General features: G+C 71.4%; 46 protein-coding genes and 1 tRNA gene (1 of these 47 cut by a window edge). 28 read left to right on the top strand and 19 right to left on the bottom strand.

Annotated elements, in window-relative coordinates; translation table 11 throughout:
• Position 1 precedes the first annotated feature (1 nt).
• Positions 2–943, bottom strand: a complete 942-nt coding sequence (locus EER34_RS14310) for a quinone oxidoreductase family protein (RefSeq protein ID WP_127475922.1) — start codon at positions 941–943, stop codon at positions 2–4.
• A gap of 29 nt (positions 944–972) precedes the next feature.
• Entirely contained in the window at positions 973–4,914 is a 3,942-nt protein-coding gene (gene hrpA / locus EER34_RS14305) for an ATP-dependent RNA helicase HrpA (RefSeq protein WP_127475921.1), read from the bottom strand.
• 114 nt (positions 4,915–5,028) lie between these two features.
• Between hrpA and EER34_RS14300 the strand changes: the two genes are divergently transcribed.
• Genes EER34_RS14300 through EER34_RS14280 form a run of 5 tightly spaced genes read left to right on the top strand, consistent with a single transcriptional unit; the run spans position 5,029 to position 9,510 of the window.
• Entirely contained in the window at positions 5,029–5,844 is an 816-nt protein-coding gene (locus EER34_RS14300) for a CPBP family intramembrane glutamic endopeptidase (RefSeq protein ID WP_127475919.1), read from the top strand.
• Entirely contained in the window at positions 5,841–6,485 is a 645-nt protein-coding gene (locus tag EER34_RS14295; RefSeq protein WP_127475917.1) for a hypothetical protein, read from the top strand. Before EER34_RS14300 ends, EER34_RS14295 begins: the two co-directional genes overlap by 4 nt.
• Positions 6,482–6,784, top strand: coding sequence for a transcriptional regulator (locus EER34_RS14290; RefSeq protein ID WP_127475915.1), 303 nt, complete (start codon positions 6,482–6,484; stop codon positions 6,782–6,784). The genes EER34_RS14295 and EER34_RS14290 overlap by 4 nt, the downstream gene beginning before the upstream one ends.
• Positions 6,785–6,794: 10 nt before the next feature.
• Complete coding sequence (locus EER34_RS14285; RefSeq protein WP_205791649.1) at positions 6,795–7,634, top strand: aldo/keto reductase; 840 nt, start codon at positions 6,795–6,797, stop codon at positions 7,632–7,634.
• Positions 7,635–7,665: 31 nt separating this feature from the next.
• Complete coding sequence (locus tag EER34_RS14280) at positions 7,666–9,510, top strand: thioredoxin domain-containing protein (protein ID WP_127475911.1); 1,845 nt, start codon at positions 7,666–7,668, stop codon at positions 9,508–9,510.
• Positions 9,511–9,532: 22 nt separating this feature from the next.
• Here the strand turns inward: EER34_RS14280 and EER34_RS14275 are convergent, their stop codons facing one another.
• A complete protein-coding gene (locus tag EER34_RS14275) occupies positions 9,533–11,152 on the bottom strand; it encodes a dolichyl-phosphate-mannose--protein mannosyltransferase (RefSeq protein WP_240642390.1) in 1,620 nt (539 codons plus the stop codon).
• 84 nt (positions 11,153–11,236) lie between these two features.
• Between EER34_RS14275 and EER34_RS14270 the strand changes: the two genes are divergently transcribed.
• Together EER34_RS14270 and rsmI are read left to right on the top strand one after the other, a co-directional pair.
• Positions 11,237–11,752: a MarR family winged helix-turn-helix transcriptional regulator gene (locus EER34_RS14270; protein WP_338067959.1), complete on the top strand. Its 516-nt coding sequence runs from the start codon at positions 11,237–11,239 to the stop codon at positions 11,750–11,752.
• 9 nt (positions 11,753–11,761) lie between these two features.
• A complete protein-coding gene (rsmI, locus tag EER34_RS14265; protein ID WP_127475907.1) occupies positions 11,762–12,580 on the top strand; it encodes a 16S rRNA (cytidine(1402)-2'-O)-methyltransferase in 819 nt (272 codons plus the stop codon).
• A gap of 45 nt (positions 12,581–12,625) precedes the next feature.
• On the opposite strand, the gene EER34_RS14260 is transcribed toward rsmI, so the two are convergent.
• From EER34_RS14260 to EER34_RS14240, 5 genes are all read right to left on the bottom strand, one after another.
• Positions 12,626–16,234, bottom strand: coding sequence for a glycosyl hydrolase 53 family protein (locus tag EER34_RS14260; RefSeq protein WP_164743574.1), 3,609 nt, complete (start codon positions 16,232–16,234; stop codon positions 12,626–12,628).
• Positions 16,235–16,280: 46 nt separating this feature from the next.
• Positions 16,281–17,198: a sugar ABC transporter permease gene (locus tag EER34_RS14255; protein WP_240642386.1), complete on the bottom strand. Its 918-nt coding sequence runs from the start codon at positions 17,196–17,198 to the stop codon at positions 16,281–16,283.
• A complete protein-coding gene (locus tag EER34_RS14250; protein ID WP_127475904.1) occupies positions 17,198–18,823 on the bottom strand; it encodes an ABC transporter permease subunit in 1,626 nt (541 codons plus the stop codon). The genes EER34_RS14255 and EER34_RS14250 overlap by 1 nt, the downstream gene beginning before the upstream one ends.
• A 79-nt stretch (positions 18,824–18,902) precedes the next feature.
• Positions 18,903–20,135, bottom strand: a complete 1,233-nt coding sequence (locus EER34_RS14245; RefSeq protein WP_127475902.1) for a sugar ABC transporter substrate-binding protein — start codon at positions 20,133–20,135, stop codon at positions 18,903–18,905.
• 146 nt (positions 20,136–20,281) lie between these two features.
• Positions 20,282–22,309 (bottom strand): beta-galactosidase, encoded by a 2,028-nt coding sequence (locus EER34_RS14240; RefSeq protein WP_127475900.1) that lies wholly within the window; start codon positions 22,307–22,309, stop codon positions 20,282–20,284.
• A 197-nt stretch (positions 22,310–22,506) separates the two neighbouring features.
• Between EER34_RS14240 and EER34_RS14235 the strand changes: the two genes are divergently transcribed.
• The 4 genes from EER34_RS14235 to EER34_RS14220 all read left to right on the top strand — a co-directional run bounded on the left by EER34_RS14235 (position 22,507) and on the right by EER34_RS14220 (position 26,919).
• Positions 22,507–23,523 (top strand): LacI family DNA-binding transcriptional regulator, encoded by a 1,017-nt coding sequence (locus EER34_RS14235; RefSeq protein WP_127475898.1) that lies wholly within the window; start codon positions 22,507–22,509, stop codon positions 23,521–23,523.
• Between the two features lie 110 nt (positions 23,524–23,633).
• Positions 23,634–25,208: a methionine--tRNA ligase gene (gene metG / locus EER34_RS14230; protein WP_127475896.1), complete on the top strand. Its 1,575-nt coding sequence runs from the start codon at positions 23,634–23,636 to the stop codon at positions 25,206–25,208.
• Between the two features lie 305 nt (positions 25,209–25,513).
• Entirely contained in the window at positions 25,514–26,404 is an 891-nt protein-coding gene (locus EER34_RS14225; RefSeq protein WP_127475894.1) for a TatD family hydrolase, read from the top strand.
• Between the two features lie 2 nt (positions 26,405–26,406).
• Positions 26,407–26,919, top strand: a complete 513-nt coding sequence (locus EER34_RS14220) for an NUDIX hydrolase (RefSeq protein ID WP_164743573.1) — start codon at positions 26,407–26,409, stop codon at positions 26,917–26,919.
• 11 nt (positions 26,920–26,930) lie between these two features.
• On the opposite strand, the gene EER34_RS14215 is transcribed toward EER34_RS14220, so the two are convergent.
• The 6 genes from EER34_RS14215 to EER34_RS14190 are packed head-to-tail and all read right to left on the bottom strand — an operon-like array spanning position 26,931 to position 34,814.
• Positions 26,931–28,235, bottom strand: a complete 1,305-nt coding sequence (locus EER34_RS14215) for an MFS transporter (protein WP_127475892.1) — start codon at positions 28,233–28,235, stop codon at positions 26,931–26,933.
• A gap of 42 nt (positions 28,236–28,277) precedes the next feature.
• Positions 28,278–28,793: a hypothetical protein gene (locus tag EER34_RS14210; protein WP_127475890.1), complete on the bottom strand. Its 516-nt coding sequence runs from the start codon at positions 28,791–28,793 to the stop codon at positions 28,278–28,280.
• Between the two features lie 2 nt (positions 28,794–28,795).
• Positions 28,796–30,268 carry a sugar porter family MFS transporter gene (locus tag EER34_RS14205; RefSeq protein WP_127475888.1) on the bottom strand — a complete coding sequence of 491 codons (1,473 nt, stop codon included), beginning with the start codon at positions 30,266–30,268 and terminating at the stop codon, positions 28,796–28,798.
• A 42-nt stretch (positions 30,269–30,310) separates the two neighbouring features.
• Entirely contained in the window at positions 30,311–32,341 is a 2,031-nt protein-coding gene (locus tag EER34_RS14200) for a glycosyl hydrolase (protein ID WP_127475886.1), read from the bottom strand.
• Positions 32,338–33,069: an HlyD family secretion protein gene (locus tag EER34_RS14195; protein ID WP_164743572.1), complete on the bottom strand. Its 732-nt coding sequence runs from the start codon at positions 33,067–33,069 to the stop codon at positions 32,338–32,340. Before EER34_RS14195 ends, EER34_RS14200 begins: the two co-directional genes overlap by 4 nt.
• The gene (locus EER34_RS14190) at positions 33,069–34,814 is read right to left on the bottom strand and encodes a glycosyltransferase family 2 protein (protein WP_127475882.1); all 1,746 of its coding nucleotides are present in this window, start codon (positions 34,812–34,814) and stop codon (positions 33,069–33,071) included. Before EER34_RS14190 ends, EER34_RS14195 begins: the two co-directional genes overlap by 1 nt.
• 178 nt (positions 34,815–34,992) lie before the next feature.
• On the opposite strand from EER34_RS14190, the gene rsmA reads away from it, so the two are divergent.
• Together rsmA and EER34_RS14180 are read left to right on the top strand one after the other, a co-directional pair.
• Positions 34,993–35,841, top strand: coding sequence for a 16S rRNA (adenine(1518)-N(6)/adenine(1519)-N(6))-dimethyltransferase RsmA (rsmA, locus tag EER34_RS14185; RefSeq protein ID WP_127475880.1), 849 nt, complete (start codon positions 34,993–34,995; stop codon positions 35,839–35,841).
• A 100-nt stretch (positions 35,842–35,941) separates the two neighbouring features.
• Complete coding sequence (locus tag EER34_RS14180; protein WP_127475878.1) at positions 35,942–36,859, top strand: phosphodiesterase; 918 nt, start codon at positions 35,942–35,944, stop codon at positions 36,857–36,859.
• Here the strand turns inward: EER34_RS14180 and EER34_RS14175 are convergent.
• On the bottom strand, positions 36,807–38,393 hold the full coding sequence (locus tag EER34_RS14175; RefSeq protein ID WP_127475876.1) for a stealth family protein: 1,587 nt from the start codon (positions 38,391–38,393) through the stop codon (positions 36,807–36,809). The genes EER34_RS14180 and EER34_RS14175 overlap by 53 nt on opposite strands.
• A gap of 180 nt (positions 38,394–38,573) precedes the next feature.
• On the opposite strand from EER34_RS14175, the gene EER34_RS14170 reads away from it, so the two are divergent.
• Genes EER34_RS14170 through EER34_RS14155 form a run of 4 tightly spaced genes read left to right on the top strand, consistent with a single transcriptional unit; the run spans position 38,574 to position 43,855 of the window.
• Positions 38,574–39,641 carry an aldo/keto reductase gene (locus tag EER34_RS14170; RefSeq protein WP_127475874.1) on the top strand — a complete coding sequence of 356 codons (1,068 nt, stop codon included), beginning with the start codon at positions 38,574–38,576 and terminating at the stop codon, positions 39,639–39,641.
• Entirely contained in the window at positions 39,638–40,564 is a 927-nt protein-coding gene (locus tag EER34_RS14165) for a 4-(cytidine 5'-diphospho)-2-C-methyl-D-erythritol kinase (protein ID WP_127475872.1), read from the top strand. The genes EER34_RS14170 and EER34_RS14165 overlap by 4 nt, the downstream gene beginning before the upstream one ends.
• A gap of 50 nt (positions 40,565–40,614) precedes the next feature.
• Positions 40,615–41,973 carry a GNAT family N-acetyltransferase gene (locus EER34_RS14160; protein ID WP_127475870.1) on the top strand — a complete coding sequence of 453 codons (1,359 nt, stop codon included), beginning with the start codon at positions 40,615–40,617 and terminating at the stop codon, positions 41,971–41,973.
• A gap of 58 nt (positions 41,974–42,031) precedes the next feature.
• A complete protein-coding gene (locus EER34_RS14155) occupies positions 42,032–43,855 on the top strand; it encodes an ABC-F family ATP-binding cassette domain-containing protein (RefSeq protein WP_127475868.1) in 1,824 nt (607 codons plus the stop codon).
• A gap of 18 nt (positions 43,856–43,873) precedes the next feature.
• Here the strand turns inward: EER34_RS14155 and EER34_RS14150 are convergent, their stop codons facing one another.
• On the bottom strand, positions 43,874–44,371 hold the full coding sequence (locus EER34_RS14150) for a MarR family winged helix-turn-helix transcriptional regulator (protein WP_127475866.1): 498 nt from the start codon (positions 44,369–44,371) through the stop codon (positions 43,874–43,876).
• Between the two features lie 91 nt (positions 44,372–44,462).
• Here EER34_RS14150 and EER34_RS14145 point away from each other — a divergent pair.
• The 7 genes from EER34_RS14145 (at position 44,463) to EER34_RS14115 (ending at position 50,659) form a co-directional block, all read left to right on the top strand.
• A tRNA-Gln gene (locus EER34_RS14145) sits at positions 44,463–44,534 on the top strand.
• Position 44,535: 1 nt separating this feature from the next.
• Positions 44,536–46,008: a bifunctional UDP-N-acetylglucosamine diphosphorylase/glucosamine-1-phosphate N-acetyltransferase GlmU gene (glmU, locus tag EER34_RS14140; RefSeq protein ID WP_127475864.1), complete on the top strand. Its 1,473-nt coding sequence runs from the start codon at positions 44,536–44,538 to the stop codon at positions 46,006–46,008.
• Positions 45,983–47,017, top strand: a complete 1,035-nt coding sequence (locus EER34_RS14135) for a ribose-phosphate diphosphokinase (RefSeq protein ID WP_127475862.1) — start codon at positions 45,983–45,985, stop codon at positions 47,015–47,017. The genes glmU and EER34_RS14135 overlap by 26 nt, the downstream gene beginning before the upstream one ends.
• 135 nt (positions 47,018–47,152) lie before the next feature.
• The gene (locus tag EER34_RS14130; protein WP_127475860.1) at positions 47,153–47,623 is read left to right on the top strand and encodes an FMN-binding protein; all 471 of its coding nucleotides are present in this window, start codon (positions 47,153–47,155) and stop codon (positions 47,621–47,623) included.
• A gap of 3 nt (positions 47,624–47,626) precedes the next feature.
• On the top strand, positions 47,627–48,532 hold the full coding sequence (locus EER34_RS14125; RefSeq protein ID WP_127475859.1) for an FAD:protein FMN transferase: 906 nt from the start codon (positions 47,627–47,629) through the stop codon (positions 48,530–48,532).
• Complete coding sequence (locus tag EER34_RS14120) at positions 48,529–49,086, top strand: MOSC domain-containing protein (protein WP_127475857.1); 558 nt, start codon at positions 48,529–48,531, stop codon at positions 49,084–49,086. The genes EER34_RS14125 and EER34_RS14120 overlap by 4 nt, the downstream gene beginning before the upstream one ends.
• A gap of 1 nt (position 49,087) precedes the next feature.
• Complete coding sequence (locus EER34_RS14115; RefSeq protein WP_127475855.1) at positions 49,088–50,659, top strand: FAD-dependent oxidoreductase; 1,572 nt, start codon at positions 49,088–49,090, stop codon at positions 50,657–50,659.
• A gap of 59 nt (positions 50,660–50,718) precedes the next feature.
• Here the strand turns inward: EER34_RS14115 and EER34_RS14110 are convergent, their stop codons facing one another.
• On the bottom strand, positions 50,719–52,299 hold the full coding sequence (locus EER34_RS14110; RefSeq protein ID WP_127475853.1) for a sensor histidine kinase: 1,581 nt from the start codon (positions 52,297–52,299) through the stop codon (positions 50,719–50,721).
• Complete coding sequence (locus EER34_RS14105) at positions 52,296–53,024, bottom strand: response regulator transcription factor (protein WP_127475851.1); 729 nt, start codon at positions 53,022–53,024, stop codon at positions 52,296–52,298. The genes EER34_RS14110 and EER34_RS14105 overlap by 4 nt, the downstream gene beginning before the upstream one ends.
• A gap of 171 nt (positions 53,025–53,195) precedes the next feature.
• Between EER34_RS14105 and EER34_RS14100 the strand changes: the two genes are divergently transcribed.
• On the top strand, positions 53,196–54,656 hold the full coding sequence (locus EER34_RS14100) for an ABC transporter permease (protein WP_127475849.1): 1,461 nt from the start codon (positions 53,196–53,198) through the stop codon (positions 54,654–54,656).
• 71 nt (positions 54,657–54,727) lie between these two features.
• Positions 54,728–55,453, top strand: a complete 726-nt coding sequence (locus EER34_RS14095) for an ABC transporter ATP-binding protein (protein WP_205791700.1) — start codon at positions 54,728–54,730, stop codon at positions 55,451–55,453.
• Between the two features lie 3 nt (positions 55,454–55,456).
• Here EER34_RS14095 and EER34_RS14090 read toward each other — a convergent pair whose 3' ends face one another.
• On the bottom strand, positions 55,457–56,452 hold the full coding sequence (locus EER34_RS14090) for an NAD-dependent epimerase/dehydratase family protein (RefSeq protein ID WP_127475847.1): 996 nt from the start codon (positions 56,450–56,452) through the stop codon (positions 55,457–55,459).
• Positions 56,453–56,495: 43 nt separating this feature from the next.
• On the opposite strand from EER34_RS14090, the gene EER34_RS14085 reads away from it, so the two are divergent.
• A complete protein-coding gene (locus tag EER34_RS14085) occupies positions 56,496–57,506 on the top strand; it encodes a magnesium and cobalt transport protein CorA (RefSeq protein WP_127475845.1) in 1,011 nt (336 codons plus the stop codon).
• A gap of 34 nt (positions 57,507–57,540) precedes the next feature.
• On the top strand, positions 57,541–57,671 hold the beginning of the coding sequence (locus EER34_RS14080) for an FAD-binding oxidoreductase (RefSeq protein WP_240642385.1). 1,195 nt of this gene lie beyond the right edge of the window; only the first 131 of its 1,326 coding nucleotides appear in the window; the start codon lies at positions 57,541–57,543; its stop codon lies off the right edge, out of view.

Raw genomic sequence — 57,671 nt, 5'->3', positions numbered from 1 at the left:
GTCACGGGACGAGCGTGATCTTGCCGTCGACGCCCGCGGCGACGACGCGGTGGGCCTCCGGTGCGTCCGAGAGGGCGAACGACGGTCCGAGCTCGACCGAGAAGCGCCCTGCCGCCAGGAGCGCGAGGACGACGGGCATGGCCTCTCCTCGCCATTCCTGCTGCTGCGCGGTCAGCGGCTCCGGGGATCCGCCCATGAAGGCGCGGACGCCGAGGGCCGAGGCATCCCGCCCCCGCACGAGCGTCGCGACGCGAGTCCTGTCGGCGACCAGCTCGACCGACGTCTGCAGCGCCTCGTCGGTGCCGGCCGCGTCGATGGCGACCGTCACGCCCTGCGGGGCGACCTCGCGCACCCGATCGGCGAGACCGTCGCCGTAGGGCACCGGCGTCGCGCCCAGGGCGCGCACGGCGTCCGCGCGCCGCGGTGACGCCGTCGCGACGACGGTCGCGCCCCACAGCACCGCGAACTGGATCGCGGCCTGGCCGACCGCTCCGGAGCCGCCGTGCAGCAGGAGCGTGTCGCCGGACCCGACCGAGAGCGATCGAAGCGTCTGGTAGGCCGTGCCGACGGGGATGCCGAGCGCCGCGCCGGTCGCCGCGTCGACCTGCGGCGGACGCGGGTGGACGCGGGATGCGGGGACCACGACGTCCGTGGCGTACGCGCCGTATGCGCCGGAGAACACGACGGCATCGCCGGCGCGGAAGCCGTCGACGCCCGCGCCGACCGCCGTCACCACGCCCGCTCCGTCGCTGCCGACGCGGCGCGGCTCGACGATCTCGGCCGACGTGCGGAGTCCGGAGCGGAGCTTGCCGTCGATCGGATTGACGCCGGCCGCCTCGACGCGGATCGCGATCTCGCCGGCTCCCGGAACAGGGGCGGGGATGTCGATGGGGTGGAGGACCTCGGGTCCGCCGAACTCGGTGTAGACGATCGCTGTGGCCATGGCAGGCGCAACCTCCTCGTTGTCGAGCGCTATTCCTTGAGCGCCTTCTGGATCCGCTGCAGCGACACCGGCTCGGCGGTGCCGAGCGGCTGCGCGAACAGGCTCACGCGGTACTCCTCGAGCAGCCAGCGCGTGTGCGCGAGCGTCGCCGGCGCGTCCGCGGGAAGCGGGATGGCGCCGCCGGCATCGGCGTAGACGGCCCCGGCGCGCTCGAACTCCGTCATGCGCTGCCGGTCGCGCCCGGGGTTGTCGGGCAGGGCCTTCACGCGGTCCAGTGCGGCACGCAGATAGCGCGGGAGGTGCGCCAGGCGGGCGGTGCCGGTCCGCGAGACGAAGCCGGGGAAGACGAGTCCGGCGAGCTGGCCTTTGACGTCGTTCAGCGTGCCGAGGAGTGTCAGCGAGTTCTGCTCGCGGACCGCGCGCTCGACGTCGCGGGATGCGGTCAGGATGCGGGCGGTCAGCGACACCGTCTGGAACAGCTCGTCCACCACGACCGCCGACAGCGCATCCCGGACGGCGTCGAATCCGGCTCGGGTGCGCACGACGCCGTCGGTCGCGGTACGCGAGACGACGGCATCCGCCACCGCGACGCGGCAGTCCTCGACGAGCGCCTTGGCGGACGGATAGGGGGATGCCGCGAGCGCCAGCTTCTCGGCGGAGGTCAGGTGCTCGAGCACGTACGCCGACGGCGACGCCACCGCGAGGAGCAGCAGCCGGCGGGCGCCGGCGCGGGTGGCGGCAGCCGCGGCCTCGGGCGTGGTCTCGATGCGGAGCGCGACGGAGCCGCCCTCGTCGACGAGCGCGGGGTATCCGCGCACCACGCCACCGGCGACGCGCGTGTCGACGACGTCGGGGAGGTCGCCGAACGACCAGTCGGTCAGCCCCGTGCGCTCGGCGAACGCGGGTGTCTCCGCGCCGGACTCGCGCGGCTGCGGACCGGCCGGACCGCCGCCGCGCCCGGGGCGCGACGGATCCTGCGCGCGGGCCACGGATCGGGCGACCGAGTCGCGCGCGCGGCCGGAGAGGCGGTCCTGCAGCGCGGCGAGGTCGCGGTCGGACCCCACGCCGCGACCGCGCTCGTCGACGGCGCGGAAGGAGACGAGCAGGTGCTGCGGCACGCGATCGAGCTCGAAGTCCGCCGCGGTCACCGGCTGGCTCGCGACGCGCCGGATCCGTGCGGCGAGGGCGTCGCGCAGTCCGAGGGGCGGCAGCCCGGCGTGCGACTCCGGGCCTTGGCCCGCCAGCTCGGACGAGAACGTGGCCGCCCAGTCGGCCGCGGGGACGACGTGCCGGCGGATCGCCTTGGGGAGCGCGCGCAGGAGGGCGGTGATGAGCTCGTCGCGCATGCCCGGCACCTGCCAGTCGAAGCCGTCGGGGCGCAGCTGGGCGAGAAGCGCCAGCGGCACCACCGCGGTGACACCGTCGTCGGCCGCGCCCGGCTCGAACCGGTAGGCGAGCGAGAGCACCTGGTCACCCTGCTGCCAGCGCGCGGGGAAGTCGCGTTCGTCGCCGCGCGACGCCTCGTCCACGAGGTCGGCCTCGGTCATGTCGAGCAGCCGAGGAGTGCGCTGCGAGGCATCCCGCCACCAGCCCTCGAACGAGCGCACATCGAAGACGTCGCGCGGGATCCGGGCGTCGTAGAACCGGTACACCGCCTCGTCGCCGACGAGGATGTCGCGGCGGCGCTCGCGCTCCTCGATCTTCTCGAGTCGCCGGCGCAGCTCGAGGTTGCGTCGCTCGAACGCCGTCAGGCGCTTGTCGAGGGACGAGGCATCCCACTCGCCCTCCACCAGCGCGTGCCGCAGGAACAGCTCGCGCGCGAACGGGCGGTCGAATCGCGCCAGCTGCACCCGGCGCTTCGGGACGATGTCGACGCCGAAGAGGGTGATCTTCTCGTAGGCGGATGCCGCGCCCGCCGCCTTCGACCAGTGCGGCTCGCTCAGCTGGCGCTTGGCGAGATCGCCGGCGAGCGGCTCGGCCCATTCGGGGTCGATCGCGGCCACGGTGCGGGCGAACAGGCGCGAGGTCTCGACGACCTCTGCCGCCATCACGGCCGACGGCCGCTGCTTCTTGAGCCCGGAGCCCGGGAAGATCGCGAACCGCGTGCCTCGCGCGCCCAGGTACTCGGCCGAGCGGCGGGCCTCGGCGCGATCTCCGGAGGAGCGCCCGCCGCGCTGACCGGTCTTCGCCGGCGCGCGGTCGTCGATGATGCCGATCTGCGACAGAAGGCCGGCGAGGATCGCGCGGTGGATGTCGGCGGGGTCCGCGGTCGCCCCAGCCGCCTGCTTGCGCGAGGTGCCCAGGATCGCGCTCAGCTGGCGGTGGACGTCCGCCCACTCGCGCACCCGCACGTAGTTGAGGTGCTCCTGGCGGCACAGGCGCCGGAACGCGCTCGATCCGAGCTCGGCCTGCTTCTCCTGCAGGTGGTTCCAGAGGTTGAGAAGGCTGAGGAAGTCGCTCGTCGGATCGGTGAAGCGCGCGTGGAGGCGGTCCGCCTCCTCGCGGCGCTCCTCGGGCCGCTCGCGCACGTCCTGGATCGACAGGCCGGCGACGATCACGAGCACGTCGCGCAGCACGCCGTTCCTGCGCGCCTCGATGAGCATGCGGGCGAAGCGCGGGTCGATCGGCAGACGGGCGATCTCGCGCCCGATGTCGGTGAGGACGGGAGCGCCGCCGCGGTCGGCGCCCGCGCTCGTCGGCGCGCGCACCGCGCCGAGCTCGACGAGGAGGTCGAGGGCTGCCTTCACGCCCCGCGAGTCGGGCGGCATGAGGAACGGGAACGAGGAGATGTCGCCGAAACCGAGCGAGAGCATCTGCAGGATGACCGAGGCCAGACTGGTGCGGAGGATCTCGGGCTCGGTGAACTCGTCGCGGCCGGTGAAGTCGTCCTCGGCGTAGAGCCGGATCGCGACGCCGGGGCTCGTGCGTCCCGCGCGGCCCGACCGCTGCTGGGCGGACGCCTGCGAGATCGGCTCGATCGGCAGCTGCTGGATCTTGGTGCGGTTGCTGTAGCGCGAGATGCGCGCCGTTCCGGTGTCGACGACGTAGCGGATGCCCGGCACCGTGAGACTCGTCTCGGCGACGTTCGTCGCGAGGATGACCCGTCGCCTCACGCCGGCGACCGATGACCGCTCGAACACGCGGTGCTGCTCGGCCGAGCTCAGCCGTCCGTAGAGCGGCAGCACCTCGGTGGGCGCGGCCGCCTTGGCATACATGCCGCGGACGGCATCCATCGCGTCGCGGATCTCTGCCTCGCCGGGGAGGAAGACGAGCACGTCGCCCGCCGGCTCTCGATCGAGCTCGCGGAGCGCGGCCGTGATCCCGTCGACGTCGTCGGCCTCGGCCTGGCCCTTGCCGGTGCCCGCCGGTGGCCGGTAGCGCACCTCGACGGGATACGTGCGTCCGGACACCTCGACGATCGGGGCGGGCGTGCCGTCCGGACCGGCGAAGTGCTTCGCGAAGCTCTCCGGGTCGATGGTGGCGCTCGTGATCACGACCTTCAGGTCGGGTCGCCTGGGCAGGATGCGCGTGAGGTACCCGATCAGGAAGTCCACGTTGAGGGAGCGCTCGTGCGCCTCGTCGACGATGATCGTGTCGTACTTCTTCAGCAGCCGATCGCGGTGGATCTCGTTGAGCAGGATGCCGTCGGTCATGAGTGCGACGCGGGTGTCGTCCGACACCTTGTCGGTGAAGCGCACCTTGTATCCGACCGTCGAGCCGAGGGGGACCTGGAGCTCCTCGGCGACGCGCTCGGCGATCGTGCGGGCGGCGATCCGGCGGGGCTGGGTGTGGGCGATGCGGGTGCGGCCGAGCTCGAGGCAGATCTTCGGCAGCTGGGTCGTCTTTCCCGAGCCGGTGGCGCCGGCCACGATCACGACCTGGTGATCGCGGATCGCGCGCGCGATCTCGTCCCGTGCGGCGCTGACGGGCAGCTCCGGCGGATAGGAGATGACGGGCTCGGGCGCAGACATAGCCCTCCATCGTATGACGGCGGTGAGGGACGGGGGATGCACCGCCGGCAGCGAGGCCGGCATCCGATTGCAAACCCCATTGACGTGCAAACAAGTTTGCGATACAAAGTAGCCATGTCCGCCACCACAGCCGCTCCTGTGACACCTGGCCCACGCGCCGTCACGGGCTCGCCGTCGCTCGCGTGGGGCATCGCGCTTCCCGCCCTGCGTGTCGTGATGGTCGCTCTTGCGTGCACACTGGCGTGGGTCGTCGTCGGGCTCACGGCGGGATGGACCGCCTTCCCGCCGACCCCGCTCGTCGCGACCGTGGCGATGCTGCCGGTCAACCTCATCTGCCTCGCACTCGTCGTCCGTCGCCTGCGCGCGGAGGGAACGAGCGCCCGTGCGCTCATCGGCTACCGCCCGGGCGCGCTCGGCCGCGACATCGCATGGGGCATGCTGTGGCTCGCCGTACTGTCCGTGCCGTTCATCCTCACGATCGTCGGGATGATGTGGCTCCTCCACGGACCCGGTGCCCTCACGCAGTTCGAGACCGTCTTCGTCGACAGCGACGCGATGCCGGCCTTCAGCCCGGCGGTCTCGCTCGTGCTCGCGATCGTCGCCGTGCTGACGTTCGCTCCGCTGAACGCCCCGACCGAGGAGCTCGTGTACCGCGGCCATGCGCAGCGGGCGATCGCCTCGCGCCGGCCGCTGCCGCTGGCGATCCTCATCCCGTCCGTGCTCTTCGGCCTGCAGCACGCCTGGTACGCGCCGACGTTCGACGCCGTGCTCGTCTACGTCAGCGCCTTCTTCGTGTGGGGAGTGGGCTCGGGCATCATCGCGTGGCGGCAGGGCCGCCTGCTGCCGCTGATCATCGCGCACGGCACGGTGAACCTGTTCACGACGCTCCCCGCCCTCGTCGTGCCCTTCCTTCCGATCGGAGCATCATGAACACCGACCCTTCGAGAGGCGACGAGGAGGCCGGCGACGCCGCCGAGATGCTCGCTCTCCTGGAGGAGCAGCAGGATCGCCTGGGCCGGCGGATGGGGGCCTTCGTCCCGTGGATCCTGCTCTCCTGGGGCATCGCGTGGCTGGTCGGCTTCGGGCTGCTGTGGCTCATCGACGGCGCGACGCCCGCGGTCGCCGTGCCGCTGCCGGTCGCGGTGGCGGTCTTCGTCGCGCTCATGGTCGCGGCGATCATCGTGTCGGCCGTGCTCGGGGCGCGCAGCCGGCGCGGCATCCGCTCGACCCCGGAAGCGGGCTTCACCGGCGCCGTGTTCGGCATGACGTGGATCGTCGGGTTCGTCGCGCTCCTGGTGTTCGGCACGGCCCTGCTCGTCAACGGGATGCCGGTCGAGCTCGCGAACATCTTCTACCCGACCGGTTCCGTGCTGTTCGTCGGGATCATGTACATCCTCGCGGGCGGGATCTGGCAGGCGAGGCCCACCCTGTGGATCGGCGGCTGGATCGTCGCCGTCGCCCTCGCGGCGCCGTACTTCGGGTACCCGACGCATTACCTGGTGTTCGCGCTCGCCGGCGGCGGCGTCTTCCTCGTCGGCGCGCTCGTCGTGTGGCTGTGGGTGCGCCGATGACCGAACTCGATCCGGTGATCCACGCCGCCGCGCGGCTGCGCATCACGGCCGCCCTCGCGACGCTCGACCCGGGGGAGAGCATCGCGTTCCCGCGGCTGCAGGAGCTTCTCGGCATGACGGCGGGAAACCTCTCCACGCACGTGCGCAGACTCGAGGACGCCGGCTACGTCGCCGTCGACAAGACCCATCGGGGTCGCACGCCGGTCACCTACCTCGCGCTCACCACGCGGGGCCGCCGCGCCTTCGAGGACTATGCCGAGACCCTCAGATCCGTGCTCGGAGAGCGATCCGGCTCGTAGGCTGGAAGGCATGGCAACGACCCCCTCTGTGAAGCTCAACGACGGCTACGACATCCCCCAGCTCGGCTACGGCGTCTTCAAGGTGCCGCCGGCAGACACCGAGCGCGCCGTGACCGAGGCGCTCGAGGTCGGCTACCGCCACATCGACACCGCGGCGATCTACGGCAACGAGGCGGGCGTGGGCGCCGCGATCGCGGCGAGCGGCCTGCCTCGCGACGAGCTCTTCGTCACGACGAAGCTGTGGAACGACCGCCACGAGGGCGACGAACCGCGCGCGGCGATCGCCGAGAGCCTCGAGAAGCTCGGCCTCGAGCAGGTCGACCTCTACCTCGTGCACTGGCCCACGCCCGCCGCGGACAACTACGTGCAGGCGTGGGAGAAGCTCATCGAGCTGCGGGCCGCCGGTCTCGCCCGCAGCATCGGCGTCTCGAACCACCTCGTGCCGCACCTCGAGCGCATCGTCGCCGCGACCGGCGTCGTGCCGGCCGTGAACCAGATCGAGCTGCACCCGGCCTACCAGCAGCGCGAGATCACCGACTGGGCCGCGGCCCACGACGTGCGGATCGAGTCCTGGGGCCCGCTCGGCCAGGGCAAGTACGACCTCTTCGGCGCCGAGCCGGTCGCCGCCGCGGCGCAGGCGCACGGCAAGACCCCGGCGCAGGCGGTGCTGCGGTGGCACCTGCAGAAGGGCTTCATCGTCTTCCCGAAGTCGGTGCGCCGCGAGCGGCTCGAGGAGAACCTCGACGTGTTCGACTTCGCGCTCACCGAGGCCGAGGTCGCCGCGATCGACGCGATGGAGCAGCCCGACGGCTCCGGTCGTGTGAGCGCCCACCCCGACGAGGTCAACTGACCGGCGTCGGCCCGAGCCGGCCCGGCACGTCATGAATCCTCGCCTCGCGGACGCCACGAGCCCCTACCTGCGGGCTCATGCGGGCAACCCGGTCCCATGGTTCCCGTGGGGCGAGGAGGCGTTCGCCGCGGCGCGCGCCCGGGATGTGCCGGTGCTCGTCTCGATCGGGTACTCGACCTGCCACTGGTGCCACGTCATGGCCCGCGAGTCGTTCGAGGACGCCGCCACCGCGGCCGAGATCGACGCCGGGTTCGTGGCGATCAAGGTCGACCGCGAGGAGCATCCCGAGGTCGACGCAGCGTACATGGCGGCCGCGGCCGCGTTCACGCCGAGCCTCGGCTGGCCGCTCACGGTGTTCGTCACGCCGGAGGGGCGCCCGTTCTTCGCGGGCACGTACTTCCCGCCGCAGCCGCGGGGAGGGATGCCGGCGTTCCGCCAGGTGCTCGCCGCGGTCCGCGAGGCGTGGGTCGAGCGTCGCGACCAGATCGACGGAACCGCGGACGCGGTGGTGGCGGCGCTCGCCGACGTGCGCAGCTCCGGAGGGCGCGCGGCATCCGCTCTGCCCTCTGGATCCGACCTCGCCGGCGCCGCCCGGGCGCTCGCCGATCGTGAGGACCCGGAGTTCGGCGGATTCGGCGGGGGAGAGCCCGCGACCCCGAAGTTCCCGGTCGCGACGGCGCTGCGCTTCCTGCAGAGCGGCGCCGTCCGAGAGACGGCGGGCGAGGCATCCGCCGTCGCCGACCGCGCCCTCGCCGCGATGGCCGCCTCGCCGCTGCGCGACCGCGTCGAGGGCGGGTTCTTCCGCTACGCGACCCGTCGCGACTGGACGGTGCCGCACTACGAGCGCATGCTGACCGACAACGCCCAGCTGCTCGACGTCGCGCTGGACGCCGGCGACGCGGACACCGCGCGGGCTGTCGCGGGGTTCCTCGTGGACGTCCTGCAGCAGCCGGGCGGCGGATTCGGCGCCGCACAGGACTCCGAGTCGTGGATCGACGGCGCCCGCAGCGAGGGCGGCTACTACGCGCGGGATGCCGCGTCCCGCGGCGGCCTCGAGCCCCCGGCCGTCGACGGCAAAGTCGTCACGGGGTGGAACGGCCTCGCCGTCGGCGCGCTCGCCCGTGCCGGCTCGCGGCTCGGGGACGAGCGCTGGATCGACGCCGCCCGACGTGCGGCCGACGCCGTGCTCGAGGCGAACCTCGCCCCGGACGGCTCGCTCGTGCGCGCGTCGCTCGACGAGATCCCGTCGCGGGCGAAGGCGACGCCGGCCGACTACGGCCAGCTCGCGGCCGGACTCGTCGCGCTCGCCGCGGCCACGGGCGACGCGGCGTATGCGGTGCGCGCCCGCGAGCTGGTCGCCGCCTGCATCGGCCCCGACGGGCTGCCGGCCGTGCCGGGCGGGGGAGACCCGGTTCTCGCCGCGCAGGGCGTGGGGGCTCCGGATGCCGCGTCCGACGGCGACGAGCCGTCCGGGCACGCCGCTCTCGCCGAGGCCGCCACCGCGCTGTGGATGCTGGGCGGCGGCGACGAGCTGCGCGCCGTGGCCGAGAGCATCGTGTCGCGCAGCGCCGCCGCGGCCCTCGCGCAGCCGCTCGCGCACGGTGCGCTGCTGCGCGTCGCCGCGACTCTGACGACGGCGCCCCGGCAGCTCGTGGTGCTGGCATCCGATCCTGCGGCACCTCTCGCGACGGCAGCGAGAGGTGTCCGGGCGGATCTCGTGGCCGTCGTCACCCCGTCGCAGGCGGACGCGTTCACCGCCGCCGGATTCTCGCTGTTCGCGGGCAAGGTCGCGGTGGGGGGCATCCCGACGGCGTACGACTGCCGGGACTTCGCATGCCGCCTGCCGGTGACAGATCCGGCGGATCTCGCCGACTGACGCGGTCGCGGGCCGCGGGGCGCTACACCCAGGTGGGCAGCCAGTTGTGCAGCCGCCAGAAGTCGTAGGGCACGGTCATCGCCGTGACCACGGGGTACCAGAAGGCCGACAGCAGCAGCGCGACGCCGAGGAACACCATCACCAGCCGCTGGCCCGTGAGCCGCCGGTACGCGTCGGCGTGCCGCGGCCCGGCGATGTCGCGCAAGGCGAACGTCAGGGCCAGCAGCATGAACGGCAGGACGAGCACGGTGTAGAACTGGAAGATCGTGCGCTCAGGGAAGAACAGCCAGGGCACGTAGGTGACGCCGATCCCCGTGAGCACGAGCGCATAGCGCCAGTCGCGCGCCACGACGAAGCGGTAGGCGAGGTAGATCACGGCGGCGACGCCGGCATACCAGATGAGCGGGTTCGGGATGCTCGCGATCACCTGCGAACAGCCGTTGGCCGCGGCACAGCCGTCGGCGCCGAGGGCGTCGTGGTGGTAGTACATGCCGGTGGGCCGGATGAGGAGCGGCCACTGCCACGCCGGACTCGCGTAGGTGTGGCCCGACGTGATCTGCGACGCGGCGTTGAGCATCGTGACGTGATCGAGCCACAGGCTCTGCAGCGACAGCGGAACCCACGACCACACGCCCGTGGCCGGGTTCGCGTCGGCCGCGTGGCGGCTGTATCCGCCGTCGCTGAGCAGCCACCCCGACCATGAGACGACGTACACGAGCACGGCGACCGGCACGAGGAGCACGAACGTGGCCGCACCCTGCCGGATCGCGTCGGTGGGCCAGAACAGCACTCCCGCCCGTCGCCGGGCGAGGGCGTCGGTCACCACGAGGTAGATCCCGAGCCCGGCGAGCACCCACGCGCCCGACCACTTGACGGCGGATGCCGCGCCCAGCGCCGCGCCGGCGGCGATGATCCACGGCCGGTTCCACAGGATCGGGCCCCAGGACGGCGGCTCGTCGTCGTCGTAGCGTGCGGCCACGGTCTGGGCGATCCTCGTCATCGTGCGCTCTCGATCGAGGAGCACGAAGAGGAAGCCCAGGAGCATGAAGAACATCAGCGGCGTGTCGAGGAGCGCGACACGGCTCATCGAGATCGCCAGACCGTCGACGGCCATCAGGAGTCCCGCAACGACGGCGAACGTCGTCGAGCGGGTGAGCCGCTTCGCGATCAGCATGAGCACCAGCACGGCCGCCGTGCCGAGGAGGGCTGTCGTGATGCGCCATCCCCAGCCGCTCTCGGGGCCCAGCACCATCATGCCGACCGCGATGATCCACTTGCCGAGCGGCGGATGGATGACGAAGGCGGGATCTGTGGTGAAGATGCCGACGTCGCCCGCGAGGAACCGGTCGTTGGCCTCCGCGGGCCAGGCGGCCTCGTACCCGAGCTGCGAGAGTGTCCACGCGTCCTTCACGTAGTACGTCTCGTCGAACTGGTTCATCAGGTCGTGCGCCGCGGCGAGGTTCCACAGGCGCAGCACGGCGGCCAGGAGCACGACCAGCGCGGGCGCCAGCCACGCGTAGAGGCGGTGCGCCTTCGGGTCGCGCACGACGCGCTCGGTGAACCGGTCATACAGACTCGGACGCACCGGCGGGATCAGCGGCTCGGCGGGCGGGTCGGCGTCCAGCCGGGGCGCGTGCGTCACCGGCCCAGTCTAAGTGTCGACGTCTGGGAGCCCTGCTCGCGGCGGTCGCCGTCGGCAGGCCCGCGCGTCCGTATGATTCCTGACGTGGACGCTACGACGGGGTACTGGTACGGCGAGGACGACGACTCGCGGCGTCGGCGCGCCGTCGACCTCCTTCAGGCGTTCCGGCTGTACCGGGCCGCCGAGGTCGCGATGAGGCGCCGGACCCGTGACGCGATGGCGATGGGCGAGAACGATCTGCTCACCCTCCGGTACCTCCTGAAGGCCGTTCGCGAAGACCGTCTCGTCTCGCCGGCCGAGCTCGCGCGCTATCTCGGCGTGTCGACGGCGTCGATGACGGTGATCATCGACCGCCTCGAGAAGTCCGGTCACGTGCGCCGCGGGCCCCATCCGACCGATCGCCGGAGCATCGTGGTGATCCCCACGGTCGAGACCGACGAGGAGGTGCGGCGCACGCTCGGGGCGATGCACGTCCGCATGCTCGATGCCGTGTCGGGAATGACCCCGGACGAGACGCGCATCGTGATGGACTGCCTCGCCCGCATGCAGGCCGCCGTCGACGTCATCGAGCCCGCCCACGACGAGACGACGCCCGCCTAGGCTGGGTCCGTGATCATCCTCGCGGCGACCCCGATCGGAAACCTGGGGGATGCCTCGCGCCGCCTCGTCGAAGCGCTGCAGACCATCACGGTCATCGCCGCCGAGGACACGCGCACGACGCAGCGGCTGCTCGCGGCGCTCGGCATCGAGAACCGTCCGCGCCTGATCGCCCTGCACGATCACAACGAGAAGGAGCGAGCCCCTGAGCTCGTCGAACTCGCCCGCGACCGCGATGTGCTGGTGCTGAGCGACGCCGGTATGCCGACGGTGAGCGACCCGGGGTACGGCCTGGTGGCCGCCGCCGCGGCGGCAGGAGTGACCGTGACGGCCATTCCCGGGCCGAGCGCCGTGCTCACCGCGCTCGCGGTGTCGGGCCTGCCGACCGACCGCTTCACCTTCGAGGGGTTCGTGCCGCGCAAGCCCGGGGAGCGCGCCGGCGCTCTCCGGTCGCTCGCGAACGAGCCGCGGACCATGGTGTTCTTCGAGGCGCCGTTGCGGGTGGCCGCGACGCTCGCCGATATGGCGACGGCGTTCGGCTCCGACCGGCCGGCCGCGGTCTGCCGAGAGCTGACGAAGCTGTACGAGGAGGTCGCGCGCGGCACCCTCGCCGAACTGACGGAATGGGCGGCGGCCGGGGTTCGCGGCGAGGTCGTGCTCGTCGTCGCCGGTGCGGCCCCGCGCGAGGTCGCCTTCCCCGACGCGGTCACTCAGGTGCTCGAGCTCGTGCGCGGCGGCACTCGGCTGAAGGACGCAGCCGGCGAGGTCGCGGCCCACACCGGGCACTCCTCGCGCGAGCTGTACCAGGCCGCGCTCGCCGTGCGGGGGTAGCCCGCGCGGTCCGTCATCGGGTGATGACGGACCACGCGCTCGCGGCTACTTCCTGACCTTGACGCTCAGCTCGCCGCTGGTGGTCGTGCCGGCGGCGTTCGAGAACTCGACGCGATAGACGTGCGTGCCCTTCGACGCCCCCGCGACGGGAAGCGTCGCACGCTGCGCGCTCGGTGTCGCGGCCGCGAGCACGCCCTCGGCCACGAGCATCCCATCCTCGAAGAACCGGTAGGAGGTGGCGTTGGTGCCCCACCACAGGTCGGCGGTCACGGTGTAGGCGCCGTCGCCGTCGTGGTTGTCGTGGCTCAGCGTCGGCTTCGCGGGCGAGGCCTGCGTCACCCTGACGGTGACGGACTGCGTCGCGGACGTGCCCCGCGTGTTCACGAGCTCGCCCGTGTAGACGTAGGTGCCGTCGGCCTTGCCCGTGACCGGGACGCTCGCCGACTGGGGGGCCAGCCCGCCGTACGCGAGCGGCACGGTGGCGATCAGCGTGCCGTTCTCGAACAGGCGCAGCTTGGTGCCGTTCTCGCCCCACCACAGGTTCATCCGCACGGTGTAGGCGCCGTCCTGCAGGCCGGTGTCCCAGCCGTTGTCGTGCGACAGGATGCCCCGGCCGGGCGCCGCGGTCGCGGCATCCACGATCAGGAGCCCCTCCACGGCTGCCGCCAGCGCCTGGCGCGCGCCGTCGACGGCGCTCTGCGCCGGGCGGTCGGCGTCGAGGACGATCTGCGCGCGCTCCATCGCCGCGACCAGTGCCGCTGCGGTGCCGGGGGTGAACCCGGCGCGGTCGATGGATTCGGCGGCCGCGAGATCCGCGGCGAGCTCGCCCGTGTCGACGTCGGCGGCGCCGCCGCGCACCAGGCGGAACGCGTCGATCGTGCCCCACGCACCGGCGCCGAGCGAGAACGACGCCGACACATCGAGCACGCCGTCGGCGCCGACTTCGACCGGAGCCGTCGCCGCGGTCCGGAAGGCCTGCCAGCCCGCGAGGAACAGCGGCGCCTCCACGGCGTCGGCGGCGGACCGGGCGGCGAGCGTCATCGACGCGGCGGATCCGGCATCCCCTCCCTGGGTCACGGCGGAGAGCGAGTACTCGCCCGCCGGCAGGCCCGCCACGCGCTGCGAGAGCGTGAACGCGTAGGGTGTGCCGAGCCAGAACGACGCGGCACGGGCGCCCTCGGCGGCGTCGGCGGTGGCGCCGATCGCGGCGCCCGGTCCGTCGATGGTCCACATCGAGACATCGGATGCCTCGAACCCGGAGTTTCGGATCCAGTTGCGCTCGGTCACGGTGACCGTCGCGGTCGCGGCGAGACCCTCGTCGGTCGTGCCGGGGATCGTGTAGACGCCCGTGCCGGCGATCCACCGGACAGCGCCGGACCAGGTCACCGGTTCGTCCACGACGGCGCCGACGTAGTCGGTGACCGCGACCGTCTCGGGCAGGTCGATCGGGTCGCCGTCGGCGACCTCGACGGCGACGGGCGCCACGGTGGGCGCCGGCGCCTCGCCGATCAGCTCCAGCCCGGCGAACGCATCGTCGAGGAGCGCCAGCGCCGCTTCGACGACCTCGGCGGCCGGCGCGGTCGCCCCGAGGACGACCCGGCCGATCTCGACCGCCGCATCGAGGTCGTCGAGCGAGGGCGCGGTGAACAGATCACGGTCGAGCGCCGCCGCGCGAGCGACGGCGGCGTCGAGCGCGCCGGTGTCGGCACCGGCGGGCAGGTGGCGGACGAGCTCGAGGTCGTCGAACGTTCCCCATGCACCCGCCGAGAGCGTCGCCGCGACCGTCACGGTGGCGCTCCCGCCGGCCCCGACGTCCACCGCGCCGGTCGTGGGCGTCGACCAGGTGCGCCATCCCGACATCGCGAAGGGAGCCGACTGCGACGAGCCGGACGAGCTCGCCACGGTGACGCGCACGCTGCTCGCGGCATCCTCCCCGTCGCCCTGGAGAGCCGCCCGCGCGACGTAGGTGCCCGCGGCGAGGCCGTCGACGCGCTGCGAGACCGTGAACGAGTAGGCACTCCCGGAGTAGAAGTGGGCGGACCGGGCGCCGGAGTGCGGGTCGTCCGTCGCGCGGAGGGTGACGCCCGTGCCGGTGCGCGTCCACATGGTGACGTCGGTCGCCTCGAATCCGGGGTTGCGGAGCAGGTTCTGCTGCGACACCGTGATCGCGGCCGAGGTCGCGTGACCCGACGCCGTGACGCCGCTCACCGCGTAGGTGCCGGGACCGGAGATCCAGTCAGCGGCGTCCGACCAGGCGACCGCCTCCGGTTCGGTGGAGCCGTCGTTGTAGGTGATCGTCACGGTGGCCGGAAGGGCGACGGGTGAGCCCTCGGCGAGCTCCAGCGTGACTGTGCCGACCGAGGTCACCTCGCGCGGGGCGACGGCGCCGGTGCGGGCGTATGCGAAGACGTTGAGCGACTCGAGGGGCGTGCCGTCGTGCGCGAACAGGGCCTGGTTGTCCCACGCCGATCCGCCGAACCACTCGCCGGCATCGTCGGGGTCGTACTCACCGGCATAGCTCGACGCCCAGCCCGACCCGTGCGCCTCCCAGAGCAGCCTGTTTGCGGCGAGCTCGGACGGCGGACCCACCGGCAGCCACGCGGGCTCCCAGTAGAAGACGCCGATGCCGGCCGCGCCGACGTTCGCGACGGCCTGGATGACGTCGCGCACGGCGGTCGCCTGGCCCTGCACGCTCACCGGGTACTGCGTCGCCTCGGCGGGCAGGTCGATCACGTTGCCATGGCCGTCGCCGTCCTCGAGCGTGTACGCCCATGACGTCTCCGCGACCATGACCTTCTTGCCGTAGGTGTCGGCGACGTTCTTGAGCACCGACGTGAGGTTCGCGAGGGTGCCGTGCCAGAACGGGTAGTAGCTCGACGCGAAGACGTCGTAGTCGACGTTGCGCGACGCGAGGTTCTGCGCGTAGCCGGCGTAGCGGCCGGCGGACTCGGGGTTGGTGAAGTGGACGGCGACGAGAGCGTCGGGATAGACCTCGCGCACGGCGGCGGAGCCCGCGGCGAAGATCTGCGCCATCCCGTCCCACCCGCTGACACCGGCGACGGCGTTGTTCGTCTCGTTGCCGACCTGCACCATGCGCACGTCGACGCCGGCCGCGGCGAACCGCTCGAGCGCCTCGGCGGTGAACGCCTCGACCGCCGCAGCCTTCTCGGCCACGGTGGACGCGGCCCAGGCCTTCGGCGCCTGCTGCTTCGCAGGGTCGGCCCAGAAGTCGGAGTAGTGGAAGTCGACGAGGACCCGCAGGCCGGCCGCGGTCGCCCGCTCGCCGATCTCGACGGCCCGCGCGACGTCGACGGTGCCGCCGCCGTACCCGTTGCCGTCCGCGTCGAACGGATCGTTCCAGACGCGTACGCGCACGTCGGTGACCTCGGCATCGGCGAGGACGTCGAACAGGTCGGCGGGCAGGCCCGCGGCATCCCGGAACACCACGCCCGACTCCTCGAGAGCGACGGCGGAAGAGACGTCGACACCGTTGATGAAGTCGGCGGGCAGGTTCTCGACCCTGTCGACGACGATGCCGGCCTCGACCGGTCCGTCGTCCGCCGCCGTGGCCGGCGGTGCGCCCAGTACTGATGCGAGCAGTGCGGCGAGGGCGGCAGCGACCGCTCCCAGCCTGGCGCGCGGGGTGATTCTCACGATGTGTCTCCGATCGACGTTGATCTTCGCGACGAGCGCGACGGGTCTAGCCCTTGACGGACCCCGCGGTGAGGCCGCCCACGATGTAGCGCTGGAGGGACAGGAACAGGACGAGCACGGGGATCGCGGCGACCACGGCGCCGGCCGCGAACAGGCCCCAGTTCGAAGCGAGCTGGTTGGAGACCCACTGGTACATGCCGACGGCGAGCGTCCAGTTGTCCTCCGACACCAGGACGATCTTGGCGATGATGTAGTCGCCGAACGCGGCCAGGAACGCCAGCAGCGCCACGACCGCGAGGATCGGGGTCACCAGCGGCATGATGAGGCGCCAGAAGATCTGCGCGTGGGTGGCGCCGTCGATCTTCGCCGACTCGTCGATCTCGATCGGCACCGTGTTGAAGAAGCCGTACATCAGGAACGTGTTCACGCCCAGCGCGCCGCCGAGGTACACGCAGATGAGCGCGATCTTGGAGTTCAGGCCCAATGCGGGCACCACCTCGCCGAGCGTCAGCAGCATGAGGAAGATCGCGACGAACGCGAGCGCCTGCGGGAACATCTGGATGATGAGCAGCCCGGTGAGGCTCGTCCGGCGGCCCGAGAAGCGGAAGCGCGAGAACGCGTAGGCGGCGGCCGCGCCCATGAGCACCGCGCCGACGGCGGCGCTGCCGCCGACGATCAGGGTGTTGGCCGCCCACGTCCAGTACGACGTGGCCGCGAGCGACGCGTAGTTCGCGAAGTCGACGACGCTGAACAGCGCGTTGCTCGCGGCGAGCGTGCCGCGCGGATTGAGGGATGCCGAGAGCACGTACACCAGCGGGAAGACGGCGTAGAAGACCACGAAGACCGCGAGGACGTACTTCCAGCCGACGTCGAGCACCCAGCGGCGGCGTCGACCCGCGGCGCGGCTCGGAGCGGAGTCCGCAGTGGCCGGGGCGGCGGTCTCGATGGCGATGGGGGCGGACATCACATGAACTCCTCGAGCTTGCGGGTCTGGCGGAAGGCGAGAGCCGAGATGAGGCCGACCACGGCGAAGACGATGATCGACAGTGCGCTGGCCAGGCCGTAGTCGGCCGCCCCGCCGGAGACGCCCGAGATGTCGTAGATCGCCGAGATGAGGATGTCGGTCGACCCGAGCGCGTACGGGGCGCCGGGGATGGCCGGCCCGCCGTTGTTGAACATGTAGATGACGGTGAAGTTGTTGAAGCTGAACGCGAAGGACGAGATCAGCAGCGGCGCCGTGGCGACGAGCACCAGCGGGAGGATGATCGCGCTGAGCTGTCGGGTGCGTCCCGCGCCGTCGATCGACGCGGCTTCGAGCGTGTCGGCGGGCAGCGCCTGCAGCGCGCCCGTGCACACCAGGAAGTAGTACGGGTAGGTGAGCCACAGGTTCACCCAGATCACGGCGCCCCGTGCGAGCCAGGGATCGCCGAGCCAGTTGATGTCGGCGCCGAAGAAGAACAGGTCGTTGATCACGCCGAACTCGGCGTTGAACATGCCGCGGAACAGCAGTGCGGACATGAACGCGGGGAAGGCGTACGGGAGGATGTAGAGCGTCCGCAGGAAGCGCCGGCCCTTGAGCCTCGCATCGTTGTAGATCAGCGCGAGCAGCAGTCCGAGCGCGAACGGGAGCACGACCGACAGGATCGCGAACACGAAGGTCCACGCGGTGACGATCAGGAGCGTCTGGGCGAGCGCGGGGTCGGTGAACAGCCGCACGAAGTTGTCGAAGCCGACGTTGACGTACCAGCCGGCGGGGAGCTTCGAGCCGTCCTCCGCTACGAAGGTGCCGGTCGCGGCATCGGCCGTGTATACCGTGCCCGTCGCGGTGTCGGTGATGGTCTGGGCTCCGGCATCCCACACCAGTGTCGACTCGTAGACGGCGCCCGACGAGCCGTCGCGGGTGCGGATCGAGCCGTCGTTCGGGTCGTCCGACACCGGCACGCGGAGGTTCACGACCTCGTTCTGAAGCTCCTTGTCGGAGATGAGACTCGCGCGGGGGACGACGTTCCAGCCCGGCACGGCCGACGGGGCGCCGCTGTCGCCGATCTCGGCGAGCCGCGCAGGCGAGAGCGACTGCTCCGCCGTCCCGACGAGGACGTCGCCCTCTTCGCCGACGATCGCGAAGCCGAGCATCCCGGCGCTCTCGACGACGGAGAGCGGGTAGGTCGGCGAGCCCTCGACACGACGCTCGCCCTGGATGAGCGCGGCCTCCACCGCCTGCTCCTGCGAGCCGGCGTGCCCGGTGCCGTAGTTCGTGAAGGCGATGTAGGCCGTGTAGCCGAAGATGAAGACCTGGAAGACCAGGAGGAAGACGAGCCCGGGGAACAGATACTTCAGGGGCAGCGACCGCTTGGTGAAGTAGACGATGTCGGCGAGCACCAGCAGCACCACCGCGACGCTGAAGACGATCCACGACTCGGCGCGGAAGGCGCTGATGATCGCCATCACGCCGAAGGCGTTGATCAGGGCCATCAGGGCGAGCTTCGCGAGGAAGCCCCAGCCGGGTCCGCGCCAGCGGCGGCCGTGGGCCTCTCCGCGTTCGGGCTTGTCCGCCGTGACCGGCGGTCTGGTGGGTGCGTCCACCGACATCGTGTGCTCCTGTCGCTGCTGCTGCGGGATGGAAGGCCGGGGGGCGAGGAGAGGCACTCACCCGCCCCCCGGCGGTATGTCAGCCCCCGACCGTGGCCTCGAGGTCGGTGACCATCGTGTTCCACGTCGACACCGGGTCGGCGCCGTTGATGATCTGCGACTGGGCCGCGTTCCAGAGGTCCCACACCGAGCCCATCTCGGGGATGCTCGGCATCGGCACGCCGCTCTGGGCCGACGCGAGGAAGCCCGCGATGATCGGGTCGGACGACACCTCGGTCGCGAGGGTCGACCACGCGGGGATGCGCGGGTCGGCCTCGTACAGGGCGCGCTGAGCCTCCTCGGTGCCGAGGTAGTTCACCAGGAACTCCTGCGCGAGCAGGGCGTTCTCGCTCTGCGAGCTCAGGTAGAAGCCCTGCACGCCGACGAACGGCGCAGCGGCCTCGCCGCCGGCGGACGGGATCGGGTTGACGGCGACGTTCACGTCGGGGAAGGCGCTGATCGCCCAGGGGCCCTGGATCGTGTACGGCGCCTTGCCGGTGTTGAACAGCTCGTTGTTGATGTCGTAGTCGACGGTGGTCGAGATGTAGCCGGTGCCCGCCGAGCCGTTCGCGCCGAGCCACGTCGCGAACGCGTCGCCCGCCTCGCCGCCCATGCCGACCTCGGACGTGTACGAGCCCGAGTCGTCCTGAACGAAGACCGGGGCGCCGTACGACGTCTGGAATCCGTACATCGTGTAGCCGTCGCCGGTCTCGCCGTTGGTGTTGATGACGAACGGCCGCTCGGCACCCGAGGCGAGGCCCTTCTCGATCATCTCGTCCCACGTCGCGGGAGCCTCTTCGCCCACCAGGTCGACGTTCTGGATCAGCGCGATCGTCTCGAGGGAGTAGGGGAGGGCGTACAGCTGGCCGTCGTAGGTCATCGCCTCGAGGGCGACCGGCTCGAACTCCTCGGCCTTGTCGCCGAGATCGATCGTGTCGACCACGCCTGCCGCGACGAGGGCGCCGAGCCAGTCATGGGCGCCGACGGTGATGTCGGGGCCCTCGCCGGTCGGCACCTGCGCGATGAAGTCGTTGCGGAGGTCCTCGAAGTTCTTCTTCACGAGGGTGACGGTCGCGCCGGTCTCCTCCTCGAACGCCGCCGCGGCGGCGGTGATCGCGGCCTCGCGCTCCTCGTCGGTCCAGACGACGAGCTCCGCGCCCGTGCCGTCGATGGCCTCTTCGGTCGCTTCCGGGGCGGCGGTCCCGCCGCCGCAGCCGGCGAGGACGACCGCGGTCGCGAGCGCCAGCGCGCCGATTCCGATCTGCTTGCGCATGGTTCTTCCTTTCAGAGTGTGGTCGACGTCGGCTGCCTCTGATGAGGGCCGCACCGTTACGACCGGAGTGGGTGCGTCCCGCGGGTGCGGGATCGCTGTGAAGTTGTCGTGGTCCGCGATGACTCGTCGTCACGGAGCTGAACGGGTCAGCGGCCACCTCCTTCGTCGGTGCGGATGACGGCGACGCCGCCGCCGGCCACATCGATCGAGCCTTCGACCGGTTGTCCGGAGAGGAGTTCGACACCGGTGGCGGCGATCGTCGCGGCGTCGTCGCCGTGGTTGATCGCGACGACGTAGTCCGCATGCTCTCCGCGGCGGACGACGACCTCGACGCCGTCGGGGTGTCCGGCGGGAGCGACGCCGGCATCCGCGTAGACGGCCGACATGAGGATGCCGAGGCCCTCGGCATCCAGTCGGGTGCTCACGTACCACCCGGCGCCGTCGCCACGGCGATGACGGGTCACCGCCGCCTTCGCCGCGCCCGGTCCGTCGACGTAGGTCGCGACGATCTCGGCGCCCGAGAGGACGAGGTCCTCCTGCCAGGCGTCGCCGGCGAGCGTCGCCGTCGCGCCGTCGTGGCTCCAGCGGAGGCGGCACTGCGAGCCCTCGCGCAGGGGGAGGAACTCCTCGACCACGAGGCCGAGCGTGTCGCGCAGCGGCGCGACGAAGCCGCCGGGGTGCACGGCGTCGTTCTCGTCGACGATCGCCGAGAAGAACGAGACCACAAGCGTGCCGCCGCCGGCGACGTAGCGGTCGAGGTTCGCGGCGTCGGCCGCGCTCAGCATGTACTGCGCCGGCGCGATCACGAGCTTGTATGCCGACAGGTCCTGGCCGGGCAGGGCGAAGTCGACGGTGATGCCATCGCGCCACAGCCGCTCGTAGTACGCCCGGATGCGCTCGGCGTGCGACACGTCGACGGACGGGCGCCACTCGAGGTCCTGCGCCCAGAAGGACTCGAAGTCCCACAGGATCGCGACGTCGGCGACGACCCGCGACCCGCGGATCTCGTCCAGACGGTCGAGCGCGGCGCCGAGCGCGACGACCTCGCGCCACACGCGCGACTCGGTGCCGGCGTGGGGGATCATCGCGGAGTGGAACTTCTCCGCGCCGAAGCGCGAGGCGCGCCACTGGAAGAAGAGGATCGCATCGGCACCGCGCGCGAGGTGGGTCACGGAGTTGCGGGCCATCTCGCCGGGGCGCTTGGCGATGTTGCGCGGCTGCCAGTTCACGGCCGACGTGGAGTGCTCCATGAGGATCCACGGCTTGCCGCCGCCGACCGAGCGCGACAGGTCGGCGGCGATCGCGAGCCCGATCTCGCCCTCCGGGTCGGCCGCCCACAGGTAGTGGTCGTCAGAGACGATGTCGACCTCGCGGGCCCAGGCCCACATGTCGGTGGTCCAGCTCTGGTTCGCCATGAAGTTCGTCGTGATCGGCTGCGACGCGTGCGCTCGGATCGCGTCGCGCTCGGCGATGAAGCACTGGCGAAGCTGGTGGTCGGTGAAGCGTGCGAAGTCGAGGCGCTGCGAGGGGTTGACCACCGATGGCGCGGCGGCCGGAACGCCGACGTGGTCCCATTCGCCGTAGCGCTGGCCCCAGAACGTCGTGCCCCATGCGGCGTTGAGCGCGTCGAGGGTGGCGTACTTCTCCCGCAGCCAGGTGCGGAACGCCGCGGCCGACTGGTCGGAGTAGTCCTCGCCGACCGGGACACCGTACTCGTTGTGCACGTGCCAGAGGACCACGGCGGGATGCTCCGCATAGCGCTCGGCGAGGGCCGACGCGATGCGGACGATGGCCACGCGGTACGCAGCGGACGAGTGCGACGCCATGCCCCGGGCGCCGAAGCCCATCACGGTGCCGTCGCGGGTGACCACGCGGGCGTCGGGGTGGCCGGCGAAGAACCACGCCGGGGGAGACGCGGTGGGGGTGCCCAGGTCGACGGCGATGCCGTGGTCGTGGAGGAGGTCGAGGAGCTCGTCGAGCCACGCGAAGTCGAACACGCCCTCGCTGGTCTCGAGCAGCGCCCACGAGAAGATGCCGACGCTGACGAGGTTGACGCCGGCCTCGCGCATCAGCGCGACGTCTTCGAGCCAGGTCTCCCGCGGCCACTGCTCGGGGGTGTAATCGCCGCCGTAGGCGATGCCCCTCATCGCGGGCCAGGGGTACTGCGAGCTCATGACGCTCCATCGGGTCGAGTGCGGGTGGTTCGGGTCTCCGGTGTGAGCTGCGTCACGACTGGGACCGGTCACAGTTCTACCTGAGCGCCGAGCCGGCGACCAGTCGGAGAGTGACAACCGTTACGCAACTGTGACCGGTCCCAGGTTTTTCCCGTGTTCGTGCCCGATCTTGCCGAAACCGCTGTAATGTCCTCGACGTGGAGGAGACGACGACGGTCCGGCGCAAGCCCACGATCCGCGATGTGGCAGCGGCCGCCGGCGTGTCCCGCGGGACCGTCTCGCGCGTGATCAACGGCGGGCACTGGGTGTCTCCCGATGCCCGCGAAGCCGTCGAAGACGCCATCCGCCGCACCGGCTACACCGCGAACCACCACGCCCGCAGCCTCGCGACCGGCCGGGCCGGGTCGCTCGCGTTCCTCCTGACCGAGCCGCAGCACCTGCTCTTCGACGACCCCACGTTCGCGCTGCTCCTGCGCGGCGCCGCCGAAGCGCTCGCCCAGCGCTCGATGACCCTCGTGCTCCTCGTCGCCGGAACCCCGGCCGAGCGAGCGAACGTCGCCCACTTCGTCAGCGCCGGCCACGTCGACGGCGTCCTGCTGATCTCGTCGCACGAGTCCGACCCGCTGCTCGAGGAGCTTCTCGCCGCCGGCGTCCCCACCGTGTGCTGCGGCATCCCGCTCGGCCACCAGGCCCAGGTGCCGACCGTCTCGGTCGACGAGGTCGGCTCGGCGCGCGAGATGACCCGTCACCTCCTCGACCGGGGCCACCGGCGAATCGCGATGATCGCCGGTCCCCACGACACACCCGGCGGCCGGTACCGCCTCGTCGGCTTCCAGGAGGAGATGGGGGATGCCTTCGACCCCGCGCTCGTCGAGGAGGGCGACTACAGCCAGGAATCCGGCGCGGTCGCGATGACCCGCCTCCTCGAACGCACGCGCGACATCGACGCCGTGTTCGCGGCCAGCGACCTCATGGCCGCGGGCGCGATCACCGCGCTGCGCAAGGCGGGGCTCCGCGTGCCCGAAGACATCGCGGTCGCGGGATTCGACGACTCCGGGCTCGCCGCGACGCACGAGCCCCCGCTCACCACGATGCGCCAGCCGTGGGACCGCATCAGCGAGGGCATGGTGTCGCTCCTGCTCGAGGCGATCGCCGGCGGCGCCCCCGAGCCCCTCACCCTGCCGACGACCCTCGTCGTCCGCGAGAGCGCGTAGCACGGCATCCGCCCGTCCCGTTTGTGACGAACCGCCCTCGACGGGGCGTTCCGGGGGCCCACCTCGTCACAGCGGCCGGGCGCGGCATCCCGCCCGACTAGAATCCTCGGGTGACTTCCGGCCGATCCTTCTACATCACGACGCCGATCTACTATCCGAGCGACGTGCCCCACATCGGCCACGGCTACACGACCGTGGCCGTCGACACGCTCGCGCGCTGGCACCGCCAGGCGGGCGACGACACCTGGATGCTGACAGGCACCGACGAGCACGGCCAGAAGATGATGCGGGCCGCCGCGGCCAACGGCGCGACGCCGCAGGAGTGGGTCGACCGGCTCGTCGGCGAGTCGTGGTTCCCGCTGCTGAAGACGCTGGACGTGGCGAACGACGACTTCATCCGCACGACGCAGCCGCGGCACGAGGAGCGCGTGCGCGCCTTCGTGCAGGCCATCTACGACCGCGGCTACATCTACGCGGGCGAGTTCGAGGCGCTGTACTGCGTCGGCTGCGAGGAGTTCAAGACCGAGTCCGAGATCGTCGACGGCACGGGGCCCTTCGAGGGCCTCAAGGTGTGCGCGATCCACTCGAAGCCTCTCGAGCTGCTGCAGGAGAAGAACTACTTCTTCAAGCTGAGCGAGTTCCAGGACAAACTGCTCGAGCTCTACTCGGGCGGCGACTTCATCCGTCCGGAGTCGGCACGCAACGAGGTCGTCTCGTTCGTGAAGAACGGGCTGAAGGACCTCTCGATCTCGCGGTCGACCTTCGACTGGGGCATCAAGGTGCCGTGGGACGAGTCGCACGTCATCTACGTGTGGGTCGACGCCCTGCTCAACTACGCCACCGCGGTCGGGTATGGGAGCGACCCGGAGGAGTTCGCGCGCCGCTGGCCCGCGTACCACGTCGTCGGCAAGGACATCCTGCGCTTCCACGCGGTCATCTGGCCCGCGATGCTGATGGCCGCGGGGGTCGACGTGCCCAAGGGCGTGTTCGCGCACGGCTGGCTGCTCGTCGGCGGCGAGAAGATGTCGAAGTCGAAGCTCACCGGCATCGCACCGACCGAGATCACCGACGTCTTCGGCTCCGACGCCTACCGGTTCTACTTCCTGTCGGCGATCGCCTTCGGCCAGGACGGCTCGTTCTCGTGGGAGGACCTGTCCGCCCGCTACCAGGCCGAGCTCGCCAACGGGTTCGGCAACCTCGCCTCGCGCACGACGGCGATGATCGAGCGCTACTTCGAGGGCATCGTGCCCCCCGCGGGCACCTACACCGAGGCCGACCTGCGCATCCAGCGGACGGTGGCGGATGCCGCGACCGCCGCCGACGCGGCGATCGAGCGCTTCCGCATCGACGAGGCGATCTCCTCGATCTGGACGATCGTCGACGCGCTGAACCTGTACATCACGGAGAACGAGCCGTGGGTGCTGGCCAAGGACGACGCGCAGCGGGGGCGCCTCGGCACTGTGCTCTACACGGCGGCCGAGGGGCTCCGTGCGCTCGCCGTGCTGCTGTCGCCGGTCATGCCGATCGCGACCGAGAGGCTGTGGATCGCGCTCGGCGCCGCCGAGTCGCTCGGGCGCCTGCTCGACCAGCCGATCCGCGAGGCGGGTGCCTGGGGCGTGCTGAGGCCCGGCACCTCGGTGAACGGTCTGGCGCCGCTGTTCCCCCGCGTCGAGCAGACCGCCTGACCTGACCTGACCTGACCTGACCTGACCTGACCTGACCTGACCTGACCGGCCCCCGGCATCCGTGTCCCCTTTCGTCCGCATCGTGTCCCACTTCGACCCGGATTCGGGCCGCTTGAGCGGTACGAAACGGGACATGGGTGCGAGGGGCAGGACGGAGTCCGGGCGCGCGGAGCGGGCGAGCTGGCGAGCGGGCATCGAGAGCGCGTGACGGGGGAGTGGGCCACGGGGCGTGGGCCGCGGGGAATGGATAACGGGGAGTGGGCAACGGAGGATGGCGGTCATAAGAAGCGTGAAGAGGGCTGCGAATGAGTGACACCGATCCGAGCAACTACGTCCGCACCCGCTCGCAGGACGGACGCGGCGACGTGCGCTGGCCCGCCGCGCCCGAGCCGCTCGCGGTGCCGGTGTACGACAACCACGCCCACCTCGAGATCGAGGACGGCGACGAGCCGCTGACCCTCGACGTGCAGCTGGAGCGGGCCGTCGACGTCGGGGTGATCGGCGTGGTGCAGGCCGGTGGCGACATCGAGTCGAGCCGGTGGTCGGCGTGGGCCGCGGCATCCCACCCCCGTGTGCTCGCCGCCGTGGCCATCCACCCCAACGAGGCGCCGGCGTACGAGGAGGCCGGACGCCTCGACGAGGCGATCGCGGTGATCGACGAACTCGCCGCGCAGCCGCGGGTCCGGGCGATCGGCGAGACGGGCCTGGACTTCTTCCGCACGGAGAAGGACGGCTTCGCGGCGCAGTTCCGCTCGTTCGAGGCCCACATCGACCTGGCGAAGAAGCACGGACTCGCCATGCAGATCCACGACCGCGACGCCCACGACGCGGTGCTCGACACGCTCGACCGGGTCGGCGCGCCCGACCGCACGGTGTTCCACTGCTTCTCGGGCGACGACGCGATGGCGCGGATCGCCGCCGAGCGCGGCTACTACCTGTCGTTCGCGGGCAACGTGACGTTCAAGAACGCCCAGAACCTCCGGGATGCCCTCGCCGTGACGCCGCTCGAGCGGATCCTGGTGGAGACGGATGCCCCGTTCCTCACGCCCATCCCGCACCGCGGTCGTCCCAACGCGCCGTACCTCGTGCCGGTGACGGTGCGGTTCATGGCCGCCGAGCTCGGCGTCGACCTCGATGCCTTCTGCGTGCAGCTCGCCGCGAACACCGTGGCCGTCTACGGGTCGTTCGAGGGCTGAGCGTGGACGGCGAGCTGTGGGACGTGACGGATGCCGCGGGCACGCCGACCGGTGTCACGCACCGCCGAGGCGACCCTGACTTCCCGGCGGGCAGGTTCCACGTCGTCGCATCGGTGTGCGTCGTGCGGGGCGACGGCCTCGTGCTGATCACGCGCCGCGCCGCGGAGAAGGACTGGCCGCTTGCGTGGGAGTTCCCGGCCGGGAGCGCGCTGGCCGGTGAGACGAGCGTCGAGGGAGCCGTGCGCGAACTCGCCGAAGAGACCGGTGTGCGCGTCGAGGGCGCCGATCTGCAGTTCGTCGGCCGCGTGGTCGAGGAGACGGCGCTCTTCGACTTCTACGTCACGTTCCTGCCCGGCGACCCGGTGCTCGAGCTGGATCCCGAGGAGGTCTGCGAGAGCGCGTGGGTCCCGCTCGCGCAAGCCCTGCGGCGGAGCGACGACGGTGAGATGGCCGGACCGTGGACGCCGCGACTCGCGCAGCTCGGCGCCCGGCTCGAAGAGCTCGTCGATCCGTAGACCGGCGTGACTCAGTCGGGGAGCGGCATGCCCCCGGCGCCGGGTTCGCTCTCGCGGTCGATCTCGGCGGCGGACTCCGCGTCGAGGACCGGCTTCGCCGCGGCGATGTGCGAGATCGACCGCCACACCAGCGCGAGTGTGATGGCCGACCCGCCGAAGGCGAACCACCACGGCGCCGTCAGCCCCCAGGTCTGGGCGATGATCCCGCCGAGGAACTGCCCGATCACCAGGCCGCCGAACACTCCCACCATGTTCACCGAGGCGATGCGGCCCTGCAGCTCCATCGGCACGAGCCGCTGGCGCACGGTCGTCGAGATGGTGCCCCACACGAAGGCGTACAGACCGAAGCCGAACATGATGACGAAGGCGACCGCCGGCGACGTGGTCAGCGCGAAGCCGAGGTGCATGAGCACCTCCAGCGACAGGCAGACCCGCATGAGCGTCGCGAACGACACGTGCTTCTCGAGCCACCCGAAGCCGAAGATCGCGATGAAGCCGCCGAGCGCCGAGGCGGTCGTCAGTGCGCCGTACCCGACCGGCCCCATGCCGAGGTACTCGGTGGCGTAGAGGACGAGGACGCCCCACGGAGCCGCCCAGGTGACGTTGAAGACCAGGATGATGATCACGAGCGTCCGCACCGGCGCGTTGTGGCGCAGCCATCGCAGACCCTCGCGGATCGCATGCACCTTCGTCCCGGAGGGCGACTCCGGATGCTCGGGTACCGGCGTGCGCGCGATGCGTGAGATGAGCAGCACGGCCAGCGCCACGCAGACCACCTGCAGCACGAACGGCCAGAAGGACCCGAGTGCGAACAGGAACGCGCCGAGCGGCGGTCCGGCGAGCTGATTCGCGACGAGGAAGCCGGCCTGCATCCGTGCGTTGCCGATCCCGAGATCGTCGGGCGTCACGAGCATCGGCAGCAGTGTGCTCCCGGCCGAGTCGGCGAACACCTCCGCCGTGCCGTAGAGGAACGCCGTCGCGAGGACGAGCCACACGGTCGCCTGGCCGGTGATGAGGAACACCACGAGGGCGAGCACCACCACCGCCCGCAGGCCGTTGGCGAGCATGACGAGGCGGCGGCGGTCGTGGTGGTCGGCGACCGCTCCGGCGAGCAGACCGAACAGGAGCCACGGCAGGAACTGCATCATCGCGCCGGCGGCGACGAGGATCGGCGACGAAGTGAGCGAGGCGATGAGCAGCGGCGCCGCGGCGATCGCGATGCCGTCGCCGAGGTTGCTGGTCCACGACGAGGCGAGGAGCCACCGGAAGTCCCGCCCCATCCGGCGGGGTGCGATCAGATCGCCGAGCGAAGGCATCCCACGATCCTACGAGGGCCCGTGGACGTTCGGATGCCGCGCTCAGCCGGTCGCGGGGTGGCGGACGGGGCCGTCCGCGCAGGCGGCGGTGGTGGCCGCTTCGCCCTCGAGGCACGCACCATCCACGAGCGCGCGACCTGCGACCGGGTCTTCCAGCTCCACCTCGACCATGACGGCGTCGTTCCCCGGACACTCGTACATGCCGTCGCCGAGCGGCTCGACGTCGACCTGGATCACGATCTGGCCGACTTCAAACGTCACCCGTGGGGCGAGCACCTCGCCCGTCTCGCCGCTTGCGCAGCCGAGTCTCGTCACCGCGATCGCCAGCGTCGTCGTGGTCGCCTCGATCTCGTCGGGCGCCAAGAGCTGCCACGTCGCCGTGTCGCCGTGCTCCTGCGCGCGGGGCGACGCACTCGGCGACACGCTCGATGAGGGGCCGGCCGCCCCGGGGTCCTCCGCTTGACGCATCGCGACGCAGCCGGAAACGGCCAGTGCCGTGGCGACGGCCAGGGCTGCGACGCCGATGAGCGACGTCGTGCGTCCGATTCGACCGCGCATGGTCACGCCGGATCGGCGGCCTCGGTGTGCGCGCCCTTGTGCGTGAACAGCGTCTCGGTCTGCTCGATGTCCATCCCCTTCGTCTCGGGGATGCGGAACAGGACGTAGAAGAACGACAGCGCCGCGAACAGCGCGTACATGCCGTAGGTGAGGGGCAGCGACCAGGACGACATTGCGGGGAACGAGATCGTGATGAGGAAGTTGGCGATCCACTGTGCACCGGCCGCGACACCCAGCGCCTTCGCGCGGATGCGGCTCGGGAAGATCTCACCCAGGAGCACCCAGACGAGGGGTCCCCAGGATGCGCCGAACCCGACGACGAAGACGTTCGCCGCGACCAGGGCGATCGGCCCCCACGGTGCGGGGAGGGTGACCGCGCCGTCGGCGGCGGTCTCGGAGAACACGAACGAGATCGCCATCAGCCCGAGCGAGACGGCCATCATGACCGAACCGGTCAGCAGGATCGGCTTCCGGCCGACACGATCGACGAGGAAGATCGCGATGAGCGTCACGAGAACGTTGGTGATCGAGGTGGCGACGCTGATCGTGAACGAGTCGCTCTCGTCGAAGCCGACCGACTGCCAGAGGCTCGTCGAGTAGTAGAAGATCACGTTGATGCCGACGAACTGCTGGAACACCGACAGGATGATGCCGACCCAGACGATCCGCTGCAGGCCCAGCACCGGACCCCGCAGCGAGACGCCGGCATTCTTGCGATCCGTCTCTATCGCGGTCTGCAGATCGCGCATGGTGTGGTCGAGGTCTGCGGCCGGGACGAGCCGCGAGAAGATCTCCTTCGCCTCGTCGTAGCGGCCCTTCGCGATCAGGTAGCGAGGGGACTCCGGCAGCGTGAAGGACAGGATGCCGTACACGGCCGACGGGATGACTCCGACGAGGAACATCCACCGCCACGCCTCGAGGCCGAGCCACAGCACGTTGTCGGCGCCGCCGGCGGTGTTGGCCAGCAGGGCGTCCGAGAGCAGGGCGGCGAAGATGCCGAGCGTGATCGCCAGCTGCTGCAGCGACGCCAGGCCGCCGCGGATCTGCCGCGGCGCGATCTCCGCGATGTAGGCCGGGGCGATGACCGACGCGATGCCGATGCCGAGGCCGCCGATCACGCGCCACAGGGCGAGGTCCCACGCCGAGAAGGCGAGGCCGGCGCCGATGGACGAGACGAAGAACATGACGGCGCCGAGGAACATCACCCGGAGGCGCCCCCAGCGATCGGACAGGTTGCCCGCCATGAGCGCTCCGACCGCGCACCCGAGCAGGGCGATCGCGACGACGAAGCCGGTGATGACGTCGTTGAGTGCGAAGTCCTGCGAGATCGAGTCGACTGCGCCGTTGATGACCGACGAGTCGAAGCCGAACAGGAACCCGCCGACCGCGGCCGCGACGGACAGGCCGATCGCGCGTCGGCCGTACGGGCTCTTGATCGAGAATGCGTCCGCGGGAATCGATCCGGTGCCGTTCATGCTCACGAACCTAGCCGCGGCCCCCCGCGGGGTCGAGCGCACTCACCGCGAGTCCCCCTCGCCCATGTCCACGGCGGTGAGCCAGGCGAGCAGGGCCGAGAGCGACGTGCCGTCGTCGAGCGCGCCGCCGTCCAGCGTCGCGGCGTGCTCCTTCGCCGCGGCCAGGGCTTCAGGCCCGGCGAGTGCCGAATACGCCAGGACGTACTCGCCGAGCGCACCCGCGAACGCCGCCTCGCCGCCGGCCTCGGCGACGTGCTCCGCGACCAGCGCCGGGTCGTCGGCGAGATAGTCGAGCGCGAGGGGTCCCAACGGCAGGATCTGGATGCCGAGGATCGCCGACGGCTCGGCGCTGAACCACGTCGCGTACTCGCGCTTGCCGCCCCAGACGAGGGAGATCATCCCATGATCGAACCCCGGGGGGATGCCGGCGAGATCGGGATCGAGCCACAGCGTGCGGGCGGCGTCGACCTCGGACGACAGCATCCACTCGGCCGTCCTCTCCAGGTCGGCGTCGCCGCGGGCGCGGGCCCAGAGCGCCAGGCCGTTCCACGCCGCGACGGCCTCGGAGCTCGACTCCTGGTTGTTGCCGTCCGCGAAGGGCGCCATGCCCGAGGCCCAGGAGTGCCCGCGGAACGGATCGAAGACGCGGAGGGCGGGGAGCGTCGCGTCGGCGGTCCCGGCCGCCACGTCGGCGGCGAGGACGTCCATGACGGGAGCGAGCGCGTCGACGGTCTCCGGTCGCGCCTCGGCCAGCGCGGCGGCCGCGGTCAGGAAGTAGCCGTAGTGGAAGTGGTGGTCGTTGCCCTCCTCCGACCCGAACGACGGCGTGCGCCCCACCACGAGCCGCAGGACGTCGTCGTAGACGAAGCAGCGCTCGTCGCGCGTGCGGCAGCCCTCGGGGTCGATCCACGGCTCCAGCTCGACCTCGAGGCGATCGGCGATGACCTCAGCGAGCTCCGCGTCACCGAGGGATCGGGCGAGCGACAGCAGCGCCGCAAGGCGGGCGAGGGCCTTGCCGCCGAAGTACGTGTCGGCGGGGGGCGGCCCGGTCGCCGCGAAGTCCGCGGCGACCTGCTTCGCGAGCGCGGATCGGGTCCCGTCGTCGAGGGCGGAGAAGTCGTAGTCGGCCCGGGCATCGCGCCGCGGAACCGACCACTCGAGCGCGGTGCCCGCGCACGCCGATGCGAGGCCGTACACCGTCTCGAAGGTGCCGAGCGCGCACTCCGGCCCCGTCTGCCGCCCGGGCATCGGCACGACCACGGTCGCGTCTGTCCCCAGGTAGCGAAGGCGCGTCGAGACGGTGTCGTCTCCGACCGCGAAGGATGCCTCGACCTCGGTCACGGGGTCACCGAGCGCCTCGCTCCAGGCCGCGGCATCCGAGTCGGCCGGGACCGCGAACCACTGGGCGGTCGCCCCCGCGGGGAGCCGCACGGCTCCCGCGTCGACGGTCGCGTCGGGCGCACGCACGCCGTACGTCCGTCCGTCGACGGACGTCGTCCACGTGTCCGAGCCGGCGGCCCGCAGTTCGCCCGCGATCGTCAGCGTGACGTCGCGCGCCGCGGTGAAGGCGATGACCGGCCAGCCCTCGGCGGTGGTCAGGTCGCCGACCACCTCCTCTCCCAGCGCGTAGCGCGCCGTCACCGACACCGGGGTGGCGCGGACCACGGTGAAGGTGTCGGCGGGCAGGGCGACCGCGACGCCCGCGTCCGCCTCGGTGGCGATGGTCGCGGCGCTCGCCGCGACCCGGGGCAGCGTCACCGTGAACGAGCCTGCCTGAAGATCGAGGGCGAGGGGGAACGGGAAGATCCGCTCCGACACATCGCCGAACGCGACGCCCGAGTACCACCGGTTCGTCGGCGGTGCGATGTCCGCCGCCGCCCGCGACACGATCGCCGGAGCGAGCTGCGCCACGGGGAGCGCGCCCACGGCGGCCGAGGCATCCGTCGACGATCCGGGCGCGGTCCATCCTTCCTTCGCCGGTGACGGGCTCGCGCCGGGAGCGCATCCGGCCACGACGGCGGCGGTGCACATCAGCAGCGCGAGAGCGCGCAGGCGCGTTCGGGCGGCCGTCACAGGCCTACCTGCTCGCGGAAGTCGCGGAGCATGTCGGAGACTCCGGACAGCGGACCGTCGTCGCGCAGGTGCAGGGTCGCGCGGACCGGTGTTCCCGGCCGGTAGAGGCCTTCGAGCGACTGCGCCTTGAGAGCGGCGCTCTCGATCGTGACCGTCGAGGTGGCCAGTCCGTCGACGGTCTCGACGTCGATCTCGGTCACGATGCCGCGGATGGACCGGTCGTCGGGGAGCAGGAGGTCGACGATGGTGCCGTCGCTCATCCGGCCGTAGTCGCGCGAGGTGAGGGTGAACTCGGCCTCGACCGTGAGGGTCTGCGCGCGGTCGATCGCGGCGAGCACCTCGCCGGACTGCGCGAAGTCGCCGACCGGCGCGAACACCTCCGAGACGGTGCCGTCGACCGAGGACGTGACGGCCAGCGTCCCGTCGGGATCGACGGGCACGCCGAGGTCGCTCTCGGTGATCGACTCCGACGCGAGATCCCGCGCCAGGAGCGGACTGTGGACGAGGAAGAGCGTGTCGCCCGCCTTGACCGTGTCGCCCGCACGCACCAGCTGCTCGGTGACGGTGCCCGCGTAGATGCTGCCGACGGAGTACTCCTGGGACACGATCGACGCGCTCGCGCTCTCCGCGCGCAGCTGCCGCTGGTTGAACGCGATCGTGCACACGGCGACGATCGCGAGGACGACCAGGAGTCCGAAGAACAGTCGGATCCGGTTGGGCCAGGTCATCATGAACCTCCTCGGGCCGCACGCGTGCGGGTCGATCGGAGCGGGCCGACGATGTCCGTCGCGACCGCGGCGCCCCCGGTCCCGCCGAGCACCGGCGCGGGGAGGGGACGGGCGACGATCGTCACGGGGGCGACAGCGCTCGGCGCGGCCTCCGCCGCCGGGGCGGGCGCGGGACGCGGATGGACGGCGGCGCGATGCTCGTGCAGCGCCGCACCGATGAACGCGGCGAGGATGAGCGTGTTGGTCACGTTCCACGCCGTCGCGAGGGTCAGCGAGCCGTGGTTCGCATCCCGCCAGATGGCGACGACCGAGGTCAGCGCCAGGAAGACGAAGAACAGCAGCTGCGGGACGATGAAGTTGAAGGGCGACCGCCGTGTGGCGGTGCCCGTCACGTGCCACCCGACGTCCTTCCCCGTGATGACGTTCCAGAGCGCCTTCGTGTAGATCGGGAACGACACGGTCGACAGGGTCAGCGTCTCCCAGCGGAAGGAGCCGACCACGAACCATGCGAGGAGGATCTGCATCGCATAGAACCCGGCGTAGTACAGCCCCCACGTGAGCGGTGTGATCGTGAGATCCATCGGGCGCAGATCGAAGTAGATCTCGAGCGGCGGCACGAGGATCAGCAGCAGCGGGCAGATCCCGGTGAGGTAGAAGGTCGCGGTGACGAAGTACTGGATGCGCTGGTCCCCGGTGAGACGGCGCTTCGGATTGAGCGGATTGTGCGTGAGCAGGATCTCGAACCCGCCGGTGGCCCAGCGCAGCTGCTGCTTGCTGAACGCCTCGATCGTCTCGGGGGCATCGCCCACGGCGAGGACGTCGGGGATGTAGATCGAACGCCACCCTCGTTCATGGAGGCTGAGGGCCGTCCAGACGTCCTCCGATTTGGAGTCGGTGTGCATGCCGCCGATGTCGTCGATCGCCGCGCGCCGGAAGATGACGTTCGTCCCGACGCAGAACGCCGCATTGAAGCGATTGCGGCCGCGCTGCGCGAAGCGGTAGAACACCGTCTGCATGAAGGCGGCGCCGCGCGCGATCACGGTCGTGAGGTTGCCGTAGGCCTGCGGCGTCTGCACGAACGCCACATTCTCGTCCGTGAAGAAGGGGACCGTCTCGATTAGGAAGTCGGGATCGGGGACGAAATCGGCGTCGAAGACCGCGAAGAGGTCGCCCTTCGCGATCGAGAGGGCGTGGTTGAGGTTGCCCGCCTTCGCCCCGTTGCCGCTCAGCCGGCGGACGTACCACGCCCCGAGCTCCGCGGCCGAGTCCTTGACGGCATCCGACCGCCCGTCGTCGAGCACCCAGGTCCGATGGGCGCCCCGGAGAGCCACCGCGGCCTCCACGGTGCGGCGCACCGTCGAGAGCTCCTCGCCGTAGACGGTGATGAAGACGTCGACGAGCACGACCCTCCCGTCGAGGTGCAGGGAGTCGTCGTCGGCGTTCGCCAGGAGCAGGCGCTTGGCCTCGTGGTACGGGAAGTCGCGAGGCTCGTATCCCGACGACAGGATCGTCCACATCGACAGCAGCGCCTGGAAGACGAGGATCGACTCCGCGACGAGGACGAGGAGGTACGGCAGGACGTCGCCGCGGTTCTCCGGGTTGAGAAGGAAGAGCGAGTACGCCACGACGCCGAGCGTCGCGATGACCGAGATGAGGACGAAGAGGGCCGAGGTCTCGCTGCTGCGCACCAGCCGGCCGGCCGGGTCGAATCGCGTCAGATGGGTGCGGGGAAGTGCATTCGTCATGCTGTCCTCCGGATCAGATGCCCTGCCGCACGGGGCTGCGCGGCACCGTGCTGGCAGGCTGACGATCGGACGTCGAGCCTTCCGAGTCCCATGCTGTGCGCGTCCCGCGACGTGGGCGTTCCGATGGTGTGAACGTCGCGTGACGTTTGCCTGGGTGCGCTCTGGGTACTGTGGACGCATGCCCGTGTCCCTGCTCGGAGCCGCCGAGATCCGCGCGCTCGCCGCCGACCTCGATGTCACCCCGACGAAGAAGCTCGGTCAGAACTTCGTGGTCGACGCCAACACGGTGCGCAAGATCGTCCACGTCGCCGAGGTCGCGCCCGGCGACACCGTCGTCGAGGTGGGGCCGGGTCTCGGCTCGCTCACCCTCGCGATCCTCGAGACCGGGGCGTCCGTCACCGCCGTCGAGATCGACCACCGCCTCGCCGCGCGCCTGCCGGCCACGGCGGCCGCGCACGGCGTCGCCGACGGCGCGCTCACGGTCGTCGACGCCGATGCGCTGCGGGTGACCGAGCTGCCGGGCGATCCCACGGTGCTGGTCGCGAACCTGCCGTACAACGTGAGCGTCCCGGTGCTGCTGCACTTCCTCGAGACCTTCCCGGGCCTCGAGCGCGGTGTGGTGATGGTGCAGGCCGAGGTGGGGGAGCGTCTCGCCGCACCTCCGGGCTCGAAGGTGTACGGCGCGCCCAGTGTGAAGGCCGCCTGGTACGGGCCGTGGCGGCTCGCCGGCACCGTCTCGCGCCAGGTGTTCTGGCCGGTGCCGAATGTCGACAGCGTGCTCGTGGGCTTCCGACGCGACCCCGAGCCGCGCGGCAGCGAGGAGGAGCGGGTCCGCACGTTCCGGATCGTCGACGCCGCGTTCCAGCAGCGCCGGAAGATGCTGCGCCAGGCGCTGTCCGCTGTCCTCGGCGGCACCGCGGCCGAGGCATCCGCGGTCCTCGAGAGCGCCGGCGTCGCGCCCACCGCACGCGGCGAGGAGCTCTCGATCGACGACTTCGTCCGGATCGCCCGCGCACTGCATTCCTAGATTTCCCTCAGCGTTCACCGCGTCTTCCCGGCCGGTACGAAACATGCCTGTAACATTCCGGGCAGTCCTGACTCGACCGCAGGGCGGGGGAGACGAGCCGATGCGCACCGCGGAGTACCCGGCGCCCGAGCGGATTCTGCTGCATATCAGCGACACGCATCTGCGTGCCGGCGGCTCATGCCTGTTCGACCTCGTCGACGCCGCCGAGCGACTCGCGCGCACGCTCGCGGTGATCGAGGCGAGCGGCGTCCGCCCCGACGCGGTGGTGTTCACCGGCGACCTCGCCGATCTCGGCGAGCGGGATGCCTACGCCCAGCTGCGCGCGCTCGTCGAGCCGTTCGCGGCCCGGATCGGCGCCCGCGTGTTCTGGGTCATGGGCAACCACGACGACCGCGCGGTCTTCCGCGAGACACTGCTCGACCAGGTGGGGGCGCTCGATCCCGTCGACCGCGTCGACGAGCTCGACGGCCTGCGGATCGTCACGCTCGACTCGACCGTGCCGGGTCACCATCACGGGGAGCTGCGCGACGAGCAGCTCGCATGGCTCGCCGGGGTGCTGGCCACGCCCGCCCCGCTCGGCACGATCCTGGCGATGCACCACCCGCCTGTCCCGAGCGTCCTGCCGCTCGCGGCGAGCGTCGAGCTGCGCGACCAGTCGCGTCTGGCGGCGGTGCTCCGCGGCTCGGACGTGCGCGCCGTCATCGCGGGCCATCTGCACTACTCGACGTTCGCGACGTTCGCCGGGATCCCCGTGTCGGTCGCCTCATCCACCTGCTACGCGCAGGACCTCACGGTGCCGACGGGCGGAACCCGCCCGCAGGACGGTGCTCAGGCGTTCAATCTGATCCACCTCTACGACGACACCGTCGTCCACTCCGTGGTGCCCGTCGACGCGCCGCGCGCGCTCGAGCACATCGACGCCGTCGAGGCGCAGCGGCGCCTCGCCCTGGCCGGGGTCGGTCCGTTCAGCCCCGCGCGGACGGATGCGCCGACCGAGCCGATCGCTCTGCCGCGCTGAGCTCTTCCCGCTCCCACGGCGCCCGCACCGGGAACATCCGCTCCAGCGACGCCCGCAGGACCCGCGTGCGCAGCTGCTCGGGGACCTCGGTCTCGCCTCCGTCGTTGAGGCAGAACATGTCGATGTCGGTGCGCTCGGCGAGGCGCTCCATGCGCCCGAGCGACGCCGCCAGCGTCGTCTGCACGTAGCGCACGCGCGGCTGCCGCGTCGCGACGGCGCGCCCGGTCATCAGCGCGTAGTAGTGGTACAGGCTGTTGGTCACCGAGATGTCGGTGGAGGAGCGGAACCGGGATGCCGCAGTCCGCGCGAAGTCGTCGGGGAAGACCTGCTCCAGCTCGGCCATGACGCTCTTGCGCAGCGGCGTCGCGCAGTGCTCGAGGTCGCGGCCGATCGTTCGTCCGAAGCGCTCCTTGAGCAGCGCACGGTTCACGCGGAGCCCGTTGTCGTGCCCGCTGCGATGGGGCGCGGGAGCGCCGGCGCCGATGCGCACCTCGCACTCCACGAACTTGGTGACGCCCGCGGGGGTGAAGAACAGCTCGGGCTCGCTCAGCCGTCCGAAGAACATGTCGTCGTTGGAGTAGAGGAAGTGCTCGGCGAGGCCGGGGATGCGGTGCAGCTGCGCCTCGACGGCGTGCGAATTGTGCGTCGGCAGCGTGGACGGGTCTGCCCAGAACTCCTCGCTGCGCACGATGGTGACCTTGGGGTGGTCCCTCAGCCACGAGGGTGCCGGCGAGTCGGTGGCGATGAAGATCCGTCGCACCCACGGCGCGTACATGTGCACGCTGCGCAGCGCGTACCGCAGCTCATCGACGTGGCGGTAGCGGGCAGGGCCGTCGTCGCCCTCGCCGACGACGTACTCGGCCATCCGCGCCGCGCGCTGACGCTGGAAGTCGCTCGATGACCCGTCGACCCACGAGAACACGAGGTCCACGTCTTCGGAGAACTCGTGCGGCTGCAGGTCGAACATGCCGTCGATCGTCCGCCAGCGGCGCCCGTGGCGTTCGACGTCGGCGAAGGCCAGGTCGTCCGTGGGCGTGAGGCGGCGGGTGAGGGCGTTGTCGTGCGGTGCCTCGACCAGGTCCGCACCGAAGCGCCAGAACTCGAGGCGGGCGCCGAGCCCCGCGCCGTATCGCAGCCCGCCGTCGCGCGAGATGCGGGGACGGTACAGCCGCACCGCGAGCGGACCGTCGCCGTGGACGCGGGCCTCCGTGGCGCGCTGGGGCGTGCGGCCCTTCTGCTTCATGTACAGCGGCTCGCGCTCTCCCAGCTCGGCGAGCGCGGCCAGGGCGGCGTCGCGCGCGTCCACGTCGACCACGAGGGCGGGGACCGACCGGTCGTGGCGGATCAGGGTGACCTCGATGCCGGCGGCTTCGAGGGTCTCGGCGACGAGCAGCAGGTCGGCCGTGCGCGCCTGGACGGGCGTGACGTCGTCGTGCACGACGTGCAGCAGCCCGCCGTCGAGGACGACGTCGGTGCGGTCGAGCAGCGTCGACCAGGTGTCCTGCGGGGTCGGTACGACCGAGAGTGAGGGCAAGGGGTTCTCCTTCGAGGACGGGCGGGGGTGCCACGTCCGTGGCCCACACTAAGCACCGTCCGTTACAGCGACGTTTCCGCACACCACCCTTGACAAGCCGTCGGCGGATGTGATTTGTGCGAACAGACCAGTGTGACACGCGACCCTGCGAGGTCGCCGATGCGCCGATAGCCTGGACGGGTGACCGAAGAGCCGCGCTACCGTGCCCACGGGGGAGACCTGCACCGCCCCTACACCGCCGCCGACGACCGCTACGACGGCGCCGGCTTCCGCCCCGTCGGCACCTCGGGGCTGACTCTCCCGCCCATCTCGCTGGGGCTGTGGTGGAACTTCGGCGACAACATCCCCTTCGACAACCAGCGGGGCCTCCTCCGCCACGCCTTCGATCGGGGCATCACCCACTTCGATCTGGCGAACAACTACGGCCCGCCGTACGGCTCGGCCGAGACGAACTTCGGCCGGATGATGCGCGAGGACTTCGCGCCGTATCGCGACGAGCTCATCATCTCGTCGAAGGCCGGGTACGACATGTGGCACGGACCCTACGGCAACGGCGGGTCGCGCAAGTACATCCTCGCGAGCGCCGAGCAGTCGCTGAAGCGCATGAGCATCGACTACGTCGACATCTTCTACTCGCACCGCGTCGACCCGGACGTGCCCATCGAGGAGACCGTCGGCGCTCTGGACACGCTCGTGCGCCAGGGCAAGGCGCTCTACGTCGGCATCTCGTCGTACAGCGCGGAGCGCACGGCGGTCGCGGCATCCGTCGCCCGCTCGCTCGGCACCCCCCTCGTGATCCACCAGCCCGCGTACTCGATCCTCAACCGCTGGGTCGAGGACGGGCTGACCGGCATCCTGAAGCAGGAGGGGATGGGCGCGATCGCCTTCACGCCGCTCGCCCAGGGCCTCCTCACCGACAAGTACCTCGGCGGCGGTCCGGCCGAGCGCGCGCAGCAGCGGTCGTCGGTGCCGGACCGGTCGCTGTCGGAGAAGGGGCTCGCCAAGCTCCGCGGTCTCGACGTGATCGCCAAGGAGCGCGGGCAGACGCTGGCGCAGCTCGCGATCCAGTGGGTGCTGCGCGACCCGGTGGTCACCTCCGCGCTGATCGGGGCATCGCGCCCCGCGCAGCTCGACGAGAACCTCGCCGCGCTGGACGGCCCCGGCTTCACGACCGAGGAGCTCGAGCAGATCGACGCCCTCTCGGACGGCATCGACGTCGATCTCTGGGCGGAGTCGGCCCAGTCGTGAGCGAAGCCGTCGTGACCGATCGCGTCCATGTGCGCGCGCCGGGCAAGCTGAACCTCTTCTTCGAGGTCGGCGGTGTCCAGGACGACGGATATCACGATGTCGCCTCGGCCTATCAGGCGGTATCGCTGTACGAGAGCGTGTGGGCGAGTCACGCCGACGACTTCACGGTGACCATCTCGGGATCGGTCGACATCGAGGGCGTCCCGGCCGACGACCGCAACCTCGCGGTGCGGGCGGCCCGGCTCGTCGCGCAGCGCATCGGTCACAGCGGCGGGGTGCACCTCGACATCGTCAAGAGCGTGCCGGTCGCGGGCGGCATGGGCGGCGGCTCCGCGGATGCCGCGGCCGCCCTGGTCGCGTGCGACGCGCTGTGGGGCGCAGAGCTCGGCAGCTCCGAGCTGCACAAGCTCGCCTCCCGGCTCGGAGCCGATGTGCCCTTCGCGCTCATGGGCGGGACGGCGATCGGGACCGGTCGCGGCGACCAGCTGAGTCCCGCCCTGGCGAAGGGCCGGTTCGACTGGGTCGTGGTGCCGTCGGCGGAGGGCCTGTCCACACCGGAGGTGTACGCGCATCTCGATGTGCTTCGCGCCCAGCACGACATCGGCACCACGGGGAGCGCGCCGGCCGTGGAACCGGGAGTCCTGCACGCGCTGCGCGCAGGCGATCCGGTGGCTCTCGCCGAGCACATCCGCAACGACCTGCAGGCGGCGGCGCTCTCGCTGCGTCCCGGGCTCCGGTCGACCCTCGAGCTGGGGGAGCGCTCGGGTGCGCTCGCCGGGCTGGTGTCGGGGTCCGGTCCTACGCTGGCATTCCTGGCCGGCGACCCCGAGTCCGCCCTCGAGCTGCAGGTCACCCTCTCGGCCGCCGGGCTCGAGGCGCTGCACGTGCACGGGCCCGTGGCGGGCGCGCGCGTCCTCAGCTGACGAGGTCGGCCCGCGGGGCCGACGACGACCGACGACGGAAGGAACCGACGATGACGTTCGACACAGACACCCGCCCCGAGGCGACCACGACGACGGTGGATGCTGCGTCCTTCCGCAGCGCGCCGGTGCACGAGGCATCCCGTGCCCGCCTCGCCGGCAACGGCCTCGACTACCGGGTCGTGCCGGTCGACGGCGACGGCTACCCGCAGTGGCTGCAGGTCGTCGCACGCGGCTTCCAGGACGGCGAGCGCAGCGACGAGCAGGTCGCGTCCAGTCGCGAGCGCAGTGGGTACCGGCGTGTGACGGGCGTGTACGACCCCGCGGCGCCGATCGCCGACGCGCCGGTGGCGACGATCGCGTCATGGATCGGCGAGCTCACCGTGCCGGGCGGCGCGGCCGTGCCGTCGTGCGCGATCTCCGCGGTCACGGTCGCCCCGACGCACCGGAGGCGCGGGATCGCCCGCGCGATGCTCGAGGGCGAGCTCGGCGCGGCGGTCACCGCGGGTGCGCCGATGGCCATGCTGACCGTCAGCGAGTCGACCCTGTACGGCCGCTACGGCTTCGCGCCGGCGGCTCTGAGCGCATCGTGGCGCATCGAGACCAAGCGCGCCGCGTGGATCGGCCCGAGGCCCGACGGACGCGTCGACTTCATCACACGGGAGCGGCTGCGCGAGCTCGTCGCGCCGCTCCACGAGCAGGTGCGGCACGACGTCGCCGGTGAGATCGACGTGCCGGGCGGCCACTGGGACGGATTCGCGGGCACGACCCCGACCGCCGAGAAGGCGGGCGAGAAGCGCGCGGTGCAGTACGCCGACGCCGGCGGCGAGGTGCGGGGCTTGGCGATCTACTCCGTGCACGGGAACGACGACGACTTCACGAAGGCGTCCGTGCGCGTCGGGTACCTGCTCGCCGCGACCGACGACGCCTACGCCGCGCTCTGGCGCTTCCTCCTCGAACTCGACCTCGTCGCCGAGGTCAACGCCGACGAGCTGTCGGTCGACGAGCCGCTTCGATGGATGATCGCCGACCAGCGGGCGGCGCGGGTCACCCTCCGCGATCACCAGTACGTCCGCATCCTCGACGTGCCGACCGCCCTCGAGGCCCGGCGGTTCGCGTCCCCGGGCACGATCGCCCTCGACGTGGCCGACCCGCTCGGTCACGCCGCGGGGAGGTACATCCTCGAGGTGGACGCCGACGGACGCGGCTCGGTGACCCCGTGGGGGCCCGGCACCGCGCCCGGCGGCGCCGTGGAGGTGTCTCTCGGCATCGAGGAGCTGTCGGCCGCGTATCTGGGCGGCGTGTCGCTGGCGACGCTGGCGGCCGCGGGTCGGGTGAGGTCGACGGATGCCTCGGCCGCCGCCCGCGTGTTCGCCTGGCACACCGCGCCGCGACTGAGCATCTGGTACTGAGCGCCGCTCACGGCGGACGGCGCGAGGCCGGCCCGCACTCGCCTAGCCTTGAGGAGACATGGCACATCTTCTGGGGGCCGAGGCCCTTCATCTCGAGTTCCCGACCAAGGTCGTCTTCGACGGCGTCTCGCTCGGCGTCGACGAGGGCGACCGCATCGGGATCGTCGGCCGCAACGGCGACGGCAAGTCGAGCCTGCTCGCGATGCTCGCCGGGCGACTCGCGCCCGACTCAGGACGCGTCACCGTCCGCAGCGGGGTGAGTGTCGGCGTCCTCGACCAGGCAGACACGCTGGACGACGCGCTGACCATCGCGCAGACCGTCGTCGGCGACCGCCTCGAGCACGAGTGGGCGGGCGACTCGCGCGTCCGCGACGTCATCGCGGGCCTGCTGGGCGGGCTCCCCTGGGACGGGCCCGTCACGGACCTGTCCGGCGGCCAGCGCCGGCGCGTCGCGCTGGCGGCGCTGCTCACGGGCGACCACGACGTGATCTTCCTCGACGAGCCGACCAACCACCTCGACGTCGAGGCGATCGCGTGGCTCGCCGAGCACCTCAAGCGGCGCTGGTCGGCCAGTCAGGGCGGGCTCCTCGTCGTCACGCACGACCGGTGGTTCCTCGACGAGGTATGCACCCGCACGTGGGAGGTGCACGACCGTGTCGTCGAGCCCTTCGACGGCGGCTACGCGGCCTACATCCTGCAGCGCGTCGAGCGCGACCGGCAGGCCGCGACGATCGAGGCGCGTCGGCAGAACCTCGCTCGCAAGGAGCTGGCGTGGCTCCGTCGCGGCGCGCCGGCCCGCACATCGAAGCCCAAGTTCCGCATCGACGCGGCGAACGAGCTCATCGCCGACGTGCCCGAGATCCGCGACAAGACCGAGCTGCAGTCGCTGGCGGTCTCGCGACTGGGCAAGGATGTCGTCGACCTCCTCGATGCGTCGGTGACCTACCCGTCGCCCGGTGGCGGTCCGCCCCGGGAGGTGCTCCATCCGGTCGAGTGGCGCATCGCCCCGGGCGAGCGCACCGGCATCCTGGGTGTCAACGGCGCCGGCAAGTCGACGCTGCTCGGCCTGGTCTCCGGCGACGTCGTACCGACCGCAGGACGGGTCAAGCGGGGCAAGACCGTGCAGGTCGCGACCCTGACCCAGCGACTCGACGAGCTCGAGGAGCATCTCGACGATCCGGTGCGCGCGGTCATCGAGCGACTGCGCACCACCTACACGTTCGGGAGCGGGTCTAAGGCGCAGGAGGTCACCCCCGGGCAGCTGCTCGAGCGGATGGGGTTCGCCAGCGCCCAGCTCTCGACGCCGGTCAAGGACCTCTCCGGAGGTCAGAAGCGCCGCCTGCAGCTGCTGCTGATCCTGCTCGAGCAGCCGAACGTGCTCATCCTCGACGAGCCCACCAACGATCTCGACACCGACATGCTCGCCGCGATGGAGGACCTCCTCGACACGTGGCCCGGCACGCTCCTCGTCGTCTCGCACGACCGCTACTTCATCGAGCGCGTCACCGATCAGCAGTACGCGATCCTCGGCGGGCACCTCCGGCATCTGCCCGGTGGCGTCGACGAGTACCTGCGGCTGCGCACGCGCGAGCGGGAGGCTCCCGCGGCGCTCCCCGGCGGGCCGGCCGGGGCATCCGTCGTCCCTGCCGCGACGGGGCTCAGCGGCGCCGACCTGCGCACCGCCCAGAAGGAGCTCTCCGCACTGGAGCGTCGCCTCGAGAAGCTGGAGAAGCAGATCGCCGCCGCCCGCACGGCGCTCGCCGAGCACGACCAGTCCGACTACGTCGGCCTCGGCGCCGAGATGGCCCGCATCGGTGGGCTGGAGGCCGAGCGCGACGACGTCGAGCTGAGGTGGTTCGAGCTCACCGAGCAGATGGGCTGACCGTCCGGCTGCGCGCTCTCAGGCGTCGAAGCCGAGGCTCAGCTTGCGCAGGAGGCCGGCGAGGCGCTCGCGGTCACCGCGCGAGAGCCCGGCGAGCAGCACCGCTTCGGCATCGACGAGGCGCGTGATCGCGGCATCCACCCGTGTCTTCCCGTCGTCGCTGAGGATCACCAGGATGCTGCGCCCGTCGTCGGGGTCGGCCTCGCGTCTGACGAGCCTGCGGCCGACGAGCCGATCGATGCGGTTGGTCATCGTGCCGCTGGAGACCAGCGTCTGGAGGAGCAGCTGCTTCGGGCTGAGCTGGAACGGCTCGCCCGCGCGCCGCAGCGCCGACAGGACGTCCCACTCCCACGGCTCGAGGTCGCTCCGGCGGAACGCGTCGCGCCGGGCGCGGTCGAGGTGCCGGGAGAGCCGGTCGACGCGTGAGAGCACCTCGAGCGGCGAGAAGTCGAGATCGGGTCGCTGCGCGATCCACGCCTCGACGATGCGATCGACCTCGTCGGTCTCCTTGGCCATCCCCCCATTATCGGGGGGAGGGCAGTCCACCGCGGGCAGGGCGTGCGGAGAGGTCTGGCAGACTTGACGGCGGCCGCGCCGGGCGCGGTGGTCCGCCGTGGTGTAACGGCAGCACGACAGCCTTTGGAGCTGTTAGGTCCAGGTTCGAATCCTGGCGGCGGAGCATGACCCACAACATCGACGACCGCAGTCTCGCCGTGATCGTGCTGGCCGCCGGCCAGGGGACGCGCATGAAATCCTCGCTGCCGAAGGTCCTGCACCGCATCGGCGGCCGCCCACTCGTGGGCCACGTGATCGACACCGCCCTGACGCTCTCGCCCGAGCGCCTGGTGGTGGTGGTGCGCCACGAGCGCGACCTCGTCGCCGACGCGGTCGTCGCCGCAGCACCCGGAGTCGTCGTCGTCGACCAGGACGACGTTCCGGGTACCGGGCGCGCCGTCGAGCTCGCCCTCGACGCGCTCGGCGACTTCGACGGCGACGTGCTCGTGCTCAGCGGTGACGTTCCGCTCCTCGAGGCGGGCACCCTCGCGGCGCTCGTCAGCGCGCACCGCTCCGGCGCGGCGGCGGCGACCGTGCTGAGCGCCGTCGTCGACGACGCCACCGGCTACGGCCGCGTCATCCGCGACGTGGACGGCGCGGTGTCGCGCATCGTCGAGCAGAAGGACGCGACGGCGGACGAGGCATCCGTCACCGAGATCAACGCGGGGGTCTACGTCTTCCAGGCGCCCGCCCTGCGCACCCACCTGGCCCTCGTCGGCACAGCCAACGCGCAGGGCGAGAAGTACCTCACCGACGTGGTCGCCCTGCTGCGCGCCTCGCGGCTCGTCGTCGCCGCATCGAGCGCACCGAGCGCCTCGGCCGCCTTGGGGGTGAACGACCGCGTGCAGCTGTCCGAGGCCGCGCGACTGCTCAACGCCCGGACGGTGCGCCGCTGGCAGCTCGAGGGAGCGTCGATCCTCGACCCCGCGACCACATGGATCGACGTCACCGCGACGCTGGCTCCCGACGTGACGGTGCTGCCGAACACGCACATCCTGCGGGCCACGGCGATCGGCGCCGGCGCGACGATCGGTCCCGACACGAGCCTCGTCGACTGCGAGGTGGGGGAGAACGCGGTGGTCACCCGCACCGACGCGACGCTCGCCGTGATCGGCGCCGGGGCCACCGTCGGGCCCTTCGCCTACCTCCGCCCGGGCACGTACCTGGGCGACAAGGGCAAGATCGGCACCTTCGTGGAGACGAAGAACTCCACGATCGGCGAGCGGAGCAAGGTGCCGCACCTGTCGTACATCGGCGACACGACCATCGGCACGGGGGTGAACCTCGGCGCCGGCGCGATCACCGCGAACTACGACGACATCACCAAGCACCGCACCGAGATCGGCGACGAGGTGCACACCGGCTCGCACAACGTCTTCGTCGCGCCCGTTAGGATCGGAGACGGCGCGAAGACCGGGGCCGGGGCGGTCATCCGCAAGGATGTTCCCGCCGGTGCCCTGGCTCTCAGCGTGGCCCCTCAGCGCAATGTCGAGGGGTGGGTCGAGAACAACAGACCGGGAACAGGCGCGGCGGATGCCGCGGCCAAGGCTCGGTCCGCACAGAAGGCGGACGATGGGGCGCAAGAAGAAGACCGTTGAACTCGATCGCGATAACGACATCGCACCCGGACTGGTCGCCAAGACCAAGAAGCGGCTGGTCATCGCCCGGGGAAGCTCGCACCCGGCGCTCGCGGCGGAGGTCACCGAGCATCTGGGCACCGAGCTGGTGCCCACCGAGTACCGCACGTTCGCGTCGGGCGAGATCCTCACCCGGTTCGAGGTGTCGATCCGCGGCTGCGACTTCTTCCTGATCCAGAGCTTCGGGCCTCCGGTCAACGAGTGGCTCATGGAGACGCTGATCATGCTGGATGCCGCCAAGCGCGCGTCCGCGAAGCGGATCACCGTCGTCGCGCCGTACTACCCGTACTCGCGGCAGGACAAGAAGGGCCGTGGGCGCGAGCCCATCAGCGCCCGTCTCGTCGCCGACCTGCTCAAGACGGCGGGCGCCGACCGCGTCATGAGCGTCGACCTCCACGCTGCGCAGATCCAGGGCTTCTTCGACGGGCCGGTCGACCATCTGTTCGCCAAGCCCGTGCTGCTCGAGTACTTCCAGAACACGCTGAGCGACGACGACCGCGCCAAGCTCACGGTCGTCTCGCCCGACACCGGCAGGGTGCGCGTGGCCGACACCTGGTCCGACAGCCTGGGCGCGCCGCTCGCGATCATCCACAAGCGCCGCGACCCGAATGTCGCGAACGAGGTCACGGTCAACGAGATCGTCGGTGACGTCAGCGGACGGGTGTGTCTCCTCGTCGACGACATGATCGACACCGGCGGCACGATCGTGAAGGCGGCCGAGGCGCTCAAGGCCAACGGGGCCGTCAAGGTGATCGTGGCGGCGACCCATCCGATCTTCAGCGACCCGGCCGCGCAGCGTCTGCAGAGCGACGCGATCGACGAGGTCGTCGTGACCGACACGATCCCGATCCCCGACTCCAAGCGCTTCCCGACGCTCACGATCCTCCCGATCGCGCCGCTGCTCGCTCGCGCGATCCACGAGGTCTTCGAGGACGGATCGGTCACGAGCATGTTCGACGGGGCGGCCTGACGCCGGATCTGAACGATCGGGCGCATCCGAACGTGACCTCCTTCAGAGGTCGCTCATAGTGAGCGCTGTCAGGATCCCCTCACGGCGCCGACCTGCGAGCGCCGACCTCGACACCAACGACCCAGGAGGACCACCATGATCCGCACCGCCGTCGCCACACGTCCCGCTCGCTCTCTCCGCGCCGGCGCGACCGTCGCCGCGGTCGCAGGCATCGTCCTGCTCGCCGGATGCTCCCCGGCCGCCGACGACGCCTCGACCGACACGCGTTCGGACGCCGGGACGACCGGCACCGACACCGGCGGCGCCGCGACCTACGCCGACGGCACCTACACCGCCGAGGGCTCGTACTCGACGCCCGAGACGGTCGAGACGATCTCGGTCACCGTCACGCTCGACAGCGACGTCATCACGGCGGTCGAGGTCGTCGGCGATCCGCAGAAGGCCGAGTCCGAGCAATACCAGGGCCAGTTCATCGGCGGCATCTCCGATGTCGTCGTCGGCGAGGACATCGACGAGATCTCCGTCAGCCGCGTCGCCGGATCGTCCCTGACGAGCAGCGGCTTCAACCAGGCGATCGACGCGATCAAGGCCGAAGCGGCCCTCTGAGCGATGTCCCGCCCGGTGCCGGCGCAGTCCACCGGCGACACGTGGCGATTCGACGCGATCGGCACGGCGTGGGAGATCGTGGCGGACGCACCGCTCGGTGAGAAGACGCGGCAGCGGGTCGCGGCCGTGATCGACGACTTCGACGCGGCCTGGTCGCGATTCCGCGCCGATTCGCTCGTCGGGTCGCTCGCGTCCGCAGGAGGGGCCGTGCCCGCGCCGCCCGACGCCGCAGCGATGCTCGACGCGTTCGTCGAGCTGTCCGATGCCACGGGCGGCGCCGTCAACCCGCTGATCGGGGCATCCCTCGAGCGCCTGGGCTACGACGCGGGCTACTCGCTCACCGCCGGCGTGCCCGTCGCGGCGCCTGCGGATTGGGTACGCGCACTGACGTGGCACGACGGGATCCTCGCCCTCGACCGCCCCGCGACGATCGACGTGGGCGCGCTGGGAAAGGGCCGGCTCGTCGACCTCGTGGCCGACGTGGTGGCGCTCGCCTCCCCGGGCGGCTTCGTCGTCGACGCCGGGGGCGACATGGCCGTGCGCGGCGCTCCGCAGCGGATCGGGCTGGAGCATCCGTTCGATGCGCGCCGCGCGATCGGCGTCTGGGAGGTGACGGATGCCGCACTCTGCGCGTCGGCGGTGAACCGGCGCGCGTGGGGCGACGGCCTGCATCACGTGCTCGACGCCCGGACAGGCGTTCCGGTGCACACCGTCGCAGCGACCTGGGCGGTGGCGCCCACCGCGATGCGCGCAGACGCCATCGCCACGGCGCTCTTCTTCGACGGGGGACCGCGCCTCGCGCACGACTGGGGCGTCGAGTGGGTGCGGATGACCACCGACGGCCGCGTGGACTGGTCGCCCGGCTGCCGCGCCGACCTCTTCCGCCGAGAGGCTAGCGTGGAGAGGTGACCGACTCGCTTCCCCTCGGACAGGTCGTCGCCGTCGCCCGCGACGACGCGCACCGCTTCAGCAAGCCCACGCGCGAGGCCATCACCCTGATCGCCGGCTTCGGCGTCGAGGGCGATGCGCACGCCGGGGCGACGGTGCAGCACCTCTCCCGCGTGCGGCGCGATCCGTCGACGCCCAACCTGCGGCAGGTGCATCTCATCCACGCCGAGCTGTTCGCCGAGATGGACGAGCGCGGCCACCGGATCGATCCGGGGGCGATGGGCGAGAACATCACCACGTCGGGGGTCGACCTGCTCGGCCTTCCGCGCGGGACGCGGCTCGAGATCGGCGACGAGGCCGTCGTCGAGCTCACGGGGCTCCGCAATCCCTGCACCCAGATCAACGGACTGTCGGAGGGGCTGATGAAGGAGCTCGTGTACGTCGACGACGGGGGAGCCACCGTGCGCTTGGCCGGCGTCATGTCGATCGTGCTCACCGGAGGAGAGGTGCGGCCGGGCGACGGCATCCGCATCGTGCCGCCCGCAGGCGCCCACGAGCCCCTCCAGGCGGTGTGACGTGCTCGGATCCGTCACCGCGGTCTGGAACCGCGTCTTCGCCCTCCTGGGGCGCGTCTCGATGTACCGCGTCGTCTACCTCGCCCTGGCAGCCCTCGCCGTCACGTCGCTCGTGCTGTCGTTCTTCGATCTGGTCGGGCCCTCTCCTCTCGAGCTGATCGCGACGCTCGCCGTCCTCTCCGCCGTCTGCGTGGGAGTGGATGCCGCGGCCCAGCGCGTCCTGCACCTGCCCTGGCGCCTCGAGTCGTCGCTGATCACCGCGCACATCCTGCTCTTCGTGCTGCGCCCGACGCTCGATGTCGCCGCGCTCGGCGGCATCGCGATCGCGGCGGCCGCGGCCTCCCTCTCGAAGTACCTCCTCGCGTGGCGAGGGCGCCACATCTTCAACCCGGCCGCCGTCGGAGCGACCGTTCTCACCCTCCTGAGCATCGCGTGGCCGGCACTCGGAGCGTCGTCGTGGTGGGTCGGCACGCAGGCGCTCGCGCTGCCCGTCGTCGTGCTCGGCCTCGCCGTGCTGTGGCGCACCGAGAAGATCCGCGTGGTGGCGGTGTTCCTCGTGATCGCGGTCGCGATCGCGGTGCTCCGCACCGCCGCGCAGCTGCAGGCGGCCGGAGCCGTCGTCGACTCGATGACCGTGTTCTGGCAGATCCTGTGGTCGTCGCCGTTCCTGTTCCTCGGCGCGTTCATGCTGTCCGAGCCGCTCACGCTCCCACCGCGTCGCTGGCAGCAGTTCACGGTGGCCGCGATCGTCGGCGTGCTGGCCGGATGGCCGATCCCGCTCGGCGACATCTCGCTCGGGCAGGAGCGCGCCCTGCTGATCGGCAACGCGGTCGCCTTCGCGTTCGCGGTCCGCACCGCGGTGCGGCTCACCCTCGATTCCCGAGCCGAGCGCACGCCGACCGTGCAGGAGCTGACGTTCCGCGTGCACGACCGGCTGTCGTTCGTCCCCGGCCAGTACCTCGAGCTCGAGGTGCCGCACGCGCACCCCGACGCCCGCGGCACGCGCCGCGAATTCAGCATCGCCTCCGCGCCCGAAGACCTTCCTCTCCTTCGCGTCGCCTTCAAGGAGAGCTCGGCCGCGTCGGCGAAGCCGCAGTCCTCGTACAAGAAGGCGCTCGCCCGGGTGGCGCCGGGGGAGCGGCTGGCGATCACCGGCGTGTGGGGCGACTTCGTCCTTCCCAAGCGCGACGGCGCCCCGATCCTCATGGTCGCGGCGGGCATCGGCGTGACGCCGTTCGTCTCGCAGATCCGGCACATGCGTGCGGCGGGCGAGGAGCGCGACATCGTGCTCGTCTACGTCGCCTCGGACGCGTCCGAGCTCGCGTACCGCGCCGATCTCGAGGCAGCCGGGATATCGGTCGTCGTGTTCACGCGCGACCGGCCGGCCGATCTGCCTGCGAACTGGCTCTGGGCGCGCGGTGTGCGGCTCGACGCGGAGGGTCTCGTGACCGTCGTGCCCGACATCGCGGCACGCCACGCGTACATCTCCGGTCCGGCCGGACTCATCGCCGACCTCGCGCCGGCGCTCGAGAAGGCCCGGTCGATCACCACCGACGCCTTCAGCGGCTACTGACCTGCCCACCCCCGGGGGCGGGCCGGACGGGTCTGGTCACGACCGCCGACCTGGTTCGGCTAGGGCGTGACGGGCTGGTCCTCGTCGGCGGGAGCGTCCATCGTCGGCTCCTCGGAGACGGCGCTGTCGGCCGGGTCGAGAGGTCTGGCGGGAAGACGCACCTCGAAGGTCGTGTCCCCGGGAACGCTCTCGACCGAGATCGTGCCGCCGTGCGCGTCGACGATCGCTCGGGCGATGGAGAGGCCGAGCCCGGTGCCGCCCGTCTGGCGGGCGCGCGACCGGTCGGCGCGCGAGAACCGCTCGAAGAGCTCGTCGCGCAGCGTCGGCTCTATGCCGGGGCCGTCGTCGTGGACGCGCAGGACGGCGGTGTCGGCATCCCGTTCGACCGTCACCGTGACCGTCGTGCCGGCGGGCGTGTGCGTGCGCGCGTTCGCGAGCAGGTTGGCGGCGACCTGGTGCAGGCGGCCGGTGTCGCCGGCGATCTGCACCGGGGCGTCGGGGAGGTCCATGACCCACTGGTGGTCGGGCCCCGCCGGTCGGGCGTCGCCGACGGCCTCGATCGCGAGGCGGGTCAGGTCGACCGTGCCGTAGACGAGCTCCTGCCCCTCGTCCAGCCGGGCGAGCAGCAGCAGGTCCTCGACGAGCGTCGTCATGCGCAGCGACTGCGCCTGGATGCGCTCGAGGGACGCCTCGGTCGTCTCGATCGTGGCGGCGCGGTGGTCCTTCGAGAGGGCGCGCAGGGACAGCTCCGAGTAGCCGCGGATGGACGCGAGCGGCGTCCGCAGCTCGTGGCTGGCATCGGCCACGAAGGTGCGCATGCGCTCCTCGTTGCGCTGACGCGCGGTCAGCGACGTGCCGACGTGGTCGAGGAGCGTGTTGAGCGCCTCGCCGACTCGGCCGACCTCGGTGCGGGGATCGGCCTGTCGCGCGGGAACGCGCTCGGGGATCGAGACCTCGCCCTGGTCGAGCGGGATCCTCGAGACGCGCTCGGCCGTGTCGGCGACGGCGCGCAGCGGCGCGAGGCCGGCCCGGATCGTCCACGCGGTGGCCAGGGCGAGGAGGATGAGGCCACCGAGCGTCAGCAGGCCGATCGTCGTGAGCATCCGCCCGATGTTGACGGCCACCTGATCGCGGGAGATTCCGACCACGACGCCCGACTCGCCGTCCACCCGGAAGGTCCCGACCTCGTCGATCGTGACGACGAACGGCGTATCGCTGCGGAGGCCGTCCACGAGCTGGGTGATCTGGTCGGTCGTGAGCGCCACGACCGCACCGTCGGAGTCGACGTAGGCCGCGGTCGGCTCTCCGAGCGGTGCCTGCACGGCGAGGAGGAAGCCGGGCTGCTGGGGCATCTGATTGAGGATCTGCTCCGCCGTCATCCCCGACGCCACCGGCTGGCGCACCATCGCCGCCGTGCGCTGGGCCGAGCTCTTCACCTGGTTCGTCAGGCTGTCCTCGAGGACGGTCCCGAGGATCGCGCTCGTCGTCACTCCGACGAGCACCATGATCAGCGACGTGATCGCGACGACGGTGACGATGAGCTTGTTCTGCAGCGTCCAGGGCCGACGACGGGATGCCTCGTCCCGCGCCGGGGGAGCGGCCGCGGCATCCGCCGGGTTCTCGGTTCGGGCGTCGGTCATTGCGGGGCCTTGATCATGTAGCCGACGCCGCGCACCGTGTGGATGAGGGGATCGCGGCCGTGGTCGATCTTCTTGCGGAGGTAGGAAATGTACAGCTCGACGACGCTGGAGCGTCCGCCGAAGTCGTAGTTCCAGACGCGGTCGAGGATCTGCGCCTTCGAGACGACCCGGCGCTGGTTGCGCATGAGGTAGCGCAGCAGCTCGAACTCGGTCGCGGTCAGCTCGATCTCGGCGCCGGCCCGCTCGACCTCGTGGCTGTCCTCGTTGAGGGTGAGGTCGGCGACGCGGAGGATCGGCTCCGCGCCCGACGCGTGCGCCGTTCCCGCGCGGCGCATGAGGCCGCGCAGGCGCGCCACGACCTCTTCGAGTGAGAACGGCTTCGTGACGTAGTCGTCGCCGCCGGCGGTGAGACCCGCGACCCGGTCGCTCACGGCGTCCTTCGCGGTCAGGAAGAGCACCGGCACGTCGTCGCCCGACTGGCGCAGGCGCTGCAGCACGGCCATGCCGTCGAGGTCGGGCATCATGACGTCGAGCACCATGGCGTCGGGCGAGAACTCGCGGGCCGCCTGGAGCGCCTGGAAGCCCGAGCCTGCGGTGCGCACCTCCCACCCCTCCATGCGCAGGGCCATCGACAGGAGGTCGGTGAGCATCTGCTCGTCATCGACGACGAGCACGCGCAGGGGCGAGCCGTCGGGACGCAGGAGTGCGGGCGTGGCGTTGGTCATGGGTCCATTGTGCTCGCGTTCCTATGTGCTTCCTATGGCGAGCGCTATGCGGATGCTGTGAGTGCGGAAGCGCGCACATAACCGGTTCATAGCCTCCGCTGGAGTTCTGCATCGACGCGGTCCCTAGCTTCGCTCTCGACGGCCGGCACCTCGCCTGCCGGGAGGAGACCCATGTACGGAACGTATCTGCGGCGGGAACTGGCCGGCCGCAAGAAGCAGACGATCATCGTCGCGACCGGACTCGCGATCGCCATCGCGCTCGTGATGATCGTCAACTCGCTCGCCGCCGGCGTGCGCGACGCTCAGGCACAGGCGCTCGAGTCGGTCTACGGCGTCGGCACCGACCTCACGGTCACCGGCGCGATGGCCGAGCCTGGAGCAGGTCGCGGCCAGGCGTTCGAGTTCGGCGAGGACGGCGGCGAGACCGCCGACGACGGCACCACCGAGCTCAGCCAGTCCCGGCTCGTCTCGGAGCCGATGCGCGCGACCCTCGAGGCGAGCGTGCTCGACACCGTGTCCGGTGTGGACGGGGTGGCCGCGGCATCCGGCGCACTCAGCCTCACGAACATGACGTTCTCGGGCGAGCTGCCGCCGCCCCCGACCGAGTCGGGCACCACCGGTCAGGCGCCGCCTCAGGACGGCGGCGGTGGAGGATTCGGCGGCGGCTCGTTCGACGTCGACTCGTTCACCGTGCTCGGCATCGAGCCGGCCGAGTCGGAGGTGGGCCCGATGTCGGCCGTGAGCCTCAGCGACGGGCGGGCGCTCGCATCCGGCGACGAGGGCGAGAACGTCGCCGTGCTCGACGCCGCATACGCCTCGACCGCGGAGGTCGCCGTCGGCGACGCCATCGACGTCGGCGGGGAGGAGTTCGAGGTCGTCGGCATCGTCGCCTCCACGTCGAGCGAGGCCGACACGGCGGCGAACGTGTACATCCCCCTCGACGTCGCGCAGACGCTCGCCGGTACCGGCGACGTGGTGTCGACGGTGTATGTGCAGGCCGATTCGTCCGACGCGATCACCGCCGTGCAGGAGGACCTGCAGGAGGCGCTGCCCGACGCGACCGTCAGCTCGCAGTCCGACCTCGCCGCGAACGTCTCCGGATCGCTCTCGAGTGCGTCGTCGCTCATCACGAACCTCGGCACGTGGCTGTCGATCATCGTGCTCGCCGTCGCGCTCGCCCTCGCCGTGCTGTTCACCATCTCCGGCGTCTCGCGCCGCACCCGGGAGTTCGGCACGCTCAAGGCCATCGGCTGGTCCAACGGCCGCGTCGTCGGCCAGGTCGCGGGGGAGTCCGTGGTGCAGGGACTCCTCGGCGGCGCCGCGGGGCTCGTGATCGGGTTCCTCGGCATCTGGGCGATCAACCTCGTGTCGCCGACCATCTCGACCGCGCCGTCGACCGGGCCGGTCACGCAGGGCGGCCCCGGAGGAGAGAACATGGGCGGCCCCGGCGGCGGCTTCGCGAACACCCTCCAGCAGGGGGCGACGGAGATCGTGCTCCACGCCCCCGTCACACTGTGGGTCGTCGTGGCGGCGCTCGGCCTCGCCCTCTTGGGCGGACTCGTCGCCGGAGCGTTCGGCGGATGGCGTGCCGCGCGGCTGAGTCCTGCCGAAGCACTGCGATCGGTCTCGTGAGGCATCCCATGACCGACTCCACCGCACCCGCAGACGCGACCATCGACCCGCACACGACAGGAGAACCGACGATGACCATGCTCGACCCCGAGGCGACGACGCAGACGGATGCCGCGCCCCCCGCGCTGTACCGACTGGCAGGCGTCACCCGCACCTACCGTCAGAAGGACCGCGTCGTGAAGGCGCTCGCCGGCGTCGACCTCGACATCTCGCAGGGCGACTTCGTGACCATCCAGGGACCGACCGGCGGCGGCAAGTCCACGCTCCTGCAGCTGCTGGGAGCGCTCGACCGGCCCACCACGGGGAGCGTCCGCCTCGGCGAGATCGATCTGGCCGAGGCCTCGAACGCCGAGCTGGGCCGGGTGCGCGCCCGCGAGATCGGGTTCGTGTTCCAGGGATTCAACCTCATCCCGACGCTCACGGCGGCGGAGAACGTCGACATGGCGCTGGAGCCGCTCGGCCTGCCGAAGGAGGAGCGCACGGTGCGCGTCGCCGAGGCGCTCGCGCACGTCGGGCTCGATGACCGCGGCGACCACCGCCCCGGCGAGCTCTCCGGCGGTCAGCAGCAGCGCGTCGCGATCGCCCGCGCGATCGTCAAGCGGCCGCGCGTGCTCCTCGCCGACGAGCCCACGGGCAACCTCGACGAGAGCATGCGCGACGAGATCCTCGCCGTGCTCGAGGCACTGTGCGCCGAGGGGCTGACGCTCATCGTGGTCACGCACGACTCTGCGGTGGCGAAGCGGGCACGGCGGCGCCTGCGCCTCGAGCGCGGCACCGTGCGCGACATCACGCGCTAGGCGTCAGCCTGCGGACCGGGCGTGGGCCGCGATGCGATCGAACAGCGCATCGCGGTCCGCGTCGACGCGCTGCTCGTCGGGGTGGGCGTCGTAGTGGGCGAGGATGCGACGGGCACCCTCGTCGAACGTTATCGTCGTGCGGAAGTCCGGCACGAGCGCCGTCACCTTGGCGTTGTCGAAGAGCATCGAGTGGGCCTTGTCGCCGATGAGGGTCGGGCCCAGCTCTGGCTCGAACGCGGCGATCGTGTCGGACGCGACGTGCACGAAATCAGGATGCTGGACCCCGGCCGCGTCGGCGAGCCAGCCGTAGATCTGGTTCCAGCTGGGCGCGTGCGTCCCGGTGATCGTGAACGCCTCGCCGATCGCCGCGGGGTTGCCGAGGAGCCCCGTGAAGGCGACTGCGAAGTCGTCGGAGTGCGTGATGGTCCACAGGCTCGTGCCGTCGCCGTGGATGACGACCGGCTTGCCGGCGCGCATCCGCTCGATGTCGGTCCAGCCGCCGAGGGTCGGCAGCAGGCGCTCGTCGTAGGTGTGCGACGGGCGGACGATCGTGACGGGCAGCCCGCGCTCGCGGTGGGCGCCGACCAGGACGTCCTCGCACGCGATCTTGTCGCGCGAGTAGCGCCAGAACGGATTGCGCAGCGGCGTCGACTCGGTCACCGGCAGCCGCCTCGGCGGCTTCTCGTAGGCCGACGCCGAGCTGATGAAGACGTACTGCCCGATGCGCCCCTCGAACAGGTCGAGGTCCTGCTGCACGTGGTCGGGCGTGAACGCGAGGAACTCCGCGACGACGTCGAACCCGGCATCCCCGACCGCATCCTGCACCGCTCGCGCGTCGCGGACGTCCGCGACGAGCTCGCGCACGCCGTCGGGGAGCGGGCGGCGCGACGAGCCTCGGTTGAGCACGGCGACGTCGTCGCCTGCCGCCACGCTGCGCCGCACGCACGCTGCGCTGATGGTTCCGGTTCCGCCGATGTAGAGCACTCGCCTGCTGGTCACGGTTCCGACACTAGCCCCGGCGCCGCTGACCTAGGGTGGCTCCATGACGCTCGTGGATGCCGCCGTGTACATCGAGGGCCGACGGGTGTTCGGGGGGACGGTCGCGCAGACGCTCGCCGATGCCCGGTCCCGTGGCGGTATGGCGTGGATCGGCCTCTACCGGCCGGACCACGAGGAGATGAGCGAGCTCGCCGGACTGCTCGACCTGCACGCGCTCGCGGTGGAGGATGCGCTGAAGGGGCATCAGCGCGCGAAGCTCGAACGGTACGGCGACATGACGTTCCTGGTCCTCCAGCCCGCGCGCTACCTGGACGAGACGGAGACCGTGGAGTTCGGCGAGGTGCACGTGTTCGTGGGCCCGGACTACGTGATCACGATCCGGCACGCCGAGAACCCCGACCTCGGGGCGGTGCGGCAGCGCCTGGAGAGCCGGCCCGACGTGCTGGCCCACGGACCGTTCGCCGTCGTCTGGGCGGTCTGCGACGACATCGTCGACCAGTACGAGCCTGTCGTCGCGGGCGTCGAGAACGACATCGACGAGATCGAGGACGAGCTGTTCTCCGGCGATCCCGCCGTCTCGAAGCGCATCTTCGGTCTTCAGCGCGAGGTGATCGACCTGCAGCACGCGACGACGCCCCTGGTCGACATGTTCGACCGGCTCCAGCAGATCGTGAAGGAGTCCTCGCACGCCGAGGAGGTGCCGGCGATCCGCGACGTCGACGACCATGCGCGGCGCATCGTCGACAAGGTGGACGCTTTCCGCCCCACCCTCGACAGCGCGCTGACCGTGCACTCCACGATGGTCGACCAGGAGAACAACGAGGCGATGCGGCGCATGGCGGAGTTCGGCCTCGAGCAGAACGAGCAGGTCAAGAAGGTCACGGCGTGGGCGGCGATCCTCTTCGCGCCGACGCTCGTGGGCACGATCTACGGCATGAACTTCGATCACATGCCCGAACTCCACTGGACTCTGGGCTACCCGATGGCTGTCGGCCTGATGGCCGCCACCTCGCTCACGCTGTATGTGATCTTCAAGCGCAAGGGGTGGCTCTAGCGGGATGTCGCCGGTCCCCATTACCGTGGCGCGGGTGACTGATCTCTCTCTGACTGACCTCGCGGCCGGAACGGTCGTCAAGCCGGGCGACCCCGAATGGGATGCCGCCCGCTCCTTCCACTCGGGCATCGGCGAGCCGACCGTCGTCGTGCGGGCCTCCTCCGT

The organism is Microbacterium sulfonylureivorans (assembly GCF_003999995.1).
GTDB lineage: Bacteria > Actinomycetota > Actinomycetes > Actinomycetales > Microbacteriaceae > Microbacterium > Microbacterium sulfonylureivorans.
This window is presented reverse-complemented; position numbering and strand designations above follow the sequence as displayed.

Excerpts from the sequence above, each read along its gene's own strand:
- EER34_RS14310 (WP_127475922.1), bottom strand. The coding sequence starts at position 943 with ATGGCCACAGCGATCGTCTACACCGAGTTCGGCGGACCCGAGGTCCTC.
- hrpA (WP_127475921.1), bottom strand. The coding sequence starts at position 4,914 with ATGTCTGCGCCCGAGCCCGTCATCTCCTATCCGCCGGAGCTGCCCGTC.
- EER34_RS14300 (WP_127475919.1), top strand. The coding sequence starts at position 5,029 with ATGTCCGCCACCACAGCCGCTCCTGTGACACCTGGCCCACGCGCCGTC.
- EER34_RS14295 (WP_127475917.1), top strand. The coding sequence starts at position 5,841 with ATGAACACCGACCCTTCGAGAGGCGACGAGGAGGCCGGCGACGCCGCC.
- EER34_RS14290 (WP_127475915.1), top strand. The coding sequence starts at position 6,482 with ATGACCGAACTCGATCCGGTGATCCACGCCGCCGCGCGGCTGCGCATC.
- EER34_RS14285 (WP_205791649.1), top strand. The coding sequence starts at position 6,795 with ATGGCAACGACCCCCTCTGTGAAGCTCAACGACGGCTACGACATCCCC.
- EER34_RS14280 (WP_127475911.1), top strand. The coding sequence starts at position 7,666 with ATGAATCCTCGCCTCGCGGACGCCACGAGCCCCTACCTGCGGGCTCAT.
- EER34_RS14255 (WP_240642386.1), bottom strand. The coding sequence starts at position 17,198 with ATGTCCGCCCCCATCGCCATCGAGACCGCCGCCCCGGCCACTGCGGAC.
- EER34_RS14250 (WP_127475904.1), bottom strand. The coding sequence starts at position 18,823 with ATGTCGGTGGACGCACCCACCAGACCGCCGGTCACGGCGGACAAGCCC.
- EER34_RS14245 (WP_127475902.1), bottom strand. The coding sequence starts at position 20,135 with ATGCGCAAGCAGATCGGAATCGGCGCGCTGGCGCTCGCGACCGCGGTC.
- EER34_RS14240 (WP_127475900.1), bottom strand. The coding sequence starts at position 22,309 with ATGAGCTCGCAGTACCCCTGGCCCGCGATGAGGGGCATCGCCTACGGC.
- EER34_RS14225 (WP_127475894.1), top strand. The coding sequence starts at position 25,514 with ATGAGTGACACCGATCCGAGCAACTACGTCCGCACCCGCTCGCAGGAC.
- EER34_RS14215 (WP_127475892.1), bottom strand. The coding sequence starts at position 28,235 with ATGCCTTCGCTCGGCGATCTGATCGCACCCCGCCGGATGGGGCGGGAC.
- EER34_RS14210 (WP_127475890.1), bottom strand. The coding sequence starts at position 28,793 with ATGCGCGGTCGAATCGGACGCACGACGTCGCTCATCGGCGTCGCAGCC.
- EER34_RS14205 (WP_127475888.1), bottom strand. The coding sequence starts at position 30,268 with ATGAACGGCACCGGATCGATTCCCGCGGACGCATTCTCGATCAAGAGC.
- EER34_RS14195 (WP_164743572.1), bottom strand. The coding sequence starts at position 33,069 with ATGACCTGGCCCAACCGGATCCGACTGTTCTTCGGACTCCTGGTCGTC.
- EER34_RS14190 (WP_127475882.1), bottom strand. The coding sequence starts at position 34,814 with ATGACGAATGCACTTCCCCGCACCCATCTGACGCGATTCGACCCGGCC.
- rsmA (WP_127475880.1), top strand. The coding sequence starts at position 34,993 with ATGCCCGTGTCCCTGCTCGGAGCCGCCGAGATCCGCGCGCTCGCCGCC.
- EER34_RS14180 (WP_127475878.1), top strand. The coding sequence starts at position 35,942 with ATGCGCACCGCGGAGTACCCGGCGCCCGAGCGGATTCTGCTGCATATC.
- EER34_RS14160 (WP_127475870.1), top strand. The coding sequence starts at position 40,615 with ATGACGTTCGACACAGACACCCGCCCCGAGGCGACCACGACGACGGTG.
- EER34_RS14155 (WP_127475868.1), top strand. The coding sequence starts at position 42,032 with ATGGCACATCTTCTGGGGGCCGAGGCCCTTCATCTCGAGTTCCCGACC.
- EER34_RS14150 (WP_127475866.1), bottom strand. The coding sequence starts at position 44,371 with ATGGCCAAGGAGACCGACGAGGTCGATCGCATCGTCGAGGCGTGGATC.
- glmU (WP_127475864.1), top strand. The coding sequence starts at position 44,536 with ATGACCCACAACATCGACGACCGCAGTCTCGCCGTGATCGTGCTGGCC.
- EER34_RS14135 (WP_127475862.1), top strand. The coding sequence starts at position 45,983 with ATGGGGCGCAAGAAGAAGACCGTTGAACTCGATCGCGATAACGACATC.
- EER34_RS14130 (WP_127475860.1), top strand. The coding sequence starts at position 47,153 with ATGATCCGCACCGCCGTCGCCACACGTCCCGCTCGCTCTCTCCGCGCC.
- EER34_RS14125 (WP_127475859.1), top strand. The coding sequence starts at position 47,627 with ATGTCCCGCCCGGTGCCGGCGCAGTCCACCGGCGACACGTGGCGATTC.
- EER34_RS14110 (WP_127475853.1), bottom strand. The coding sequence starts at position 52,299 with ATGACCGACGCCCGAACCGAGAACCCGGCGGATGCCGCGGCCGCTCCC.
- EER34_RS14105 (WP_127475851.1), bottom strand. The coding sequence starts at position 53,024 with ATGACCAACGCCACGCCCGCACTCCTGCGTCCCGACGGCTCGCCCCTG.
- EER34_RS14100 (WP_127475849.1), top strand. The coding sequence starts at position 53,196 with ATGTACGGAACGTATCTGCGGCGGGAACTGGCCGGCCGCAAGAAGCAG.
- EER34_RS14095 (WP_205791700.1), top strand. The coding sequence starts at position 54,728 with ATGACCATGCTCGACCCCGAGGCGACGACGCAGACGGATGCCGCGCCC.
- EER34_RS14085 (WP_127475845.1), top strand. The coding sequence starts at position 56,496 with ATGACGCTCGTGGATGCCGCCGTGTACATCGAGGGCCGACGGGTGTTC.